The 56,291-nt window shown below is 38.1% G+C and carries 58 protein-coding genes and 1 pseudogene; 16 read left to right on the forward strand and 43 right to left on the reverse strand.

Features of this window, described 5'->3' with window-relative positions:
• The first annotated feature begins 4 nt into the window (after window positions 1-4).
• Window positions 5-2,956 carry a TonB-dependent receptor gene (locus P20495_RS07300; protein WP_008137163.1) on the forward strand — a complete coding sequence of 984 codons (2,952 nt, stop codon included), beginning with the start codon at window positions 5-7 and terminating at the stop codon, window positions 2,954-2,956.
• A 526-nt stretch (window positions 2,957-3,482) separates the two neighbouring features.
• Here the strand turns inward: P20495_RS07300 and P20495_RS07295 are convergent.
• Entirely contained in the window at window positions 3,483-4,763 is a 1,281-nt protein-coding gene (locus tag P20495_RS07295; RefSeq protein ID WP_007376363.1) for a flavohemoglobin expression-modulating QEGLA motif protein, read from the reverse strand.
• A gap of 146 nt (window positions 4,764-4,909) precedes the next feature.
• Here P20495_RS07295 and P20495_RS07290 point away from each other — a divergent pair, with 146 nt between their 5' ends.
• The 7 genes from P20495_RS07290 to P20495_RS07260 all read left to right on the forward strand — a co-directional run bounded on the left by P20495_RS07290 (window position 4,910) and on the right by P20495_RS07260 (window position 11,720).
• Entirely contained in the window at window positions 4,910-5,167 is a 258-nt protein-coding gene (locus P20495_RS07290; protein ID WP_007376364.1) for a DUF3081 domain-containing protein, read from the forward strand.
• Window positions 5,167-5,472: a hypothetical protein gene (locus tag P20495_RS07285; protein ID WP_008137164.1), complete on the forward strand. Its 306-nt coding sequence runs from the start codon at window positions 5,167-5,169 to the stop codon at window positions 5,470-5,472. The genes P20495_RS07290 and P20495_RS07285 overlap by 1 nt, the downstream gene beginning before the upstream one ends.
• A 441-nt stretch (window positions 5,473-5,913) precedes the next feature.
• Complete coding sequence (gene betI / locus P20495_RS07280) at window positions 5,914-6,489, forward strand: transcriptional regulator BetI (protein WP_008137165.1); 576 nt, start codon at window positions 5,914-5,916, stop codon at window positions 6,487-6,489.
• A gap of 1 nt (window position 6,490) precedes the next feature.
• Window positions 6,491-7,954: a betaine-aldehyde dehydrogenase gene (gene betB, locus P20495_RS07275; RefSeq protein WP_008137166.1), complete on the forward strand. Its 1,464-nt coding sequence runs from the start codon at window positions 6,491-6,493 to the stop codon at window positions 7,952-7,954.
• A gap of 11 nt (window positions 7,955-7,965) precedes the next feature.
• Window positions 7,966-9,633, forward strand: coding sequence for a choline dehydrogenase (gene betA, locus P20495_RS07270; RefSeq protein WP_007376368.1), 1,668 nt, complete (start codon window positions 7,966-7,968; stop codon window positions 9,631-9,633).
• Between the two features lie 158 nt (window positions 9,634-9,791).
• Window positions 9,792-11,009 (forward strand): BCCT family transporter, encoded by a 1,218-nt coding sequence (locus P20495_RS07265; RefSeq protein WP_008137167.1) that lies wholly within the window; start codon window positions 9,792-9,794, stop codon window positions 11,007-11,009.
• Window positions 11,010-11,018: 9 nt separating this feature from the next.
• The gene (locus P20495_RS07260) at window positions 11,019-11,720 is read left to right on the forward strand and encodes a TorF family putative porin (RefSeq protein WP_007376370.1); all 702 of its coding nucleotides are present in this window, start codon (window positions 11,019-11,021) and stop codon (window positions 11,718-11,720) included.
• Between the two features lie 29 nt (window positions 11,721-11,749).
• Here P20495_RS07260 and P20495_RS07255 read toward each other — a convergent pair whose 3' ends face one another.
• From P20495_RS07255 to fdxA, 3 genes and pseudogenes are all read right to left on the reverse strand, one after another.
• Window positions 11,750-13,705 carry a bifunctional diguanylate cyclase/phosphodiesterase gene (locus tag P20495_RS07255; RefSeq protein ID WP_242401488.1) on the reverse strand — a complete coding sequence of 652 codons (1,956 nt, stop codon included), beginning with the start codon at window positions 13,703-13,705 and terminating at the stop codon, window positions 11,750-11,752.
• Between the two features lie 596 nt (window positions 13,706-14,301).
• Window positions 14,302-16,544 (reverse strand): annotated as a pseudogene (locus P20495_RS07250) (DUF5916 domain-containing protein).
• A 147-nt stretch (window positions 16,545-16,691) separates the two neighbouring features.
• Complete coding sequence (gene fdxA / locus P20495_RS07245; RefSeq protein ID WP_007376373.1) at window positions 16,692-17,015, reverse strand: ferredoxin FdxA; 324 nt, start codon at window positions 17,013-17,015, stop codon at window positions 16,692-16,694.
• A 195-nt stretch (window positions 17,016-17,210) separates the two neighbouring features.
• Between fdxA and P20495_RS07240 the strand changes: the two genes are divergently transcribed.
• Complete coding sequence (locus tag P20495_RS07240; protein ID WP_008137171.1) at window positions 17,211-18,818, forward strand: NAD(P)/FAD-dependent oxidoreductase; 1,608 nt, start codon at window positions 17,211-17,213, stop codon at window positions 18,816-18,818.
• Window positions 18,819-18,934: 116 nt separating this feature from the next.
• Here P20495_RS07240 and P20495_RS07235 read toward each other — a convergent pair whose 3' ends face one another.
• From P20495_RS07235 to dapA, 22 genes are all read right to left on the reverse strand, one after another.
• The gene (locus P20495_RS07235) at window positions 18,935-20,239 is read right to left on the reverse strand and encodes a DEAD/DEAH box helicase (RefSeq protein ID WP_008137173.1); all 1,305 of its coding nucleotides are present in this window, start codon (window positions 20,237-20,239) and stop codon (window positions 18,935-18,937) included.
• Window positions 20,240-20,329: 90 nt separating this feature from the next.
• Complete coding sequence (locus tag P20495_RS07230) at window positions 20,330-21,559, reverse strand: beta-ketoacyl-ACP synthase (RefSeq protein ID WP_008137175.1); 1,230 nt, start codon at window positions 21,557-21,559, stop codon at window positions 20,330-20,332.
• Window positions 21,559-22,284 (reverse strand): 3-oxoacyl-ACP reductase FabG, encoded by a 726-nt coding sequence (gene fabG / locus P20495_RS07225; protein WP_007378697.1) that lies wholly within the window; start codon window positions 22,282-22,284, stop codon window positions 21,559-21,561. Before fabG ends, P20495_RS07230 begins: the two co-directional genes overlap by 1 nt.
• Complete coding sequence (locus tag P20495_RS07220) at window positions 22,281-22,736, reverse strand: hotdog family protein (RefSeq protein WP_008137177.1); 456 nt, start codon at window positions 22,734-22,736, stop codon at window positions 22,281-22,283. The genes fabG and P20495_RS07220 overlap by 4 nt, the downstream gene beginning before the upstream one ends.
• Complete coding sequence (locus P20495_RS07215) at window positions 22,729-23,898, reverse strand: beta-ketoacyl-ACP synthase (protein ID WP_008137179.1); 1,170 nt, start codon at window positions 23,896-23,898, stop codon at window positions 22,729-22,731. The genes P20495_RS07220 and P20495_RS07215 overlap by 8 nt, the downstream gene beginning before the upstream one ends.
• Window positions 23,895-24,455, reverse strand: coding sequence for a DUF3261 domain-containing protein (locus P20495_RS07210; RefSeq protein WP_008137181.1), 561 nt, complete (start codon window positions 24,453-24,455; stop codon window positions 23,895-23,897). The genes P20495_RS07215 and P20495_RS07210 overlap by 4 nt, the downstream gene beginning before the upstream one ends.
• Window positions 24,443-25,681, reverse strand: coding sequence for an NAD(P)/FAD-dependent oxidoreductase (locus P20495_RS07205; RefSeq protein ID WP_008137183.1), 1,239 nt, complete (start codon window positions 25,679-25,681; stop codon window positions 24,443-24,445). Before P20495_RS07205 ends, P20495_RS07210 begins: the two co-directional genes overlap by 13 nt.
• Window position 25,682: 1 nt before the next feature.
• On the reverse strand, window positions 25,683-26,528 hold the full coding sequence (locus P20495_RS22570) for a hypothetical protein (RefSeq protein WP_242401489.1): 846 nt from the start codon (window positions 26,526-26,528) through the stop codon (window positions 25,683-25,685).
• A 144-nt stretch (window positions 26,529-26,672) separates the two neighbouring features.
• Window positions 26,673-27,923 carry a hypothetical protein gene (locus P20495_RS22575; protein ID WP_008137187.1) on the reverse strand — a complete coding sequence of 417 codons (1,251 nt, stop codon included), beginning with the start codon at window positions 27,921-27,923 and terminating at the stop codon, window positions 26,673-26,675.
• A gap of 46 nt (window positions 27,924-27,969) precedes the next feature.
• Window positions 27,970-28,479 (reverse strand): outer membrane lipoprotein carrier protein LolA, encoded by a 510-nt coding sequence (locus P20495_RS07200; RefSeq protein WP_008137189.1) that lies wholly within the window; start codon window positions 28,477-28,479, stop codon window positions 27,970-27,972.
• 23 nt (window positions 28,480-28,502) lie between these two features.
• Window positions 28,503-28,931 (reverse strand): thioesterase family protein, encoded by a 429-nt coding sequence (locus P20495_RS07195; RefSeq protein WP_007378690.1) that lies wholly within the window; start codon window positions 28,929-28,931, stop codon window positions 28,503-28,505.
• Window positions 28,924-30,468: a histidine ammonia-lyase gene (gene hutH / locus P20495_RS07190; RefSeq protein WP_008137191.1), complete on the reverse strand. Its 1,545-nt coding sequence runs from the start codon at window positions 30,466-30,468 to the stop codon at window positions 28,924-28,926. Before hutH ends, P20495_RS07195 begins: the two co-directional genes overlap by 8 nt.
• Window positions 30,461-31,429, reverse strand: coding sequence for an acyltransferase (locus P20495_RS07185; protein WP_008137192.1), 969 nt, complete (start codon window positions 31,427-31,429; stop codon window positions 30,461-30,463). The genes hutH and P20495_RS07185 overlap by 8 nt, the downstream gene beginning before the upstream one ends.
• Window positions 31,419-32,168, reverse strand: a complete 750-nt coding sequence (locus tag P20495_RS07180) for a glycosyltransferase family 2 protein (protein WP_008137194.1) — start codon at window positions 32,166-32,168, stop codon at window positions 31,419-31,421. Before P20495_RS07180 ends, P20495_RS07185 begins: the two co-directional genes overlap by 11 nt.
• Window positions 32,161-32,526, reverse strand: a complete 366-nt coding sequence (locus tag P20495_RS07175) for a thioester dehydrase (protein WP_008137196.1) — start codon at window positions 32,524-32,526, stop codon at window positions 32,161-32,163. Before P20495_RS07175 ends, P20495_RS07180 begins: the two co-directional genes overlap by 8 nt.
• Complete coding sequence (locus P20495_RS07170; RefSeq protein WP_008137198.1) at window positions 32,510-33,874, reverse strand: AMP-binding protein; 1,365 nt, start codon at window positions 33,872-33,874, stop codon at window positions 32,510-32,512. Before P20495_RS07170 ends, P20495_RS07175 begins: the two co-directional genes overlap by 17 nt.
• On the reverse strand, window positions 33,867-34,433 hold the full coding sequence (locus P20495_RS07165) for a hypothetical protein (RefSeq protein ID WP_008137200.1): 567 nt from the start codon (window positions 34,431-34,433) through the stop codon (window positions 33,867-33,869). Before P20495_RS07165 ends, P20495_RS07170 begins: the two co-directional genes overlap by 8 nt.
• A 4-nt stretch (window positions 34,434-34,437) precedes the next feature.
• The gene (locus P20495_RS07160; RefSeq protein ID WP_002958648.1) at window positions 34,438-34,683 is read right to left on the reverse strand and encodes an acyl carrier protein; all 246 of its coding nucleotides are present in this window, start codon (window positions 34,681-34,683) and stop codon (window positions 34,438-34,440) included.
• Window positions 34,684-34,704: 21 nt separating this feature from the next.
• Window positions 34,705-34,962 carry a phosphopantetheine-binding protein gene (locus P20495_RS07155; protein ID WP_008137204.1) on the reverse strand — a complete coding sequence of 86 codons (258 nt, stop codon included), beginning with the start codon at window positions 34,960-34,962 and terminating at the stop codon, window positions 34,705-34,707.
• Window positions 34,959-35,699 (reverse strand): 1-acyl-sn-glycerol-3-phosphate acyltransferase, encoded by a 741-nt coding sequence (locus P20495_RS07150; protein WP_008137205.1) that lies wholly within the window; start codon window positions 35,697-35,699, stop codon window positions 34,959-34,961. Before P20495_RS07150 ends, P20495_RS07155 begins: the two co-directional genes overlap by 4 nt.
• Window positions 35,700-35,733: 34 nt before the next feature.
• On the reverse strand, window positions 35,734-36,447 hold the full coding sequence (locus P20495_RS07145) for a beta-ketoacyl synthase chain length factor (RefSeq protein WP_193371857.1): 714 nt from the start codon (window positions 36,445-36,447) through the stop codon (window positions 35,734-35,736).
• A 116-nt stretch (window positions 36,448-36,563) separates the two neighbouring features.
• The gene (gene dapA, locus P20495_RS07140) at window positions 36,564-37,481 is read right to left on the reverse strand and encodes a 4-hydroxy-tetrahydrodipicolinate synthase (RefSeq protein ID WP_008137210.1); all 918 of its coding nucleotides are present in this window, start codon (window positions 37,479-37,481) and stop codon (window positions 36,564-36,566) included.
• A gap of 171 nt (window positions 37,482-37,652) precedes the next feature.
• Between dapA and P20495_RS07135 the strand changes: the two genes are divergently transcribed.
• Window positions 37,653-38,306 (forward strand): DUF6058 family natural product biosynthesis protein, encoded by a 654-nt coding sequence (locus tag P20495_RS07135; RefSeq protein WP_007378679.1) that lies wholly within the window; start codon window positions 37,653-37,655, stop codon window positions 38,304-38,306.
• A gap of 129 nt (window positions 38,307-38,435) precedes the next feature.
• Entirely contained in the window at window positions 38,436-39,296 is an 861-nt protein-coding gene (locus P20495_RS07130; RefSeq protein WP_008137213.1) for a delta-class carbonic anhydrase, read from the forward strand.
• Between the two features lie 75 nt (window positions 39,297-39,371).
• Here P20495_RS07130 and P20495_RS07125 read toward each other — a convergent pair whose 3' ends face one another.
• The 7 genes from P20495_RS07125 to P20495_RS07105 form a co-directional block, all read right to left on the reverse strand.
• Window positions 39,372-40,136, reverse strand: a complete 765-nt coding sequence (locus P20495_RS07125; protein WP_008137215.1) for a hypothetical protein — start codon at window positions 40,134-40,136, stop codon at window positions 39,372-39,374.
• 138 nt (window positions 40,137-40,274) lie between these two features.
• A complete protein-coding gene (locus P20495_RS07120) occupies window positions 40,275-40,679 on the reverse strand; it encodes a hypothetical protein (RefSeq protein ID WP_007378676.1) in 405 nt (134 codons plus the stop codon).
• Window positions 40,680-40,788: 109 nt separating this feature from the next.
• Window positions 40,789-40,947: a hypothetical protein gene (locus P20495_RS22210; protein ID WP_007378675.1), complete on the reverse strand. Its 159-nt coding sequence runs from the start codon at window positions 40,945-40,947 to the stop codon at window positions 40,789-40,791.
• 26 nt (window positions 40,948-40,973) lie between these two features.
• On the reverse strand, window positions 40,974-41,129 hold the full coding sequence (locus P20495_RS22580) for a hypothetical protein (RefSeq protein WP_008137219.1): 156 nt from the start codon (window positions 41,127-41,129) through the stop codon (window positions 40,974-40,976).
• A gap of 302 nt (window positions 41,130-41,431) precedes the next feature.
• The gene (locus P20495_RS07115; protein ID WP_008137221.1) at window positions 41,432-41,719 is read right to left on the reverse strand and encodes a putative quinol monooxygenase; all 288 of its coding nucleotides are present in this window, start codon (window positions 41,717-41,719) and stop codon (window positions 41,432-41,434) included.
• Window positions 41,720-41,798: 79 nt separating this feature from the next.
• Window positions 41,799-42,614 (reverse strand): 2,5-didehydrogluconate reductase DkgB, encoded by an 816-nt coding sequence (gene dkgB / locus P20495_RS07110; protein WP_008137225.1) that lies wholly within the window; start codon window positions 42,612-42,614, stop codon window positions 41,799-41,801.
• Between the two features lie 154 nt (window positions 42,615-42,768).
• Window positions 42,769-43,941 (reverse strand): MFS transporter, encoded by a 1,173-nt coding sequence (locus tag P20495_RS07105; RefSeq protein WP_007378866.1) that lies wholly within the window; start codon window positions 43,939-43,941, stop codon window positions 42,769-42,771.
• A 116-nt stretch (window positions 43,942-44,057) separates the two neighbouring features.
• On the opposite strand from P20495_RS07105, the gene P20495_RS07100 reads away from it, so the two are divergent.
• A complete protein-coding gene (locus tag P20495_RS07100) occupies window positions 44,058-44,945 on the forward strand; it encodes a LysR family transcriptional regulator (RefSeq protein WP_008137229.1) in 888 nt (295 codons plus the stop codon).
• A 32-nt stretch (window positions 44,946-44,977) separates the two neighbouring features.
• Here the strand turns inward: P20495_RS07100 and P20495_RS07095 are convergent, their stop codons facing one another.
• The gene (locus tag P20495_RS07095) at window positions 44,978-45,274 is read right to left on the reverse strand and encodes a hypothetical protein (RefSeq protein ID WP_007378868.1); all 297 of its coding nucleotides are present in this window, start codon (window positions 45,272-45,274) and stop codon (window positions 44,978-44,980) included.
• 183 nt (window positions 45,275-45,457) lie between these two features.
• Complete coding sequence (locus tag P20495_RS07090) at window positions 45,458-45,727, reverse strand: hypothetical protein (protein ID WP_007378869.1); 270 nt, start codon at window positions 45,725-45,727, stop codon at window positions 45,458-45,460.
• A gap of 239 nt (window positions 45,728-45,966) precedes the next feature.
• Here P20495_RS07090 and P20495_RS07085 point away from each other — a divergent pair, with 239 nt between their 5' ends.
• Together P20495_RS07085 and ykgO are read left to right on the forward strand one after the other, a co-directional pair.
• Complete coding sequence (locus P20495_RS07085) at window positions 45,967-46,233, forward strand: type B 50S ribosomal protein L31 (protein ID WP_007378870.1); 267 nt, start codon at window positions 45,967-45,969, stop codon at window positions 46,231-46,233.
• Window positions 46,233-46,367, forward strand: coding sequence for a type B 50S ribosomal protein L36 (gene ykgO / locus P20495_RS07080; protein ID WP_007378871.1), 135 nt, complete (start codon window positions 46,233-46,235; stop codon window positions 46,365-46,367). Before P20495_RS07085 ends, ykgO begins: the two co-directional genes overlap by 1 nt.
• Before the next feature lie 63 nt (window positions 46,368-46,430).
• Here the strand turns inward: ykgO and P20495_RS07075 are convergent, their stop codons facing one another.
• From P20495_RS07075 to P20495_RS07040, 8 genes are all read right to left on the reverse strand, one after another.
• On the reverse strand, window positions 46,431-46,817 hold the full coding sequence (locus P20495_RS07075; RefSeq protein WP_007378872.1) for an OsmC family protein: 387 nt from the start codon (window positions 46,815-46,817) through the stop codon (window positions 46,431-46,433).
• A gap of 72 nt (window positions 46,818-46,889) precedes the next feature.
• Complete coding sequence (locus P20495_RS07070) at window positions 46,890-47,279, reverse strand: cytochrome b562 (protein WP_008137233.1); 390 nt, start codon at window positions 47,277-47,279, stop codon at window positions 46,890-46,892.
• Between the two features lie 135 nt (window positions 47,280-47,414).
• Window positions 47,415-49,193: a sugar phosphorylase gene (locus P20495_RS07065; protein ID WP_008137235.1), complete on the reverse strand. Its 1,779-nt coding sequence runs from the start codon at window positions 49,191-49,193 to the stop codon at window positions 47,415-47,417.
• 39 nt (window positions 49,194-49,232) lie between these two features.
• Window positions 49,233-50,465, reverse strand: a complete 1,233-nt coding sequence (locus tag P20495_RS07060) for a hypothetical protein (protein WP_008137237.1) — start codon at window positions 50,463-50,465, stop codon at window positions 49,233-49,235.
• On the reverse strand, window positions 50,458-52,203 hold the full coding sequence (locus P20495_RS07055; protein ID WP_008137239.1) for an HAD-IIB family hydrolase: 1,746 nt from the start codon (window positions 52,201-52,203) through the stop codon (window positions 50,458-50,460). Before P20495_RS07055 ends, P20495_RS07060 begins: the two co-directional genes overlap by 8 nt.
• Before the next feature lie 145 nt (window positions 52,204-52,348).
• Window positions 52,349-53,587: a uracil-xanthine permease family protein gene (locus P20495_RS07050; RefSeq protein WP_007378877.1), complete on the reverse strand. Its 1,239-nt coding sequence runs from the start codon at window positions 53,585-53,587 to the stop codon at window positions 52,349-52,351.
• A gap of 9 nt (window positions 53,588-53,596) precedes the next feature.
• Window positions 53,597-54,226, reverse strand: coding sequence for a uracil phosphoribosyltransferase (gene upp / locus P20495_RS07045; protein ID WP_007378878.1), 630 nt, complete (start codon window positions 54,224-54,226; stop codon window positions 53,597-53,599).
• A 146-nt stretch (window positions 54,227-54,372) separates the two neighbouring features.
• A complete protein-coding gene (locus P20495_RS07040; protein WP_008137242.1) occupies window positions 54,373-55,329 on the reverse strand; it encodes a phosphotransferase in 957 nt (318 codons plus the stop codon).
• Between the two features lie 207 nt (window positions 55,330-55,536).
• Here P20495_RS07040 and P20495_RS22125 point away from each other — a divergent pair, with 207 nt between their 5' ends.
• Together P20495_RS22125 and P20495_RS07035 are read left to right on the forward strand one after the other, a co-directional pair.
• Entirely contained in the window at window positions 55,537-55,704 is a 168-nt protein-coding gene (locus P20495_RS22125; RefSeq protein ID WP_158308536.1) for a hypothetical protein, read from the forward strand.
• Between the two features lie 176 nt (window positions 55,705-55,880).
• Window positions 55,881-56,276 carry a hypothetical protein gene (locus P20495_RS07035; RefSeq protein WP_008137244.1) on the forward strand — a complete coding sequence of 132 codons (396 nt, stop codon included), beginning with the start codon at window positions 55,881-55,883 and terminating at the stop codon, window positions 56,274-56,276.
• The last annotated feature ends 15 nt before the right edge of the window (window positions 56,277-56,291 follow it).

Raw genomic sequence — 56,291 nt, forward strand, 5'->3', positions numbered from 1 at the left:
ATTAATGAAAAAATTTAACAAGAAATTATTATCTATCGCTATTGCTGCCTCTATCAGTATTTCTAGCACTGCGTTTGCTGCTGATACTGGTGGACTGAAAATAAGAGTTACAGATAAACAAGGCAATCCAGTAGCTGGCGCAACCATTTCAGTGCAGTCACCAGAAAGTTTAGTTAGTAAAAAAGGAGTATCTGACTCTGCAGGTTATGTTTTACTTAGGGGCTTAGATCCATCAAGTAAATATGTGGTCGATATTACAGGAAATTCAATTCAACCATTCGAAGCAAAAAATGTTCGAGTAATTACAGACAAAAACTTAAATTTAAATTACTCAGTCGTTTCCAGTACTGATTCAATAGAGAAAATTGTTGTATCAGGCCGTTCTGTAACTGCAATTGATACTACATCATCGTCTACTGGTCTTGATGTTACTCTTGATATGACGGAATCGCTTCCTACTGGTCGAAGCTTTCAAAGCTATCTTCAACTAGTACCTGGTGTAAAACCTACTACCGATGGCAATCCATCGTCGAAGTCAGGTGTCAACTATTCTGATATTGGTGGTACTGTTGGTAGTTCAACAGACAACGTTTATTATATTGACGGTGTTAATGTAACAGATAATGTTGATGGTACAGCCGGTGGTAATATCAACTCAGAGATAATTCAAGAGCAGCAAGTCATTACTGGTGGTGTAGCAGCAAAGTATGCCGGTGGAGCTGGTCTTGTATCGCGTGTTGTTACAAAATCTGGTAGTAATGAGTTCCATGGCTCTATAAATTATTACTTTCAAAATGACAGCTTAGTCGCCGATTACGAAAATGAGTCAAAAGAAAATAATAATTTCTCAAATTATGACACTGCAATTACCCTAGGTGGGCCAATTATCAAAGATAAACTTTGGTTTTTCGCGTCTTATCAACTCAAAAATAGTGACAGCGACATCAGCGATCCTGACACTGGTGCATTCAGCCATTCAGTAACAGATGAGTCTGATCTTGGCTTTGGTAAGCTTACATGGCAAGCAACTGACAACGATCGACTCGTCTTTACTTACTTTAATGATCCGAGAGAAAAATCAGGTTCAACATCAACTACAACGGCATTTAATAGACAGTCAGGTACAAAACTTGGTGGCGACAACTATAAACTTGATTATTCACATTCGTGGGAAGATTTAATTATAAACGCCGGTTATATGAGTCATGAAGCTGAATATTCGTCTGTAGCATCAGATAAATCAACACGCAGTGATGTTGCCTTTTTAAGTGCATCGCCATCTAAAGCTCAAACCGATATCGGGGGTTTAGGTGCTGACACTCTGAGGGATCGAAATAAGAAAAGCGCATACATTAACTTTGAATATTATTTAGATACTGATTTTGGTGAACATACTATCGAAGCTGGTTACTCTGTTGAAACAAACGAAAATATTACAAACAGTGTTTACAATGGTAGTACTCAATATAATTCTATTGCGGCCGCTGATAGTGGCGTGTCATTTGAAACATACGCAATAGGCTCTTGGACTGGTGAGAAAGGTCTTGCAGCGGCTGATTACGTGCGTGTTGCAAAAGCTCTAAATGATAGTGGTAACTTACACGGTGCAGATACAAGTGGCGATGGTATAGTCGATGAAAATGAAGTTAAAGCTATCATATTTAGTAGCAGTGCAGGTAACCCTACCGGTGATATAAATGCTTATCAAATAGAACAAGTTCAGCAAGCAAAGTCTAAACTTGAAACTAAAGGTAAAATGATCTATCTACAAGACAGCGTAACATACGAAAACCTAACCGTTAACGCAGGTTTGCGTGCTGAAAAGTGGGATCATATAGCATCAACAGGCGAGACTATATTTACTTTTGATTGGGAAATAGCACCTCGCTTAAGCATTGTATACGATATTTTTGGTGATGGTGATTCTAAAGTTTGGGCGTTTGGTGGCAGATATTACGATCCACTTCGTACTGACATGACTTCTTTTGCGGGTAATTTAACCGGTTCTGTTTTAGAAGAACGCGTATATGTCAACGATGACTGGGTTACCTTTAGAACACGCGGTGGTGCAAAACAGCAAGATGCCTTTTTCTCACCGAGTACTAAAACACCTTATACGGATGAATACTTAATTGGTTATTCAACGAATCTGACCGAAAGTACTAATATATCCGTAACGTATACTAAGCGTACTACTAAAGATATTATGGAAGATTACGATTTAAGTATCTATTCCGAAGAAGGCTACTTAGCAGGAACGGACCTAGAACTTCCTCTTTCATATTTTGGTTATGATGAAAACCCAGGTTCTAACTATGTTATTGGTACTCTTGCTGGCGGTAAACGCGAGTATACAGGTATTGAAGTAACGTTTAAAAAACTTCGTACTGATAATTGGTTTATGCTTGCGTCATACACAAACAACGATGCAAAAGGTAATTCGAATTCAGATGGCAACGCTGATTTCCAAGGTGACTGGGAAATTTTAGATCCTCGTGCGCCAAATATGTATGGCAAACAGCCAGGTAATGTTGAGCATCAGTTTAAATTGTTAGGTACATATTATTTTGATAATAATATTGAGGTAGGTGGTGTATATAACTGGAATTCAGGTACTCGCTATAGTAAAACGCAATCAATTTCAGGACGGTACCTACCACTTCAAGTTGATACTGCCTATGACTTTGGCGGTTATACAACTAATTGGGTAGCTGATGGAAACGTAGGTAGCGAAGTAACACCATCTTATGGCACATTAGATATTCGTGTTAAATATACTCATGACTTTGATGGCTATAAAGCAGAGTTCTTTTTAGATGTATTTAATTTGCTTGATGATCAAGCAACAACGGTTGAACAGAGCTTAGAAAAAGGTGATGGTACATTTGCATTTGGTCAAGCAACCGACTGGGTTGAGCCTCGTCGTTTTTACTTAGGCGCTCGACTTTCATTCTAAGTTATTAATAACTGAATAATGAAATGAAAAAGCCCGGATATAAATATTTTATCCGGGCTTTTGTATTTTTATAAAAATGACCTAGAGTAATAACTTAAAATAAACGACTAGGGCATGTTGCTCTTTGGTGGTTGGTATGAAAGTAAGAGAAATGTTCGAGTTAGCATAAAGCCATCTGCAAAGGGATGGTTGAAATTAGCTGAAATGGTCGAATCTGTCGAATTGTTAATACCAATTCAACAGACAGACAAATTGTGTTCAAGAGACAAGGACGCAGGTAAGACGCGGAAGCTGTGCTCGGCTCTTACATGGAGTAAACCAATAGGGTAAAGCAGGAGCAGTTACCGAACCACGAGGTTAAAACCTCGCGCCGCGATATGATTCTCCCTGATTTAACGAAATTCAATCGACAAAGTTCAACACGCCTTAGCCGTTAACATATAAACTAGCTTTGTCACGCCAAAAAGCTTATTAGACATCAACAGTTCTTAATTCTATTAAAGGACTTAATTTCAATAATTTATAATTATAAAAATAACGGCTTATAATCGTTTTCTAACTTTTCAAACGATAAGTCGCCAATAAAACGACCGAAGCTCAACCAGGTGGCCAAACCGCGTAAATCTTTAAAGTGTGGCGGCACAAATTGTGGGCTCTCTATCACACCTAAATCATGAAGCTGCGATATTAATCTAAAGTCATCTATCGATATTTTACCTACCAATAATAAAGGTAGCCTATCGATTCGACCAAGCTGTATTGCTACGCGTATTAAGTTATAAACCAGTACAAAGCCTTTAATGTAGGCAATATCTTTTGTAAACGGCAGACCTGTTGGCGTACTGCCTCTAAATACACGCTGCGCAAGTGTGTAGCTGTCATCTTTTGATAAACCTTGCGCTACGTAGTCACGGTAAATATCTACAAACTCAGCGCCATCTATTACCTTTGTAACGGCTTGAATACGATTCACTAATTTAGATAAACGCCTTGGGGTCGATTTTAATGTAATAATTTCGGTAAGTACCGCTAAACCTTCTTGGGTAATAGTCGAGCTTGGCGTACCTTTACTTAAACAGGTTAAATAAGGCTGAGCCAAACCATTTTGAGTTGTGCCTACGTGTATCCACCCTTCGTGAACTTCTAAAATATCAAGCTCACGCTGGGAAAAACTTACATCTTGATTTAGTTTTATATTATTTGCACCGGCGGCTGCATCACTGACAATCCCATCGCTAAGCATAACCTCTACGTTTATACCTGCCATGCTGGCATTTACTTGCTCAGACAAAATACGCACCGCATCAACAGCAGCAATATTTTTAGGGTCGTCAGGTAGTATGTCGGCTATGAGTAAATTTTGCAGCGGTTTATCTAGCATATTAGCTAGCTCAGAAAGTGAGGGCTCACCGGCATGAAATAAATCTTTAGGATGACCAAATAACTCTACCGATAAGTCATGGAACTCAGGTGTGCCACGATACTCAAGCATGCTTAATACCGTTTTATACTCTGTGCACATTTTTCCCATGTATTGAGCAATGGGATTTAACTGCCCCAATTGGTTAATAATGTTACGGTGCAAAGTAGAAAACGCTTGGCGTAACTCGCTAGGTACAAAACCGAGGTCGCGCTGTTGATAGTATGCACGATCAATAAGTGGATTTTTTTGACATTTTTGTCTAAAAAACTCCTCTTTAGTTTGTTTATCCCAATTAATAGCATCGAGTATCCTAATAGGCGTTTGCAATGCAATTAATTGATCCGATAATTCACGAGTTTTTAGTAGTAACGCCTTGTCTATCATGGTGTAAGCTCAACAATAAATGAGTTTTGAGCATAATTTAAAAAGGCTAAATTACAAAGCAATATCACACTTTTTTAGCTATTGTTTTTAAGTTGATCGACCCTCATATCTGTATCGTATGAGTTATTAAATAAAAGGTATAAAGCATGAAAAACGAACTCGACAATAAACAGATTTTGGCCGTTTATGAACGTATAATTCAAAAAGGCGAAATGACTGATGAAGGTAAACATTATCAAGGGGTTACTGCTTATTCTGACGTAGACGGTTACACCGTATATTTACAAGGTAGCGGCGTAGAACTGCGCTTTGGTTTTCATAATACTTACCACCTTGACTACCAACATGAAAAGCATAAGGACGACTTTTTGAAAAAATTATATAACATTGCAAACGAGCGCTAATGCACCCACGAAAACTAAGACACCGCCCTACCAGTAAGCTCAATACTACTTTTATTAACCAAGTAGTAGAAGAGCTTCAAGCTGATCCAAGCAAAATCTCAATTATTCAAAAAAACCTAGAACAGTACCGCTCTCAAAGTCATTTAAAGCGTGGTTTTTTACTGGCTATAGAGCGTTTTGATTGGGTCTTTGAGGCAAGCAAAGATATAGACTTTATTTGCCAGCAAATTTTAGCTGATGACTACATTGGCAATAGACTAAGACGTTACCCCCTACTATTTAAAGGCGTTATTAATAACGCTTAATTGCAATAAAAATTTAAAGTCAGAGCATCATGTTGTCCGAATCTAGTTTAAATATTAATTAATTTATGGGTCAACTATTTACACATGTGTTTATTAGAACACTAACTAATTGTAGGTTTAATACTCTTTTGCATTAAAATAACACTATTAGTACTCTAACTATTACGGTACTAACGATTTTATAATGATTTTCTTAATTTATTATAGTAACGAAATCATCACCATATCAAATACTCAAAAAAACAAACTTAACCATTTGATTTTATTGAATACATACCCACTTTAAAATCATTGCATTTATTCTATTAATCACTAGATCATTAATGTTCTATCTACATTTTAATATCTCGGTGTTTACCTTAGCCTTGAATTATTAGAGCTATTACCTTAAGCTTATCTTTATTGAACGTTCAATTAATAATAATTATGCCTAAAGTCGGAATGGAACCTGTCAGACGTCAGCAGCTAATTGACGCAACTATAGAGTCAGTTGCAAATAAAGGGCTTCAAGGCACAACGATAAACAGCATTAGTAAAAATGCAGGTTTATCGTCAGGCATCATTAGTCATTATTTTGGTGGTAAGCAGGGGTTAATTGAAGCCACGGTTAGGTACTTACTAACAAGCTTAAAGCAAGGCTTAATAAGTAAGGTAAATCATCAAACCACTGCCACTGAGCGTTTAATGTTTATTATCGAAGCCAACTTTGCGCTTGTACAACAGCGTAATGATACAACCCGAACGTGGTTAAGTTTTTGGGCGCAATCGATGCACGATGAAGAATTACACAGACTACAAAACGTAAACAGTAAACGCTTGCAAAGTAATTTAGCATTTTCTTTTAAGCAATTAATGCCTATTGAGCAAGCAAATCAAGCTGCAGAACTTAGCGCCGCGATGATCGATGGCCTATGGTTAAGAGCAGTACTGAGTAAATCAGACAATAATCAGTTTAAACACAGTGAAAAGTTAGCAAAAAGCTATGTACTTTCACTTATCAAGCAATATGGAGCCTAGCGTGACTACACCTGTCTATCAAAATTTTATTAACGGCCATTTTCTTGCAAATCAGAGCGGCAAAACATTTGATGTAACAAACCCAGCAACGGGTGAGGTTATTTACGCAGTAGAAATTGCCGACGAATTTATTCAAAACGAAGCCATTGCCAGTGCAAAGCAAGGTTTTGCACAGTGGTCAGCAATGACACCCGTTGAACGTAGTCGTATTTTATTAAAAGCAGTGGCTATTTTACGCGAGCGCAACGATGAGTTAGCACTCGTAGAAGTACTAGATACCGGTAAACCAATGCAAGAAGCAAATTGTGTTGATATTGAAACCGGCGCTGATGTAATTGAATACTTTGCAGGCCTTGCGCCAGCACAAGTAGGCCAACAACAAATGGTTGGTGATGACTTTTATTACACACGTAAAGAGCCATTAGGTATCTGTGCGGGTATAGGTGCATGGAACTACCCACTACAAATTGCATGTTGGAAGTCGGGCCCTGCCCTTGCTGCTGGTAATGCATTTATATTCAAACCATCTGAAGAAACACCACTTGGCGCAATTAAACTTGCAGAAGTATTTGTTGAAGCTGGTGTACCTGCAGGTGTGTTTAATGTTGTTCAAGGCGCAGGCGATGTAGGCCAGTGGCTAACGCAGCATAGCGATATTGATAAAGTATCGTTTACGGGTGAAGTAGGCACAGGTAAAAAAGTAGTGGCAAGTGCTGCCGGTACGTTAAAAGATGTCACGATGGAACTTGGTGGTAAATCTCCACTATTAGTATTTGATGATGCCAACATAGAGCAAGCGGTTAGCGCTGCTATGTTAGGTAACTTTTATACGCAAGGCGAAATTTGTACTAACTGTACACGTATTTACGTTCATAAAAATGTATATCAGCAGTTTATTGATGAGCTTAAAGCGCGCACTGAGAAAAACATTATTGCTGGCGACCCACAAGATTTAAATACTAACTTTGGCGCACTTATTTCTAAAAAGCACCAAGAACTAGTAATGAGCTACGTTAATAAAGGCATCGAAGAAGGTGCAACGCTATTAACCGGTGGTACAACGCTTTCACCTGAGTCTGCACCTAATGGCTATTTTGTAGCACCGACTGTGTTCATTGATTGCAACGACGATATGACAATCGTTAAAGAAGAAATATTTGGCCCTGTAATGAGCGTGCTTGTTTTTGACGACGAAGACGATGTTATTGCACGCGCTAACGCAACTCACCTAGGCTTAGCCGCAGGCGTATTTACTAGCGATATTAAACGTGCGCACCGCGTTATTCATAAGTTACAAGCCGGTATTTGTTGGATTAATGCATACGGTAACTCTCCTGCTGAAATGCCAGTTGGCGGTTATAAGCAATCGGGCATTGGCCGTGAAAATGGTATACAAACGCTTGATCAATACACGCAAACTAAGTCTATTTATGTTGGTATGGCCGACATAGAAAGCCCATTTTAAGGCGCCCTACTATGAGTAATCATTACGACTATATTATTGTTGGCGCGGGTTCGGCGGGTTGTGTTTTAGCAAACCGTTTATCTGAAGATTCAAGTAACCGCGTGTTACTACTAGAAACTGGCGGTAGCGATAAAAGTATTTTTATAAAAATGCCAACCGCGTTATCTATTCCTATGAATAGTGACAAATACGCATGGCAGTTTCATACGCAGCCTGAGCCTCATTTAGATAACCGTGAAATGCATTGTCCTCGAGGTAAAGTATTAGGCGGTTCGTCATCTATTAATGGCATGGTATATGTACGTGGCCACGCAAAAGATTTTGACGAATGGCAGCAACACGGTGCAAACGGCTGGGATTACCAATCGTGTTTACCGTATTTTCAAAAAGCAGAAAGCTTTTACCTTGGTGAAAATACTTACCGTGGTGGAAAAGGCCCGCTTGGCGTTAATAACGGCAACGAAATGAAAAACCCGCTTTACCGCACCTTTATCAAAGCAGGTGTACAAGCCGGTTACGCTTCTACAGATGATTATAATGCGTCGCAGCAAGAGGGTTTTGGCCCAATGCACATGACCGTAAAAGACGGCGTGCGCAGCTCTGCGTCTCGTGAGTATTTAGACCCTGTTAAATCGCGTAGTAATTTAACGATTATTACCGGTGCACTCGCACAACGCGTGATTTTAGATGGCAAAAAAGCCACAGGCATTGAATACAAAGTAAATGGCGACGTTAAAACCGCACATGCTGCAAAAGACGTTGTACTAAGTGCAGGCCCAATCGGCTCTCCACATATTTTACAACTCTCTGGTATTGGTGATACTCAAGCGCTTGAAAAAGCAGGCGTTGAAGTACAGCATCATCTACCAGGTGTAGGTCAAAACTTACAAGATCATCTTGAGTTTTACTTTCAATACAAGTGTAAGCAACCTATCACGCTTAACGGCAAGCTAGGCATTATTTCAAAAGGGTTGATTGGCGCGCGCTGGTTATTAACGCGTTCGGGTTTAGGTGCAACGAATCATTTTGAATCGTGTGCGTTTATTCGCTCAAAACCAGGTGTTGAATGGCCAGATATTCAGTATCACTTTTTACCAGCGGCTATGCGTTACGATGGTAGAAGTGCATTTGCAGGTCATGGTTTTCAGGTACATGTTGGTCATAACAAACCAAAAAGTCGCGGTAGTGTTACTATTGCTTCTGCGAACCCTGAGCAGCCACCAACTATTTTATTTAATTACCTTGAACACCAAGACGATATTGAAGGCTTTAGAGCGTGCGTTCGCTTAACACGCGACATAATCGAACAAAGTGCCTTTGATGAATACCGCGATGAAGAAATTCAACCTGGTAAACATATTCAAACAGATGAAGAAATAGATGCTTTTGTTCGCCAAGCCGTAGAAAGTGCCTACCACCCTTCTTGCTCATGCAAAATGGGTGAAGATGATATGGCCGTTGTTAATTCAAATACGCAAGTACATGGTATTGAAGGACTGCGTGTTGTTGACTCATCTATATTCCCAACAGTTCCTAACGGAAACTTGAATGCACCTACCATTATGGTTGCCGAAAAAGCAGCTGACATAATTTTGGGTAAAAACCCATTACAGAAATCGGATGTGAATGTTGCCATAACAACAAACTGGCAAGAAACACAACGTAGTTCAAAGATCTAACTTTAGCCACATGCTCAGGTTTAGCCTCGTCGGGCTAAACCTGAGCGTGCCTTGCAGTGGCACACGATGTAAATAGGTTACGTTGTGTTAATGCGAGAATAAAACAATAAAATACGGAGTGCTTATGAATTATTTTTATTCATTATTGGAGGGTAACAATGACTATTTGGCTTAATGCAGGCATCATTTTTACTTTACTCGCAGTTGTTATTATCTTACTTAAATGGGGTAATGTACGTGTAGTAGGTGTAACACCGGTAAAAACCTTTACGTTTATAGCGATACTATTTACATCAGGCCTTGATGTTGGCCTTATTATGTTTCCTTTAACTGAGTTTGCAGGTTATGCAGACATAAAAGCAAGCCCAGAATACGCGTTTGCAAATCCACTGGCTATTGAATTTGGCTATTGGGGATTCTTGATCTGGGGATTTTACTTTCTTACGTGCTTTTATTTCTGTGTAATAGAACCTAAAGTTAAATTTTTCGAAATTCCTTGGGTCAAATTTATCAATAATGTTGTAATTATTGGTACATGTGCATTTACCGCTTATTTACTACTTACAAATTTACCTTGGTACTTACCCGAATTAGGTAACGGTACAAGTGTAGTTAGCGAGTTTTATTTAATTGTATTTGCTGCGATTTGTTTTGCAGTGTACTCAAGCACCGACATTAAATATGTGCGTATTTTAAGTATTGCGACTACGTGGTTATTCTTAGCGTTAATAGGTTTCATGTGGGTTGGCGCGTTTGTTATTGGTGATAGTGAAATGTCTGCGTTTACTAATAACTTGGGCTCAATTGGCACTTACTTTGCCAACATTAACGAATTTGTTTTACCGTTGAATGATTACCATGAGTTTTACTTATTTTGGTGGTTTGCGTGGAGCATAATGATTGGTCAATTTACATCACGCTTTGTTGGTGGACTTAAAACATACCAAGTATTAGGTGCGATGTTGATATTCCCTTCTATTCCTATTGCGATATGGTTTAGCGTACTTTATCACTACCATGAAGCAGGGATCCCAACTCAAGGTATTAAAAACTTTGCTATGGTATTTGTAGGTATTGTATTTGTAATCAACTCACTCGACTCGTTAGTGCGTTTATATACAGATAACCTAAACCTTACCGTTAAACGTTTTGGTAAAATGAAATATATACTTGGGAATGTTGTCGCTCTGTCTCTATTAACACTATTATTTAAACTAGAGTTTTTACAAATTCAGTGGGTAGGCGCATTAGTTATTGGACTATTCTTTCTGTGTGCTGCTTTTATTGGATACAGTAAATTTAAAACAGTCAAAAATATAGACAGCTCACCAAAAGCAAACAAGATTGATTACACAAAAATAGACACAGTACACTAGGGATAAACAATGAATAACAAACTAAAACAACTTGTAGTAGCACTACCATTTGCACTTTTATCAACAACAGCAGCTGCTGATTGGTCAACAACAATCACGGCAGCGTCTGACTACACATTTAATGGTGTAACACAGACAGATAACGACCCTGCAATTCAAGGCAGCTTAGATTATGCTTTTGATAGCGGTGTATACGCCGGTGTTTGGGCGTCAAATGTAGATTTTGGTGATGACACTGATTTTGAACTTGATGCTTATGTAGGCAAGTATGTGCAGCTTGATGAGCAGTTTAGCGTTGACTACGGTATTGCTTATTACACTTATCAAGGTAATAACAGCGATGGTAACTACGCTGAAGCTTACACTAAGTTTGGCTATGCGAGTGAATACGGCCAAACTGAGCTTAACTTTTGGTATAGCTGGGATTACTTTGGTCAAGGTGGAGGTCATGTAATCTCAATGGTTGCACACACCTATGAGCTGGCTCCAAATCATGCACTACGTGCAAGTTTTGATATATCAAACTCACTTGATGGCCAAAAATGGGCGTGGGACGTTAACGAGAAAAAATCATACAACCATTACCGTTTAGCATATCAAACTAGTTATGAAGGGTTTGGTATTGAAGTGGCGGCTGAAAATACGAGCCTTGACTACGATTACGCAGATGAGCGTATCGTACTTGCCATATCACGTACTTTTGATTTGTAAGTAAAACACATCAATAATTAAAAGGCTTCTTATGAAGCCTTTTTTATGCTCTCAAGATAAGCGCATAAAGAACTCGCATCTAACGGTTTAGAAAAATAATAACCTTGTAAATGCGAAACGCCTAAACTGTATAACTTTTCGCTCTGATCAATTGTCTCAACACCTTCAGCAACCACATCAAAGCTAAGTGAACTGGCCATTTGTACCACTGCATTTACAATACTCAGACCTTTTTTATCGACATCTTGAATAAACGTTTTATCTATTTTTACGATATCCACACCAATATCTAACATACTTGATAAGGATGAATAGCCAGTACCAAAGTCATCTATCGATATCCTAGCCCCTAACTCTTGCAAAGATTTAACCGTTGATAAAAATGTACTTTTATCCTTAGCAAATACTGACTCAGTGATTTCTATATGTAACTTATCAGCTGGAAAGCTAAGTTTTCTTAAAATATCAGCAACTTCAACAACAAATTTTTGCCCTTGAAGCTGCATAACAGAGACATTAACACTAATTGATAAATCGGGAATGATTCTCTGAAACTCGAGCCCTTGAATACACGCGTTTTTTAAAACCCAGAGTCCAATTTCACTAATCATCCCATATTGCTCTGCAATAGGAATAAACTCATCCGGTGGAACCGGTTCACCATCCATTTGCCAACGTAAAAGTGCTTCAACTGAACTGGGGCGATTTGTACTAGAATCTATAATAGGTTGAAAAACAAGCGATAAACTTCCGTCTTGTACCGCAAAAGAAAGCCTGTCATTTAAGCGTCTTATACGCTCAAGTTGCATACGCAAATTATCATCAAAATAACTAATTTTTCCTCTATTAATACGCTTTTGATGATACATCGCCATATCTGCGTTTAGTATTAATTCGTCCAAATCACTGCCATGTTCAGGATAAAATGCAATACCTATCGTTGCACCTATTCCCGCTTTGTAATGGCTATTCGAGTGTACTTGTGTAATGGCACTAATGATTTTATTTGCAAAATCATTAGTTTTATCCTTACAGTTATAATCAGTAAGTAACAAAAACTCGTCACCTCCCCACCGACATTTATACTCATTTTGGCTACACACTGCTGAAATTCTCTGGGCAGTTTTTGTTAAAATCTGATCGCCAACCTCATGCCCCATAGTATCGTTAATATGTTTAAAGCCATCTAAGTCAATAAATAACAACGCAAATGATTCATTAGGGTATCGCGATAGCCTTTTTTTTGACTCTTTTAAAAAAGCGTTTCTATTCAATAATTGAGTAAGGGAATCGCTATTTGATAGATGATAAATTTCTTGTGTTCGTAATTCGACACGCTGCTCCATCAGCTCTAATAGTTCAATATTTTGATTTTTTAAATGGATGGCATTTTGCGTAAAGTTTGCAGCCTTGTGTAAAGCAATAAGCGTAACAAACCCAAAGCCTATACCTAATACTCCTAATACATTTTGATAATGTTCTTCAGATAGGGTCAGTAGCACTGAATATGGTATCAATAACAAAAATGCGTATATAAAACATGTTGGTCGATGCGCTGAAAGAATATTTGCAGAGCCACCACCTAGTGCAGAAAAAATGATGATTATACTTGTAAGCTCTAGGACGCTGAAAGATGAATGGAAATACAATCCATAACAGCACCAAATCAACGCCGTGAGGGTTACACTTAAAGAGAATCTATATAAATCAACATAACTCGCTGCTTTACTGCTTCGTTTAAAATAGTAAACATCTATCAAACGGATCCCTAAAACAACAACCATGATAAACCACCAAATAAGCTTATCGGTAACTGAAGTAAAAGACTTATCACTAAAACCAAAAACTATGCCCGTACTAGCAATAAAAGATATAAACAATCCAGAGTAGGCATTTAAATAAAGGATCCGCACACTATCATTTAATTCTTTTTCTATTAGAGGGCTCACATGCATTAAAGATATGCCTTTGTTTAATATTATCAACTTTTTATACTACTAAACGTAAGCTTTAAATTCGATATTGTCCAATATAAGGTGTCTTTTGATGTGTTTATTTTCAGTGCTATAGAAGGTAAAAACGATAGATATGAGCGTTGTTCTTCACAAAGCGAAGACCCTATGTACTTGCTATGTTGAATTAATTTTATTGAGGAAGTAGTTCAGCAAACACTACCTTTACTGAAAATTTAAATCTGCTAAGGGCTGTTTATCTTTCGAGGTTAAATTTGCAGCAGTCTGTTTGGTATTTAGGCAAGGCAGAGTCTATGTAGTGTGGTTATTTCCCATAAATAGGCGATAACGTGGAATAAATGCCAAACATGCGCTGCCCGAAGGGTTCTGCCTAGGGGCAATTTACTCTTTGTTGCTTGGTTTTAACTTAGCCCGCTAGGTTACAAACCTCACGCCGCGATTAAATCGCCCCTAGATTGAACAAATTTTAATCCTGAAAGGTCAACAGGCCCTAGTAAAAGGAATTTACTATTAAACTCGAAACTATACATATGATTATTGTACTTAAATAAAATTGTAACAGTCTTTCGAGGTGACTAATAAGCATTAATCACCTCGTTTTAGCTACTTTAAAGTTGCCATGCATAGCTAACTTTTGTAAAAAACGTACGCTGATCTCGTTCAATATTTTTAAGTGAATCGTCTTGGTACCCTCTATCTGAATACCCTAAATAAAATAATGTTTGTGCGTTAATTTTATATGAGTAAACAAGCTGGCTACCATAATCCTTATTAGTTTGACTAACCTGATAAAAGTAAGCTTTTTCGTTACGATCTATATCTTCAAATTGTAAAATTAACTTAAGTATTGAACGCATACTGAATTTATAATGAAGCCTAAAATCAACCAAGTTCGCTGTAAATACACGATCCCCTTGTGGGTTGTCTAATTGGCTGTAATTATGTTTCACATCAAGCTGCCAGTGGTCGTTAATATCCCATATTACTTGCGTTTGGGTATCAAACACATCGCCAATCTGCTCATTCGCATAATCAATTCGGCTAGCGTATTCAAGATATAACGAAAGCTTTAAATCTTTAGTAGGTTTGAACCCAGTGTAAATATATCCAATATTTTGATTATAAAAATTATCGTTATAATTTTCATAACGGTGCACTAAACCAATTTCAAAAATGGATTGTTTTTGACCTTTGAAGCTTAAAAAACCTTCGTATTCTTCTTCAAGTAAGTCGCCATTTTGCGCCCACGTTTTATCCCAGTCAGCTTCATATGACCATGAGGTAAGTAAATCTGACTCATCTCTGTACCATGTTTGTCCGCCACCTAAGCCTACTTTTTCATAATCGACTTTAGCTTGATAACCTAAATCAGTGCGGTAATCCTGCCCAATATTTTCATAAGAGGCGAACAATTTGTAATCACGTTTATCACGGGTAAGTTCCAGGGCATATGCTTCATCTGACTGAGTTTCAGATAAGTTATAGTTTTCAATTAAAAACGCCGAGTTGCGAATATCAGCCGTCGATACTTGATACAAAAGAGTATCCGATTGATTAAACCAATAACTACCATCAACTGACAATACTGTATTATGGTAGCTATCACTTTCTCTATGTGTGCTTGAAAGTCCAATAGTACCTTGCTGACCAATATCATATTGATAACGCCCAGCCACCGCATTCGTTTTTTCGTTTAAGCTTGCAAAGCCAGAGCCCTGATTCGTTGGCAGTAAAATATTACTGTTGTCGTCGTCAGCCAGCATTAAAGCATAACTATGATTGCCTGTTTTACCCGTTAATTTTGCGCCTAAATTAGGTTCTGCAATTGTACGCGTGTATAAAAGTTCAAATAAGCTGCTTTTAAAGTAAGAAGCACCATCTAAAAAGAAAGGACGCTTTTCAGCGTAATAAATAGAGAAGGTTGTATTTACATCAAGTTCTAAAGAGTCTGTTTCTACTTGCGAGAAATCAGGGTTAATTGTTGCGTTTAAAACAGCGTCTTTTGTTAAACCCCAGCGTAAATCTAAGCCCACTTCAGTGTCTATATCGCCATTATTCCAATCACCCGGTAATTCAGGTTTGTTATCGTTACGAAGTGCCGTCAACGTGGGTGTTAATTGAATATTTTTACTTGATTCAATGTCACTAAAGCCAACTAACTTATCAAACTGACAAAGGCTGCATTTCACATTTCTGTCAAAGCCCATGTTTGATAGCTGATATAATACATCTCGTTGATAGTTTCTCATTACAGAAAAACCCCACGTTAGCTCATTTTTATTTTCAGGAAAACGCAGTGCTTTAAAAGGAATACGCATTTCAACAACATAACCTTTCTCGTTAATTTGTCCTGCGCTATCCCAAATAGCATTCCATGAAGTATCAGAGCTCCACCCATCGGTATCGGTCATTCGTATATCGCCTTGCGCGCCCAGCGGGTTCACATGGAATTCATAGCCACTGCGTTCATCATTAAATGTATCAATAACAAGAATAACTACGTCGTCTTCCCAGAGCGTATCACGATCACGAAGTGATGCACGAATTTGCGTAGGGTCTGGGTCTTGTGCAACATAGGCAACATATAAGTTTGTGCCATCTTCATAGATAAAGGCATCAGTTTTTACAGGAGGAGTGCCTTTTTCATTAGGCTCGTCTTGGTAGAGTAAGGAAACACGTGTCGCATCTTTCCAATGCGCTTCATCCATAACACCATCAACGGTGATATTTGAATCAATGCGGGATAAGGATACTTGCTGTTTTTCAGCGGCTACATCTAGGCTGGATAGTAATAAAGAAAAACTTGAAAGTATAAAAATAATTTTTTTATTATGGTTATAAAGAGTTGCATAAACATCCATTTAAACTTGCTTTACTCGGTGTGAGTAATTTATAGGATGAATTGTAATTTAAGCGAGTACATTTGTTAATACCTTGCAAAGATTATTATGCTAAATATTAACGAATTAATAATAAAGGACTAATTTTAAAATGATAATTAAGTTTCGAGTAACTTAAGTTTGTTGTCTATACCATTCCATACGTCAGCATCTTCTGGTGCAGGTTTTACTTGTGTAATACGTGGCCATACAAGTGCAAGTTCTGCATTTAACTCAGTAAACTCTTTTTGAGATTCTGGTAATTCATCTTCTTGATATATAGCATCAGCTGAACACTCAGGTACACATAATCCACAATCAATACAATCAATTGGGCTAATAGCTAAAAAATTAGGGCCTTCAAAAAATGCATCTGCTGGGCACACTGATACGCAATCGGTGTACTTACACTTTATACAATTTTCGGTAACGACAAACGCCATAATACTTTAACACCTACTATTTTAAACAACAGCTGTGGATCATACCCATCCATCCCAAAAATACAATAAATAAGTGCCATATCAGGCTATTTTAACGTAAAATACGCGCCTTATGTTTGCACACCCGTTGTGCCCTGCATCCCCTTATTGTGAGCGGTAGATAAAACCCCGCTATGACACCTAAAAGAGATATAAATGATACGTTTAACCGAAATAAAGCTGCCACTTGATCATGACGAAGATGCAATTGGTCAAGCAATTGTAAATAAACTAAAAATCCAACCTGAACAATTGCACAGTTTTAATGTGTTTAAACGTGGTTATGATGCACGTAAAAAATCAGCTATTTTACTTATTTATACACTCGATATAGAAGTTGATAACGAAGCCGAGCTACTCGCAGCATTTGAAAAAGACCAACATGTAAAAGTAGCGCCAGACACAAGTTATAAATTTGTAGCACAAGCCAGCGAAAATATAACAGAGCGTCCTGTCGTGATTGGTTTTGGCCCTTGTGGTTTATTTGCAGGTTTATTACTTGCCCAAATGGGCTTTAAACCCATTATATTAGAGCGCGGTAAAGAAGTACGTGAACGTACAAAAGACACATTTGGCTTTTGGCGTAAACGCACACTTAATACAGAATCAAATGTACAATTTGGTGAAGGTGGCGCAGGTACATTCTCAGACGGTAAATTATACAGCCAAGTAAAGGATCCAAAACATTACGGTCGTAAAGTCATTACTGAATTTGTAGAAGCAGGCGCACCCGATGAAATTTTATACGTAAGTAAGCCACACATTGGTACGTTTAAACTTGTCACCATGATTGAAAAAATGCGTGCCCGCATAATAGAACTCGGTGGTGAAATTCGCTTTAGTACACGTGTTGACGATATTCATTTAGACGACGGACAAGTAACAGGTTTAACGCTTTCAAATGGCGAGCAACTAAACACTCGCCATGTTGTATTAGCCGTTGGCCACAGCGCACGTGACACGTTTGATATGATCCATAAAAAAGGGATTTATGTTGAAGCAAAGCCATTTTCAGTCGGTTTTAGAATCGAACATAAACAATCAATGATCGATGAATGTCGTTTTGGCACAAATGCGGGAAACCCAATTTTGGGCTCTGCCGATTATAAACTTGTTCATCACTGTGACAATGGCCGCACCGTTTACAGCTTTTGTATGTGCCCAGGTGGCACAGTAGTCGCTGCAACCTCTGAAGAAGGTCGCGTTGTTACCAATGGTATGAGCCAATATTCACGAAGTGAGCGCAACGCTAACAGCGCTATTGTGGTAGGTATATCACCAGAGCAAGACTTCCCTGGTAATCCACTTGCTGGAATAGACTTACAACGCAAACTTGAAGAGCAAGCGTATGAGCTTGGTGGTAGCAACTACGATGCACCAGCACAGTTAATTGGAGATTTCTTAAAAGGTAAATCATCTGCAGACTTAGGTGAAGTACAACCCTCTTACACACCTGGTATTAAGTTAACTGATTTGAGTAAAGTGTTACCACAATTTGCAATTGATGCTCTTCGCGAAGCGATACCTGCGTTTAATAAACAAATTCGTGGTTTTTCAACTAACGACGGCTTATTAACCGGTGTTGAAACACGTACTTCCTCGCCTATTAGTATTAAGCGCGATAAAACATTCCAAAGTATCAACACTAAAGGGCTTTACCCTGCAGGTGAAGGTGCAGGTTACGCTGGCGGTATTTTATCAGCGGGTATTGATGGTATTAAAGCAGCTGAAGCGGTCGCACTGTCTATGTTAGAAAACGCTTAAACCTGACGCTAACGTTGTTAATAATTTCCTATTTAGAACACTATAAGTATTAACACTAAAATTTAGGCACAAAAAAGCCTGAGTAAACTCAGGCTTTTTAAACTTAAGGGCGTTAACTATGACTTTTTAAGTGACAGTTTTTCGCCTCTTAAGCTTTTACGAACGCTTGAAATACGTGAGCGATTTACTGCTCTCGCTTCACCGGTTGCCTGTCCTGATAACTTGTTAGAACGTGTACGGCGTAAATGCGCTGGTTTTTTACCAATTTTATCAATTAGTACTTCACGATTACTTACTTCGTAACCTTCTAAATATACACGTTTGATTTTTTGGCCAATTAGCGTTTCAATTTCAAACAAGGTGTTTTCTTCTTCGCGGCTAACAAATGAGATTGCTTGACCTTGGCGACCAGCACGACCTGTACGGCCAATACGGTGAACGTAATCTTCTGCAAGCCATGGTAAATCAATATTAATAACACGAGGTAAACCATCAATATCTATACCGCGAGCAGCCACTTCTGTAGCCACTAATACGCGCACTTTACCTTCTTTAAATTCACGAAGTGCACGACGACGGTTACCTTGAGATTTGTCACCGTGGCACACACCTGCCGGAATACCATCAAGGTTAAGCTCTTTTACAAGCTCGTCAGCCGTTTCTTTCATGTTTACAAATACAAGCACTTGTTGCCAGTTTTTCTTACCAATCAATTCAGAAAGTAGCTCTTGCTTACGACGTTCTTCAACAGGGTAAACAACATGCTCAACAGTGCTTGCTGTACTGTTAGTTTGATCAACACGTACTATTTCAGCTTGTTTTAATACCTTAGATGCAAACTGTTTAATTGCTGCAGGGAATGTAGCTGAGAACAGTAAAATCTGGCGCTCTTCTGCACAGCTTTTAATAACGTTTTGCATATCTTCAATAAAGCCCATATCAAGCATACGGTCAGCTTCATCAAGAACAAGGTGCTTAACACTTGCAAGGCTTAAGTTACCTAAACGAATATGATCAAATAAACGACCTGGTGTAGCAACAACAATATCTACACCTTCTTTTAAAGCGTTTGCTTGGCCGGCGGTACTAACACCACCAAATAAACTAACGACTTTAAGCGATGTATGCTTTGCAAAATCTCTGAAGTTATTTGCAATTTGTTCTGCAAGTTCACGCGTTGGCGCAAGTACTAATGCATGAGGTGCATTCGTTGTGCTGAGTTCAGACTCAACCAATTTTTGGATGATAGGTAAAGCAAACGCGGCAGTTTTGCCGGTACCAGTTTGTGCACTGGCTAAAACGTCTTTACCTTTACGAACAGCAGGGATTGCTGCGCGCTGAATGGGCGTAAGAGTGTGATAGTTAAGTTCGTCCAACGCCTGGATGATTTCAGGAGCGAAACTAAAAGATTTAAAATTCATGCTGTATAACCTACGGCCACATTATCAAGGGTCGCAAATTATACAGTAAAAACGAGTCAACAGTTAGTCATTACTTCTATTTTAACGCGTTTAATCTGCTTTATAGCGTTTAAATATTAAAGAGGTGTTAATACCACCAAACGCAAAATTATTACTCATTACGTAATCGGTATTAATCTCACGACCTTGGTGTGTTATGTAATCAAGCAGAGCACATTCGTCATCAACGTTGTCTAAATTAATTGTTGGTGCAAACCAGTTATCAGCCATCATATTAATGCTTGCCCAAGCTTCTATTGCACCACAAGCACCTAAAGTATGTCCCAAATAACTTTTTAACGAGCTAATAGGTTTATTGCCAAGTGCGTTAAACGTTGCATGAGATTCGGCAATATCGCCTCTGTCTGTCGATGTACCATGCGCATTTACGTAACCAATTTCTTCTGGTTTTAGATTGGCATCTTGCAGTGCCATTTCAATCGCTAGTTGCATTGTTTTTGATGTAGGTTGAGTAACATGTTCACCGTCAGAATTGCAACCAAAGCCAACCACCTCTGCTAATATTGTCGCCCCGCGTGCTTTGGCATGCTCGTATTCTTCTAAAATAAGTGTACCCGCGCCTTCGCCTATCACTAAGCCATCACGATTTGCATCAAAAGGACGAGGTGTTTTTTTTGGTGTTTCATTTTTTGTAGATGTCGCGTAAAGGGTATCAAATACTGCAGCCTCTGTGATGCACAACTCCTCTGCACCACCAGCAACCATTATTTTTTGTCGGCCAAACTTAATTGCCTCATAGGCATAGCCTATACCTTGAGAGCCCGATGTACACGCTGAGCTTGTTGTTATAACGCGCCCTTTTAAACCAAAGAATACACCAACATTTACAGGGGCGGTATGCGCCATCATTTTAATGTAACTGGTTGCTGTTACACCCGACATAGAACCCGTTTCCATCATATTTGCAAAGGCGAGTAAAGGCGCAGTAGAACCCGTTGATGAGCCATATGCGATGCCCGTAGAGCCATCTGTTAGGCTTTCGTGTTCAAGTAGCTTTGCTTGTTCAAGTGCACACTCAGTAGCGCGAGTTGACATAAGTGACACTCGCCCCATTGAACGTACTTGTTTGCGCTTATAGTGACTTGGTCGCTCAAAGTGGTTAACTGGTGCTGCTAGACGAGTATTGAGTTCGTCGGCCATATCCCACTCTGGCATAGTAACAACCGCATTTTCACCTTTAATTAAGGCTTGTTTAAATTCAGACCAATCATCACCCAATGCAGTGACCACTGACATACCGGTTACGACAACGCGTTTCATCAAACCATGCCACCATTAACAGAAATTACTTGGCGTGTAATATATGCTGCGTCATCAGACATTAAAAAAGCGACGGTTCCTGCAACTTCTTTAACGCTCCCCATGCGCTTGAGGGGGATCATTTTCATCATTTCATCAATAGGTAATTCGTCAGTCATCGCCGTTTCTATCAAACCAGGTGCCACACAATTAACTGTAATTTTGCGTTTTGCCAATTCTAATGCAAGTGCTTTAGTGGCCCCAATAATACCGGCTTTTGCTGCACTATAATTTACCTGCCCTCGGTTACCAGCAATACCTGATACCGACGACATTGTAATTATACGCCCACCTTTGCGGCTTTGTACCATAGGCATTACAGTTGGGTGTACTACATTATAAAACCCATCAAGGCCTGTGCGTATAACACAATCCCAATCTTCCCCTTGCATGGCCGGAAATGCCATATCGTTAGTAATACCTGCATTACATACCACGCCATAATAAGCGCCATGCTGAGCTATATCTTGCTCTATTTGTGCCTTTGCCAGCTCTCTATCGCATACATCAAATTGCAGTAAGCTGGTCGTTCTACCTAAGTTATTAATTTCATCGCATGTTGCTTGAGCCTGCTCAACACCCGATCTGCAATGCACTGCAATATCAAACCCTTGCTCAGCAAGTTTTAACGCAATAGCTTTACCAATACCACGGCTTGAACCTGTAACTAAAATTCTTTTTATCATTGATTTTCTCTTATAAATTCCAGCGGATTTTCAGGCTGAAATACATTAATTTTTGCTTGGCAAAGTACAGTCTCACAATCATGTATTTGGCATTCAAATACACTCAAACCTGACTCTTCTTGATATAGCTTTTTCACTTCAATAGTCAGCTTAATGCCGTTTTTAAAACACGGTAGATAAGTTTGATATTTTCGCGTACCAATTAAAAAACCAATTTTTACAGGTTTATTTTCATCATTCGCCAACGCGCCAGCGTAAGCGGCAATAGACTGCGCCATATACTCAACGCCAATATAGCTAGGTACACCATTAATCGCAGGACTAAAAAAAGGGCTTTGCTCAGTGATAGTAATAATGCATTGTGCTTCATCTTCGCTATACGCTAAAAGGCTGTCGATTAAAATCATAGGCGCGTCGTGCGGGACCACTTGCTCAATAGGGTAATTAGTCAACATTAACTCCCAATATTAAGCTGGCATTATTACCGCCAAATGCAAATGAATTAGATAAGCAGTATTTAAGAGCGGGCTTAAACGCTTGTTTTATTATTTTTATATCAGCCAAATCACCGTCTTCTTTAATTGCGTTAAATGGCAGTATATGTTGGCCGCTATCTTTTAATAATAACCAACATATACCGGCTTCAATGGCGCCTGCAGCACCTAAGGTATGTCCTGTTAAATGCTTACTTGAACTAAGCGGGGTATTGTTGCCAAACACGCGATTAATTGCAAGTGCTTCCATTTCGTCATTTTTGAAAGTGGCCGTACCATGGGCATTAATATAGTCAATATCACCAGAGGATAACTTTGCACTTTTTAATGCTTTTTCCATTGATGCTTGAGCACCCATTCCATTAGGATCAGGTGCAGACATATGATGAGCATCAGAACTTTCCCCACTGCCTACTAGCATAATGCCGTTATTTGTTATTGGTGTATTTTTAGTCATTACAAATAAAGCTGCCCCCTCACCAATATTAATGCCGTCTCTATTGCTAGAAAAAGGCTGACATAAACCTGAGCTTAAAGAGGCTAGCGAATCAAAGCCATTAATTGTTAATTGACACAAACTATCTGCACCACCACAAATTACTACATCAGCTAAATCAGCATTTAACAACGCACGCGCACTAATTAACGCTTTTGCACTTGAGGTACACGCTGTAGAAATACTGTAACAAGGCCCTAATGCTCCTATTTTATGTGCAATGTAATGAGCGGGTGTAGCTAACTCTTGATCACTGTAACTAAAGTCATCAGGCCAGAGCTTTGTACTTTCATAGCTTTTACGCGCTCTTTCACCATCATGAATACCTGATGTACTAGTACCCATTACAATTGCAATACGCGACCTATCAATATGCGAAAGTTTATCTAAGGTTGGCTTAATCTGTTCTAAAGCTAGATCAATAAATGTATTGATACGTTTATTATTTGATAAAGCAATAGATTGAACTTGCCCTACATACAGCGGGGCTTGCTCAGCACTTAGGCTTTTATTTAAAGTTAATAAAGGAGTTGCAGGGTTATATTTATTTAAGCTTGTTGTGGTTGCATCTTGGCCTATGCCCATCGCACTCACAATGCCTAAATCATTCAGCCAATATGTCACTGTTCTACCTTTTTAAATGTTATTTGATACTGATGTAAAATATTGTTCAACGTTGTCGACTCATCACTATAGTCAATGGTGATAAATATACCCTCATCGTTAAATACCTCCCGATTAGAGCCAACCTGCTCTATTAAAGCACCCTCTAACTGCTTTTGTAAAAATGCTACTGGCCAATGTACTAATGCAATATCCGCCAAAATATAATGAGGGTCTATCCCTTCTACCGCCAACATCTTTCTTGTTTTTACTGGGCCATTTAAAGGTTTTTCAAGCTCCATAATTGGAAAGCCTTGCACTGTCATTAACAATAATTTAATTGAACCACTGCCATTTATAGCTAATTGAGCAAACACAGTGTGTTGTTTATGTTGATTCGTAATATACAAAACATGTTGCCAAGACTGTCCAAACATTTGTGTTGGGACGCTATTAATATTTAATTGGATATTAGGCGATAGATACACTCTATTTTTAGATGCCGTAAAACTCGTACATGCACTCAATACAGCAAATATAAATACAATACACACCGCATACTTAATTAATTTTGACATAACTGAGCCAACACATTTAAACGACGTTCACTTTGCGCAACAAATGGATTATTAGTATCCCATGCATAGCCCGCTAAAATAGCACTGATCATTTCTCGTACTTGGGTATTTTGTTCAGAGTAAAATATTACATCCTGAAAACGCGTATCGTACCACCCTGTTACAAATGTTCTAAAACAATCGACTCCAGCTTGTAATGGCTGTGCGTAATGGGTGTCAAAATCAACGTTCTCATCTTTTAAATAGCGATCAACAAGTGGGGCAATTAAATTTGCTGATTTAAGTGCAATTGTTACACCTGATGAAAATACAGGGTCTAAAAACTCCCCCGCATTACCCAATAAAGCAAAGTGCTTACCATATAACTTACTCACATTTGCCGAGTAACCTTTAATATTCCTTGCAGGAGTTAATAACTGACGTTGTGCCAACAGTGTTTTTAAATAAGGGTCTTGCTCTATAAATTGATTTAGCACATCGCTAGATTCGTCGTTATTAAAACGCTCCGACTGCGCCACAACCCCAATACTCGCAGTACCATCACTAAAGGGAATAAGCCAATACCACACATCAGAATATTGAGGATGTACGGTAATCAAAATTTTATTGCGATCAAAGTTTTTATCACTAATATTGTCTTTAAAGTGGCTAAAGTAAGCGCTGCGTACAGGAAAGTGAGAGGGAAGCTCTAAATCTAACAATTTTGGTAATACACGCCCAAAGCCACTTGCGTCCAATACAAACCGAGCATTAACGCGGTAAGCTTGCTGCTGCTCGTTGTGCACAAGTAACGACGCACCATTTAATTCGTCATTATAATCGACTACAGTGTGTTGATATCGAATTTCTACGCCTTGGTCTTGTGCTTTGTCTGCTAATAACTTGTCAAAGTCGGCTCTTTTTACTTGGTACGTAGTGCCTGGGCCTTGAGTAAATTTTTCGGTGAAGTTTATAGTTGTATTTTGCCCCGCCCGATGAAAAGCAGCACCATCTTTAAATTGAAAACCTAAAGACGCTGCATTGTCATGTACTGAATCAATTAAAGCTGCCTCTTCTAAGTAGGCCATGCATTGCGGTAATAAGCTTTCACCAATTGAAAAACGCGGAAACACCTGTTGCTCAAGTACAAGTACCCGCCAACCTTTTTGAACTAACAGGCTACTAGCCAGAGCGCCTGATGGACCCGCGCCAATAACAACAACATCGTACTGCTCAAGGTTATTCAATTTATTGTTCCTTTTGAGGCTTTAAAACACTTAGCGGTGATAAAAAATAAATAGCTAAGATCCCGACCATTACACTCAGCCCAAAGCTAAAAATAGCAGGGGTTTCAGAGGCACTCAGCATGCCAAATACCCACATTGATGACGCTGCAGATAAACTAATCGCCAGTACATTTTTGGGCTCTAACTTATTTATTTGATAAAAAACGAGGTAATCAATTGCTAAAGCAATAACAAGTAATGCACCGAGCAAATTAAATAACGACAAGCTACCTTGAATTACGTTACATATCCAGAGCATGCTCAACACCACAACAGATAAAATGGTTACTTGCAGAAGCGCTATCTTAATCGTAAACCGCCAGCTAAATAGCAGCCAGCTGATCAGACCCGCGAGCACCAAGCTTAATAGCAAATATTCGCGGTAGTCACTTAATAAAGCACTAATTTGTTGAGGTTTGTTATAAATATAAACACCTTTGCTTTTTTCAACTTCATTAATTAATTGATCAGATGAAATACCCGAAAGAGACATCCATGTTATCGACTGATTTAGTTCAACAACCATTTGGGAACGTAATAATGGTTTAAATGCACTCGTGGCGAGTGTTTCATAAGTGAGTAACGGTGATTTTGTGCTTTCTAGTGCTTGCCCTGTAACGCGCTCTGCAATATCCAAAACCCCTTTGCTTTTAGCCTGTTCAAACAAGGCTTGGTTATCGCTCTGCTTTTGTAAACTAGGCAACCAATGGCTAATGCTATTATGTTTAAAATTTGGGTTTAGTTGGGTTAAGCGTGTTAAAAATTGTTCTTGTTTTTGTAAAAGCGCTTCGTCGCTATTTGCAAACATAAAAACAATTTGGCTGTCCCATTGTCCAAGTAATAACAAATGCTTTTTTTCGTTTTAGCATTAAGTGATCGGAGCTTGCATTTAATAGCTTTACATCGTCATTAAAACTAATAGGTTTTATTAAAAATAACGCACTTATAAGGACTAATAACGTAATGAGTATTGGTTTTTTAAACTATTGCAGTATAAAAAAACCTTAATGAGCTTTTGACTCATTAATAAACTCGAAGGCGATAACGTGAGTGTAGATTGCCACAATGGCAAAACTAAAACTGTAAATAGCCAAGCACTCACTAAACCCGCAATAACAAACACGCCAACTTGAGATAATAACGTTAGTGGCGCACCTAGTAAGCAGCAATAACCCAACGTAGTCGTAATAAGAGACAGTAAAAGCGCAGATTGAGTCCCTTTGCTGTAGCCTTTTTCATGCTCTTTTTTGGCTAAGTCAGTCATACCATGAAATGCATAATCAATGGCAATACCAATCAAGGTAACTGCAAAAACAAGCGTTAATAAATGAATAGTCTTAAACAGTAACACCATAGCAATAGCGCCGCCAATAAGTGCACTCAGTACGGTAAAGCTTGCTAATAAAATACTGTTTAAACGCCTAAACACCCAAAATACCATAGCAATAAGGGCTAATAAGCTAATGCCACCAAACAGGCTCATCTCGTATTTAGCTTGTTTAGCATTTTCAGCCGTATGAAATAGCACACCAGAGTAAGTAATGCTTAAATCAGGGTAGGTTTTATTAAGTATATTGATCTGTTTAATTATCGAGCCAGCTAAATCAATTGATTTATTAACCCCTAAATTTTCAGGCGCTAAGTTTGCCAAAATGACACGGTATTCAACGCCTTTTAAACGTCGAGTTAAACGACCTTGTTCAAGCGTAAACAGTTGGCTTTGTTTTAAGTTATCTTCTATAAATGCCGCTAAGCTCAAACTTGTATCTTTGCTTAAAGTAGCACTTACAAATGGGTTGCCTAACTGATTTAATTGCGCAAGGTAATAATGTTCAAACGTTGTTTTTTTGCTTAATGTTTGTTTGTAAGTCTCACTTAATAACGCATGTTTGAAAGGTGAGAATGTTTGCGCTAAATCGTTAACGGACGGAAAGTTAAATGTGCTTTTAATTGCATTATCGTCGAGCCATTTTTGGAAATCATCAAATGCTTTATTTTTATTATTTCCTGCAAACGAGAACATAACACGGTTAGCATTTTGCTGAAAAAAAACATCTTCCGCATGTGCAATTTGGGAGTGCGACTTTGGCAATAAGCTAAACATATCGGCGCTAAACGTTGGTTTAGACAGCCAAAAAGCTGCAGCAAAAAGTAAAATTAAACTGCTAAACCACCCTACAATAACGGTAATTCGTTTTGTCACTGCACTATTCCCTTAATTAACCACTGCATTATTTAAAAACATAATTTTATTTGGGATAAGTAAACTCAATTTTTGTGTTATTTCCTGAGTGCTCATTTAGTGTAATACTGCTCACTTGCTTAGCAGTATTACATAAAATAAAATCACTAAATAATTGCTGTAGCATCGCTTCTTTTGGTGTTAACTGTGTGCAGTCGTCTTGCATTTTAGCAATGTCAAAACGTGTTTCCAGCGCACTCATATTTACGCTAAGTAAGTCACTCAGTAATCCTACAAATTGCTCGCTACCGGGTTGTGGTATTAACTCACCATTGGCATTTTGTGCAAGCACTTTGCCGTTTTCTATTATGAGCATACTCTCAACAGGCATTTTCACTTGCCAAATTAGTTTTTCGTCAATTAACGAAAAAACACCCGACGAAATAAAAGGCTTAGCAAATCCATTAAATTGCTTATATTGCTTAAACTCACCTTTAATAGCTGCTGCATTTACTACAGAGCAAAACAGCAAAAAGCTAATGGCAATGCTCAATGTAAAACATTTTAAAAAATTCATTTAATCGCCTATAAAATAAAAATTTAATTCAAAACTGCTTTTAACTTATTAAATAAAATAGCGGGTGATTCAAATTGCATTTCTTTGGAGCTGATCTCAACCGCAACTTGCGTGGTTGAGGCTTTAGTAAGGCGCTTATTAGTTAGCGAGTCAGTGATTACGTAGTCAATCCGTAGTCGATTCTCGAATTCTTTTAAATAAGCCGCTACTTTAATTTTTTGAGTAAATACCGCTGAGGCAATATACTTTATTTGCATATCAACAATAGGCCACGCGTAGCCCGACTCATGCATTTGTGGGTAATCATAATCAAATAAACGCAGTAACTCGCAGCGCGCTACTTCTAAATAACGTGGGTAATTACCATGCCATACAACATTCATTGGGTCGCAGTCATGAAATGGAATTTCAATTTCTACCACATGCGTTAATAATGCACCTTTACTATTCATACAACGCCCAACGTTTAGTTTGAATATACCCTATTGTTTGCCTTAGCACGGCTTCCATTGGTCTATCCTCAGTGAGGTTTTCAAAGTAATCAGTTATATCGGTATACATGTTTTGCATATCTTGCGTTAAAGTCGAAAACTCAAGATCGCCTTGTTTTATACGCAATCTAACACCTTGAATACTTGCTAATAACGTACTTGCTAATACTTGTTCTGTTAGCTGTAAAATACGTAAACAATCGCGAGACGCAATAGTTCCCATACTCACTTTATCTTGATTATGACACTCCGTAGAGCGAGAAAAAACGCTGGCCGGCATGGTTAGTTTTAATGCCTCTGCTGTGTAAGCACTACAGCCAATTTGAACCGCTTTAAAACCATGATTAATATAACGGCGCTCTGGTGCACTATCAGACAAGTTTGAAGGTAGCCCATTGTTGTACTTGGTATCAACCAAAGAAGCGATTTGTCTGTCGGCTAAATCAGCAAGGTTTGCAACGGCTGTTTTCATGCTATCCATTGCCATTGCAATGTGGCCTCCGTAAAAATGCCCACCGTGTAAGACATGCTCACCTTGACCGTCAATTATTGGGTTATCGTTTGCTGAGTTAAGCTCGTTTTCTATCATGTGCCTAAAAAACGGCAGACTGTCTTGCAGAACACCAATAACATGGGGTGCACAACGGATTGAATACCTATCTTGAAGTCTGTCTGCATTACGAGGGTGATCGTGATGGTTTAAATCTTCTCTTATCCAACGTGCAATTTGTTGCTGCCCAGGATGTGGCTTAACTGAAAATAATATCTCATCAAAATGATGGCTATTTCCTTTAAGCGCTAAACTTGATAATGCAGTAATACGGCTCGCCAGTTTAGCTAAGTAATTAGCCCTATCAAACGCTAAACACGCTAATGCAGTCATTACCGCTGTGCCATTCATAACGGCAAGACCTTCTTTTGGCCTTAGTGTTAGTGGTTCTAAGCCAACTTCTTTCATAACTTCTGCACTGTTACGTACTTGGTCTTTGTAAAACACATCACGCTCGCCTACCATCGCACCTGCAACGTAAGATAACGGTGTTAAATCGCCACTGGCACCTACTGACCCTTCTTGCGGGATCACTGGCACTATATCGTTATTTAAGTAATCTTTAAGTAGGTGCAGCATTTCCCAGCTAATACCAGAGTAGCCCTGTGAAAGTGATGTTAAGCGGGTCGCTAAAATTGCACGCCCTTGCACTTTATTAAATACATCCCCGAGTCCACAGCCGTGAAAGCGAGTTAAATGCAGAGGTAATTCATCAACTAAATCAAGGGGTACAGCCACCGTTACAGAATCACCGTAACCAGTAGTAACGCCGTAAATTACGCCATCTTCTTTTAAAAGTGTGTCTAAAAAACGCAAAGCGCTATTAATTTTAACGCTAAAAGTTTCACAGCTATTTAATTGCACTTGTGTTTCATTAAAGGCAACTCGAACAATATCTTCAATTGATAATCGCTGATTGCCAAAAAGCTGTATATTTTGTTCAGTCACACTTGTTCTCCATTGATTGATCGCGCACTACCTGCTGATCACTTTTCCAAAAATCGTAAAAATTAAACCACTGATAAGGATATAAAGCTGCGTAATAACTCAAACGCTGTGCATAGTCAGTAATAATAAGTGTTAGCGCCTGCTGTCGCTCTCGTCGAGGCATTTTTAATGATTGGCTGTAATGTTCAAATATCACTTGATACTTTTTGCTTTTTTTATCTTTTAAACAAAACAAAAAGTAAACAGGGCAATCAAGCAGCGCGGCTAATATAAAAGGCCCCTGTGAAAATGGGGCATTTTTGCCTAAAAATGGTACCTGTACCGACCGAGAAGCCGTTGTTGTGCTTGTTCTGTCGCCAACAATAACGATTATTTCTCCCTGCTCTACTTTTTCTTTTAGTAAAATAGCTAAGTCAGGCCCCATATCAGTCACTTGTATTAAATTAACCGACACATCTGGGTTAATCTTTTTAAGCATTTTATTAAATTCAACAGCGTGATGGGTAAACACCAGTACATTTATTTTTTTACTGCTGCGGTGCTGGCTAAGTGCCCTGCACACCTCTAAATTACCCAAGTGGGAACCTATAAAAATAGCCCCTTGATTTTGCTCATCTAGCTCAGCAAATAAATGCTCATTCGTGTATTTAATATCACGTTGAGTTATTCGCCCAAGCCAAGCATCAATTTTATCTAATGCGCTATCTGCAAAACTGCAAAAGTGCGTTAATTGCATTTTAAACGTAACAGGTTGTTTGCAGCCTTGGTAAACATTAACTTGCTCTAAAAACACTTTAGATGCTACACGCGCTACTTTTCCTGTTAAAAAAAGATAAAAAACCACAGGAAACAAAACAATCCACAGCCCTTTTCTACCCAGTAATTCATGAGCAAATAACAGTATTTGAATACCTAAGAAATTACCGCGCTCTTGCATTTTAGACCAGTGTTTAGCCGCCATAACGCCTCTTTAATTTATGCCAAATTAACACAGGAGAGCGAATCAACATTCCAAAAAACAAGCGGGTGTGTAACCACGAAATACGCACGTTATCGTGTAATGGCTGAAAATGAGAAAGCCCATTTTCGGGGTAAATTACTTGGCTAGGTAAAAATACAAAAGGCACATTGCGCCAATATAAACGCACTAAAATTTCGGGGTCAAAATCCATGCGTTTTCCAAGCGATACCTCATCAATTAGCTTTGTACTTTGCTCAAGCGGATACACTCTAAAGCCACACATTGAATCTACAATTGTAAAACTTAACGTTTCAATCCATACCCACACATGCGTTAAATAACGTGCTAAATAACGGTGTTTAGGCACTGAGTCATCATATATTGGGCAACAACTTATAAGCGCTTTAGGCTGAGCATTTGAAAGTGCAATTAGTTTTTTAATGTCAGCTAAATCATGCTGCCCATCTGCATCAACCTGTATCGCATGTGAAAAACCTAGCTTATGTGCCTGCTTTAAGCCTGTTTGTACCGCGCCGCCTTTGCCCTGATTATCGTCGTGGGTAACTACACTCAACTGCGCGTATTTTGCATCAAGGTTACTGAATACATTTTTAGCTTCGGCGTTGCTTGCGTCATCAACCATAATAATAGGAAGATTAAATGACGATAATTGGCTCAGTACATCATCAATAACCGTAATATGATTATAATTTGGGATAACAATACAAAAGTTATTCATTTATTAGGCTATCAAAAACAACACGGCCAGATGCATGCTGTCCTTTATTTGAATTATACGAAAAAGTGTATTTATTCTCTGCTTTTTGCTCAAGCAATAATTCGATTGTTATACCTGGGGTAATCACTACCTGAAACTTTAATACTTCAACATTTTTAACAGGTTGCTGAACCTTATAATATTTACAAATTGCAGCCACAGCCCAGTCTAATTGCACAACACCTGCGAGTATTGGGCCATCCGTAAAGTGTCCTTTGAAATAATCTAAATCATGAGGAACTAGTAAGCTTAATTTATACTTTTGCTCTGCTTTTTCACAAGACAGTAAATCAGGCTGTGTTTTAGTCAACTTTTGCAAAAAGACTCTCCAATGCTTTTAAATTTAACTTTGCCTGTGAGTTGTATGGTAATTGCTCTACAAAACGCCACTTTTTAGGGATACAAATTCGCTCAAAGCGCGCTAATGCATGCGCTTTTAATAAATTATTTGTAGCTAGCTTACCGTCACCATTAAAGAGCATCTGCCCTTTATGCGTAAGCACAACAATAGCCCCTACAATTAATCGCTCACCAGGCAAGGCGATTACTTTAGCTTCACTTACCCACTCACTAGTACACAAATGTAGTTCTAGCTCATCTAAACTTAATCGTTTTTCTTCTAATTTTATAATTCGGTCGAATCGACCTAATAATCTAAATTGACCATTTTTAAGTACTTCGCCTCGATCATCTAAAGGGTAATTTTTGTCGCGAACAAGTGGAGAGGTTAAAATTAAACGCTGATCATCCAAAGCCCGTACTTTAATACCCGAGAAAGGCTGCCAAAGGCTAACTTTTTCATGTGATGTAACTTGTCGATATGCAATACCACCTGTTTCGGTACTACCAAAAACTTGTGTGACTGGTTTATTTAATTGCGTAAACAACGAAATGGCATCTTCATTTAGTAGCGGTCCACCTGATGAAAATATCCATTGTAAATGAGACTTATCATTCACTAATACATTATCGATACATAACCGTTTTAACTGCGCTGGGCTTGAAACAAACACTACTTTTTTAAATAACCTAAGCTTTTTAGCTACATGCTCGGGGTAATGTAGTAGTTCTGTATTAACAACTTTCCCTGCACGTAATGGCCACAGTAACCTAAACAGTAAACCGTATATATGCTGATGCGAAACACTTGCTATAAAAATAGGATTATCAATCAGTGCGTAGCTGTTAATTAATGTATTTACTTCTTTATTTATTACCTGCCACGTTTTTACAATTGGCTTTGCTTTACCCGACGAGCCCGACGTATAAAAAACGATTGTACCTTCTTCAGGCCAATTAATTGTTTCAATGAATACAAAGTGAGGTTGATTGGCTAAAGTGCTTACATCTAAAAAATCAGCCGCTAAATCAGCTATTAATTCAGACTCACCAATAAAAAACGGCGTCTGTTTAAGCAAGGAGTTTAACGTTTCAGGTTGCCCATTAGGCGGTAAAATCACTGTATTTCCGTGTAATGCCAAAGCAAATAAGTACACGGAAAATTTGTAGGCGTCTGTGGTGTATAAAACAACCGATGATGTAGCGTTTAACGTTGATAGTTTTGCTAAAACCTCATTTATATCACTAACAAACTCGCGCTCAGAAATATCATTATCAGTATGATTAAAACATGTTCTTATTGCATTACTTTGAAAAGCATCAAACACCGGCGTTCCTTTTTACTTTTTGTCTGACTAACCATTCTATAGCAAACAATGTGCCCATAGCTAAGTAAGCAATAAAACCATTATAAAAAGCCCAGGTTTCTAGGCTACTAAAAATACTGGTGTACAGGGCAATACCACCGTTTAATACAAAAAACAGACACCACACTAGCGTTACTTTTTTTGTATAAATCAGAGCGTTTTCATCAAGTGAGGGCTCAGTAATGCGCGCAAAGGTTTCAATAATAGAAGGCCCTTTATACAAAGAATACGCAAACACAACTAACATAACTAAATTAATGATTACGGGATACAAACGCAGCCCTAAGTCGCTATCCATTACCTTGGAAATCAAAATAGTAATGGCTGCTAAAAATGTAGCGGGCTTTAACCACGGCATTTTATCAAACAAGGCTCTGCTTAACCAAAGTCTAAGCCCGAGTAAAAATAGCAGTAATACTGTAATAATCTGACTATTAAAACGCGTAAGGCCTACGTACACAATAATAGGGTAGCAAGCCAAGCAAATCATAATTAACGTTGTTAAAACTGCTTTTAACATAGTATTAGTTAACTAACTTTTCTATTTCAGTGACTATATCTTGCACTGTGCGCACAAGCTTAAAGGCATCAGGCTCAATTTTTTTACCTGTGATTTCTCTTAATTTCACAACTAAGTCAACTGCATCAATACTGTCTAAATCAAGATCTTGGTATAGGTTAGCCTCTAAGCTAATATCTTCTGGGTCTATTTCAAATTCGTTTTCTAAAATGCCGTGTAATACATCATAAATTTCAGCAGCGGTTTTCATTTTTCTTCCTACTTTTATATATTAAGAACGTGCTTGTTCAATAAATTTTGCTAAAGAATTAACTGAGGCAAAGTGCGCTTTAGTTTGCTCAGAATTTGCATCTATTTTCACATCAAATTGCTTTTTTATCGCAAGGCCAAGCTCTAACGCATCTATGCTGTCTAGCCCTAGCCCATCTACAAATAAAGCGTCATCGTCTTTAATGTCAGCAGTGGTCATGTCTTCAAGGTCAAGGCTTGAGATAATCAGTTGTTTTATTTGTTCTTTTAATTCGCTCATATATTTTTTAGCTCTTGTGTAAAATAATGTTGTAAATCTTTAGTCAATTGGCGTGATTGCATTGCAGGCATATCGCTGTCGTACGTTGCACAATTAAACTGCTGGCTCGTAAGCCTCATTGTAAAATGCGCCTGATATGGCGCGACTTTATACCAAGGAGTGCCTTTGGTTAAAGTGTTTGGTTTCATTTTAATTAAAAAAGTAGTGATAGGCGCATTACATCTAATTGCAATATTTGCAGCGCCACGTTTAAACTTTAATTTTTTGTGAGGCTCTGTCCGTGTCCCTTCAGGAAATACAATTAAGTTATTACCCGTTTGTAAACTTTGCTCGCACTCTCGTAATAACTCTTGCGGATCATCATTACTTATATAGCCTGTGCTTTTAATAACGCCGCGCACAAAAGGGTTTTTAAATAAATGCGCCTTTACTACGCAATCTGCGTTTTTTATCACCGAAATTAAAACAACAACATCAATTAAAGAAGGATGGTTGGCTAATATCAATTGTCCTTTTAAGCTTTCAATTTGTGCTTTATCGTTAACATGAAACCGAATAGCCCCCAGTAAATGCATTAAACTAACAAACAATTTGAAGCAGTAATGCACTGTTTTTCGAGCTTTAAGCTTTTGTTTAACTGAGTCATTTTCAAATAAACGCTGAGCGGGAAAAATAATAAAGGCTAATACTAAACCACCAATTCCAAAAACTGAAAAGCAAAATGCAGTAGTAATCATTCGCCAAAACAATCCACATAGCCTTTGTGCATTTTTAAGCATGGTACGTAAGCTGCCAATCGTGCTCAAGCGCGTTATGAACAAGTAATATATTGCTGCGCTCATACAAAGCTTTAGCGCATTGGATACTCATTGGTAAGTCGCTTTTTTCCATGCCCGTATTAAATACTTTATTTAAACTAAAATGAGGTTCGCCTTCTTGCGGGGCTCTGATTATTAAACCAATAGAGTGTGCTATTTGCTGTTCATCAGCGAACTGCACGTAAATGTCAGGGAGGGTTTCATCGGTATGGACTATTAATATATATTGCTGTTCACTATCAATAAGGCGTACAACGCCATCTACGAGTGCATAAATAAAGCTTTCAGCGCCTGCCGAAATTGCATTTGTAGCACTTGTATTACCCTGTATTATCCCAAAAAGTCCTGAAGCCGCATTATGCACACTTAACCCAAAACCAGTTGGCGACAAAGGCTGATCATTTACTACATCAACAAGTAAGTTAGACGTTTTGTGAAAATCGCCGTGGCGAGAAGAGAAAACACTCGGTAAATTAATATAGCTACCTTGAGCACTTACTTGATGGGCACTAAAGAGCGCCATTTTAATAAAAGGAGTCATGCGGCGTCGCTGCATAGCAGGCACCCAACTAAGATTTAATACGGAGGAATCAAACCAATTACTCTCTTTTATTTGTCGCTGTTCAGGCTTTATCCATATAGCGAGTTCTTCAACAACAAATTTCACAGATATACATATTTTATTAATTATAAGGACGAGAATTTTACCGATATTAGCAATAAAAGTAAATAATCATTAAATAAAAGCCAGTAACTAAAATCATTCAGTACTGGCTCATATTACTAAGAAAGTAGAGCAATATTTTTTATATCTATATAGTCAGCCTTACCGCCTACTACATCACTTTCGTTAAGTTGATTTATTAATGGCAAACCGATTTTTTGTTGCTCATCGCTAAGCGGTAAATACGGTAATCTAAATACTGGATTTACTGCACCTGTCATCATCAACGCGGTATTAATAGCAATCGGGTTTGGTTCACAGAACAACCAGTTCATTAATGGTTGTAACGAAGTATTTAGCTCGTTATTTTTAGTATCCATTAATTGGCGAAATAACCCAGGTATTAAGTTAGAAGTAACCGAAATAACACCGTGCGCTTTATGTGTGTGGCGTGCATCGTGACTTTCGTCATCGTTACCCGACCAACATGCAATACCTTGTTGCTCATAATGGGCAATGCGTTCATTGCCGCCACACTCTTTAACACCAATAAAATATTCGTGCTTTGCAAGTGGCTCAATAATATCAGGTGTTAGGTCTTGACCTGTGCGCCCTGCTACGTTGTAAATAAAGGCTGGGCCAATATCTAACACACGCTTAAAGTGCTCTTTAACACCCGCGATTGACGTACGTCCGTAGTACGGGTTAATTTGCAGTGCTGCATCCATACCGCTGGCAAAGCCATATTTAGTTGCTTTAATCGCTTCACGGGTGTTGTTACTACCGGTATTACCAACAATAACCAGTTTGTCGCCATACTTGTTTGCACTGTGCGCTATAAGCATTAAATGCTCTTCCCAGTTCATTAACTGGCCTTCGCCTGTTGTGCCACCGACTACAATGCCATCAACGCCCGCTGCAATTTGTATTGCAACGAGTTCATCGTACTTTGCTAGGTCTATTTCACCGTTTGCTAAGTATGGCGTTTTAATCGCTGTAATAAGGCTTGCTTGTTTAATTTGTTCTAGGGTGCGCATAAAAATTCATTATTTATAAAACTTGCGCTATTTGTAACATATTTGCCAGTACTTTTGGAGGTGTAAGCGCATATTTAATTATAAAATACCTTGTGTTATTGAGTTTGTTAATTCAAAATAAAACACTGTATATATAAACAGTATTTGTATTTTAACGATACCAGAGGCTTTATGCGTTTATCTGACTACTTAGCAACTCATTTTTATAACACCGATGAACTATGCCAAGCATTAAATATAGATTCAGACATGCTTTTAACTTGGCAAGAGCAAAGTGTTTTCCCCAAACCAAGTTATTGTATTAAAAGTCAACTTAGTTGTAGTTCATATTCCGGTTTGTATGAATGCGAAGAGTATGACGATTACTACCCACGCGGCTGTGTAAATTGGGGGCAAGGTTTAATAAAACAAAAAATAGAATCATCAAGCCATGCTTTTAATTACTTTGCACAACAATACATTGCCATTTTGACTAAATTAGCTCAGCAAGGGTTTGAATTTAATGAAGAGTTATTTGGCTGCGAAATAGACGAGCACTTACAACAAGTCTGGCAACAATTTTTATGCAGTAAATACGGCGTACTTACTCAAAATGGATTAATAGACGAAATAGTCGCTGTTGATATTGGTCGCTTAGTTGTAGACGATATTACCGAACTACGAAGTAAAGCGAGTTTAGACAAAGACGAGCGTTCTTACTTACATCCCGCTATGAAGCTTTTAAACCGTGCACTGAGTCATGGTGCCGATCATGAAAAGCAAAGCACATTACGCACTCGCTACATTGATGCACTTGTTTTAAAGTATGATTTGTCTATTAAATAACATTATATTAAGTTGATTATTTACTATTTTAGGATTATTTTTAGATTAAATGAGATCTATTAACGTAACTATCACGTACTAAACGAGCGAAAATTCGCAATAAAGCACCTTAATAAAGGCACTGACTCAATGACAATGAAAACAAAAATAAGCTTAATTTCTGCTGCACTCACAATTCTTTCTTTTAATACGCTTGCTAAAGCTAACCACGAGAACGTAAGCGATGACGTAGTAAAAACACAGCGCGCCGCACTTGCTAAAAACACAATTAATAAAGGTTTTGGCCCTCAATCTCCGCGTAATATTGATAATCATAAAGGCGAGAATACAGTAATATTTTCTGATGCGCCTGCTTCATCACAAATGAACTTATGCAATATCCATTTTCATAAAAATGCAGAACACGCCGGCGGCGAGTTTAGTAAATATGCAGGCAATGGCGATGGTCATGGCTATCAAAGTGGCTATGTGTATTCAGGCTCTTTAACTAAAAATGAGAGCAAACCTACAAAAATAAAGATTTGTCCGAGCGAACACGGCGCTCTTTCAGTAGGCGACACCATTGAAGTTCACAATGTGCATAGCAGTGCAATGGTTAAACCTGGCCCTACACTGGGTAGTTGTTTGAGTGATTCGATTAAAAATCCGCAACTACGTGTTGAAGCGCAAGTATACGTATTAGTAAACGATGCAAACGCGCTTGATTTTAACGAAATAAGTAACGTGTCATCGGTTAATGGCTATTACCAAGCAGCGAATGCACTTACTAATACTGGTGAAGCAGTTATTTATACCGGCTCTACCACTGGCCCTGGTTACAATGAGGCAGGCTCTCCTTTCCAAGTAACATGGTCAGTTAAACCAAAAGTAGCAAAAGTAGATATAAACAGTGTAGGTAAGTGGTGTGAAAGTAATACCTTTAATGAAGATCATGCTCACGGTGTAAGAAATCTCGTAATAAACCCTGCATTACTCTCTAAAATCAAATAATTAAAATTTAGCCTAATAAAACAACCCACTAATTAGTGGGTTGTTTAATTATGACCATTAAAATGAGTACTTCGCTTAATGGGATAAAAATGTCACATTAAGTGTATTTAAATCTTCATATGTAATACATGTTTGCTCATTAGTATTAAGCTCAACCACACCACAGTAAGAACCAGTTATAAACACTTGCCCTGCTTTTAAGTTAATTCCCTTTGCTGATAAGTAATTAACAGCCCAATAAAGTGGAAGCTGCGCAAGTTCTGCAGGATGCACACCCGCTAAATTTAACTCCAGCTCAGTTTGCTTAACGTTTATATTTACAGTACTTGCGTTATACGCTTTGGCTTTATCTATTTGTGGACCTAAATACACGCCTTGATTAGATAAACCATCAGCCAGCTTTTCAATGTGAGTGCATGGAGTGTCTTCATCAAATCTTTTTTGAATAAGCTCAAGTGCCAAGTGGGCGCTGGCAAATGCAGTATCCACGTCTTCATTTGTATAGGTATTATTACTCGGTAAATCGCTTTGTAAAATAAATGCAATTTCTGGTTCAATAAGCGCTTTATTGTTTGTTGTATACAGTGGGCAATTTTCAGCTTGTTTTATAGGTGCATGTAAAAGAGGCGCTAATATAATTGAGCCATCATCTAAAGGCAGCATACACTTCCAGCCATATACAGTTTGATCATTTAAATAAATCATCAACTTTTGTACTTCTATCGCATCGTCAGTCGAGTCTAGTACTAACTCTTTGGGAAAGTTTGAACGCGCTGGGTTCTCTTCTCTTTGTGCTAATAAATGAGTAGCAATTAGTTTTAGCTGTATTGAGTTGTTCACATAAATCTCTTTAAAATACGTTACTGGTTAAACAGTAAATAGGAAGGGTTATATTATTAATATATTAGTTTAGGCATTGGAACATCATGTTAAATGCCTCTAGTTAAAATTGTATTTAAAACAAAGCGTGGTAATTAGTTAAGTATCAACAGATTTAAGCGAACGTAAAAACAGCCCTAAGCCACCAAACGCTAAAATTATAATAACAATCAAATCAAACGACGTCATAGTTCGCATACTAAATCGAACACTCGATATAACGCCAAATATTAGTGCTGTTAACGAGCCAAGCGATAGCACCCAGCCTAAAATGTTTTTAGAATTATAAAAAATTAGGCCCACACCAAAAATAAACGGGATCATAACCATGCCGCCTGTAACGCCAAAGCCACCTAAAGCATTAACACTATAAATGCGAGAACTTAGTCCAAAATTAGAGGTCACCGAAATTGCGTTAAGCAGCATGTAAAAGCCACCGCACATCATAATCAAACCAATAAAAAAATGCCCAATACCACCAGAGCTTCCACCAGCACCTTTCATTATTAATTATTCCTTTTATATTTTTAACTTAATCGTTTTAGATGGTAATTGCTCGAGTATTCACATTGACCGCAGTCTACATAATCAATCAGTGCACACGCGAAAGCACTTATCGCGTAATTACATGCCAAATAACATAAAACCAAGATAAAAAACCATGCAAAATTGCCCATAACACAGACTCGTTAGCACTCCATGAAATAGCAATTGCTAGAGCTGTACCAAAAGAGACTCCATATTTTACTATCTCATTTCTTGAGTTTCTCATTAATTATATTCCTAATTTTTAACTTATTAGTTACTTGATTTGCTTACTAAAACTGAAAGCTCTTTAGCATCAATATTGTTACTTGCTTCTTTGCCTAGTTCAACAACTAAAGAAGGAGCCACATGTTTTCCACCTAGCTTCAGGTCAGTTGCTAAGCTAACAGAAGAATCATCAATTTGCATTAGTAAGAGCAAAACCATATGAATTATCAACTAAAACAGGTGGGCCAAGTAGGTTTTCTATTATCATAAAATTTGGCGTTCACTACAAAACTATCTTAGATTTCGACACACTACGAATTCATAAAAAGAGTCCTATTAGGTTGCATTGATATATTGGGGAAGTTGAGTATTTTAGAGGCAGGTTAGAGTGAAAAAATAAAAAGGTGATGTAAGTTAACAGCACCTATTTGAGTATTTACTTGGTTACACGTAATTTAGCTAAGTATTTTAATACATACCACAAAAGGCACTATAAAAAGAATCTAACCAATTGATTTATATACATCAATACTACTATTGGTTAAAAGTCCAGTAACTTGCGTACCAAACGCTTTAAAGTGTGGCTCGTTTTTATGCGCTTCAAAGTGCTCGTCAGACGCCCACTGTTCGCTAACAACGTAATCGGTATGTTCATCATCACTTTTTACCGATAGTTCATAACGTAAGCACCCTACTTCTTGGCGCGATGACTTTTGTAAGTTTTCAAGTGCTGTAAGAATTACATCTGCATCAATATTTTTGCACGACAGTGCCGCTATAACCGTTAACATGTGTATTCCTTTTTAAAAGTTAAGGTGTAGATAATCTACACCTTAAAATATTTAGTTTAACTTTGCGTTTGAGGTAAGTTTACTGATCCCACTGCGGCGCAAAGTCTGGTGTTGCTTGGCGGTCGCCACAATCTAGGCCATCAATGCGAGCTATGTCTTCATCATCTAATTTAACGTGGTCGTTAAAGTTATCTTCTAAATTTTTGCGCTTAGTTGATGATGGAATTGTCGTCATGCTGTTGGCGTTAACCCATGCTAAAACAACTTGTGCTGGGCTTGCATCGTGCTTGTTAGCAATGTCGATAATGGTTTGATCTTTAAGTACTTTGCCTACTACAAATGGCATATACGCAGTTACATGTATATCGTGCTGAGCACAAAATGCGCGTAATTTAGTATTAGTTAAATATGGGTGAACCTCAACCTGATTGGTAAATATTTCACGCGAGTCAAGCGTTTGCATTGCTTCATTTAAGTTTGCAATGGTGAAGTTTGATACACCAATGTGCTTAGTTAAACCAAGTTGCTTCGCTTTTAGTAATTCAGTGAGGTATTCACTCATTGGCTCGTCGTTAGCAGGCGATGGCCAATGAATTAGTAGTAAGTCGACCGAATCAACTTGTAGCTTTTCAAGTGACTTTTTAACGCTTGGGATAAAGTCGCTTTTATTTAATTTGTTATTCCACACTTTGGTGGTTAAGAATATTTCACTGCGCGGAATATTGCTGTCTTTTATAGCTTGGCCTACTTGCTCTTCGTTGCCATAAATTTGTGCGGTATCAATATGGCGAAACCCAACTTCGAGTGCCATTTTTACTGAGTTATAGGCAGTGTCGCCCTCTAAGCGGAATGTTCCCATACCTAGTTCTGGCATTTCTATTACACGTTTTGTCATGGTTTATCCTTATAAAATAATCGGTTAAAAACAAGCTCTTTTAAAGCTTTACGAAATACACCTTTTACTTCTTTTGTGTCGTCACTTAAAAATCTATGACCTCATAACAGGTATGAGGTCATTAATTTTAGTTTCAATCTTAACAGCTAAGACTTTATGCTTGCTGAATTTCACGTTTATCAAGCATACCGCTGTAGCGTGTAACACCGAGTGCTAAAACAGAGATAACAGCGCCTATCCATGCTGTGTCTTGCAGGGTCATGCTCTCTACTACGCTACCACCAATAATTGAGCCAAGTGCAATACCAATATTAAATGCGGCTATGTTTAAACCTGATGCAACATCTACCGCATTTGGCGTGTGCTTTTGTGCTTGCTTTACTACATAAAGTTGCAAGCCTGGCACATTACCAAAAGCAAATGCGCCCCAGACTAAAATAGTAAGTACAGCAGCAATTTTTGATTCCATCGTAAAAGTAAATATCAGTAAAATAATACTCAAAGCGCTGAATATAATGCTCAGTGCGCTAATTGGGCCGCGTTTGTCGGCCATTTTTCCACCCCAAATATTACCTACCGCTACCGATACGCCGTAAACAAGCATTATTAAGGCAATAGCCGAAGGCGCAAAGCCTGTTTGTTGCTCTAAAATAGGTGCTAAATAAGTAAACGCTGTAAACGTGCCGCCGTAGCCCAATATCGTCATTAAATACACGAGTAATAAACGCGGTTTTACGATTACTTGTAGTTGCTCTTTAAACGTGGCTGGTATTGATTGTTTTAAGTTTTTTGGCACTAAAATAGAGCTGCCGATTAATGCAATTAAACCTAATACCGACACAACTAAAAACGTTGCACGCCAACCAAAGTGTTGTCCAATCCATGTACCCAGTGGCACACCAGTTACGAGTGCTACAGTAAGCCCGGTAAACATAATGGCAATTGCACTGGCTTCTTTGTCTTTGCTTACTAGACTTGTGGCAATCATCGATCCGATTGAAAAAAACACACCATGGGCAAGCCCCGTTAAAATACGCGCAAGTATTAATGTTTCGTAACTTGGCGCTTGCCAAGCAAGTAAGTTGCCCAATACAAACAAGCCCATTAAGCTTATTAATACCACTTTACGATTCCAACGACCCGTTAAAGCGGTTAGCACCGGTGCACCAATAGCAACGCCAACCGCATATAAACTTACAAGCAAACCCGCTGAAGGTAGGCTTACGCCTAAGTCGTTTGCAATGGTGGGTACTAATCCCACTATTACAAACTCAGTTGTTCCTATTGCAAATGCGCTTAAGGTAAGCGCCCACAAAGCCAATGGCATAGTTATATCCTCATTAATATTTGAAGAATGTAGTTTGGCTAAAATATCGTTTGCAAAAAATAGCATTAGTGACAAAATACTTTTGTTAATAATACAAAGATGGTGTTGGTATATTTATGGCTGTTCATTCAAAAACTGAAGATTTAGAAACGTTTATAACGGTAGTAGATTGCGGAAGCTTTTCAGGGGCGGCTAATTTGCTCGATCAACAGGTGGCTAAAGTGTCGCGAGCTGTATCACGCCTTGAAAATACACTGCAATGCACTTTACTAAACAGAACAACACGCCGATTAGAACTTACCGAAGAAGGCCATACTTTTATAAAATATGCGCGCGACGGATTAAATACGCTTTATACCGGTGAAGAAGCCATAAAGCTTTTAAAACAAGCGCCAAGTGGCAAGCTGCGAATAGATGCGGCAAGCCCTTTTGTATTACACCAACTTACGCCTTTAATTGGCGAATTTGCTAAGCAATACCCGCACATAACGCTTGATATAACCTCACACGACAGCATTATTGATTTACTTGAACATAAAACCGATTTAGCCATACGCATTGGTGATTTAAAGGACTCAAACCTACATGCTCGTAAGTTAGGCCATAGTAAACTGCGTATAGTCGCAAGCCCTGAGTATTTAAAAAGTAGCCCTAAAATTAATGCTATAAATGATTTAACCAGTCATAAATTAATTGGTTTTACCGACTCACCTAAACTTAATAGCTGGCCGTTAATTCAACCTTTAAAACTAAGCTATTCGCTGAGCGCGAGTAGCGGAGAGACAGTACGACAATTATGTTTAGTAGGGCAAGGCATTGCTTTACTTTCGGATTTTATGATTGGAAATGACATAAATGAAAAGCGACTTATTGAATTACTACCCAATGCGGTTATGAGGCCAAATAATCGTGAAATTATACAAGCGGTTTATTATAAAAACAGCGCAGTTTCGTCTCGTATTGTCGCTTTTTTAGATTTTATAAAACCAAAACTAACTTTGTGATCTTTTAAAATAGAAATAATAAAGGTAATAAATTAATCATCGAGTGTTATTTGATAACCAACATAAATAACCATGGCTCTCATCCTCATCTCTCTCCATGATATAAACTGCGTTTGCCTAGTTATGTACGCTTCCCAATCGTTACTAGGAAATAAATTAAATTGTTTTTCATCCGTTATTTCAAAACCGCCTCCGGCCAATAAACTATCAAAATCATTATACTTTGTATGTGAGCTAATAAAGTCAGGTGTCATTAGTTTATTAAGCGGTATTTGATTATCTTTCACTATTGTTTTTATATTATTTACTAACTTATTAATGTCTGCCACTGTTGACTCCTGTTAACTGACTAATTTTAACAAAAATTTCTTAAAAACTTGAAATTATTAAACTAATTTAGCTCGGTATAACCAAACTTTAATCAGAGAGTAAATTTATATTAGTCTAATAACGCTTTAATCATAAAGTTAAATTATTCGTATTTAGAGTAAAACTAAGCATCTAAAACAATATTAGTTTTGATGCTCATATTGACCTCGATAAATTTCAAAAACTTTTAATACCGTATGCTGTTCTTTAGATAAATTATCAAACCAATCGTCAAACAATTCATCATTGTCTTGCTCACTGAGTGCCATATATTGTGCCAATAACTCAACAATGTCGTTGTGGTTACAACTTAAAGGATTAAGTTGATGTGCTAAGGCACTATGGTCACGCTCTCTTAGGGTATCCATCACCCCTTGATCTATTTTTTCTTGTTGTTGTACTGCGTCGCTCATACATTACCTCTGTGATCAACTGTAAATGCGGTTTTAACGTTTTTATTAGCTTAAATATAGTTATAACAGCCTAAACGCTAATAGCCAGCATTTTTAATCTAAGTGCTTATTTTTTGATTTATTTGCACAAATAGCCATCAAACTGGTGCTTTTCACTGCTTTTAAAACTATTTGCAAAGCACAAAAAAATGCGTTAAATTAAATGATATATTATCACATATCATTTACTGAGGCGCATTATGAAACCAAATATTCACCCTGACTACCAAGTAGTTGCTTTTCACGACACCGCTGCCGACTCTTATTTTATTATCGGTTCAACAATTAAAACCAACCGCACTGTTGAGGTAGACGGTAAAACTTATCCGTATGTGCCTATTGATGTGTCGAGTGATTCACACCCTTTCTATACAGGTAAGCAAAAAACCGTAACCACAGATGGTCGTGTTGCACAGTTTAATCGTCGATTTAAAGGTGTTTCAACGAGTAAAAAAGAGGAAAAATAATGAAGGTACTTAGCTCACTCAAAAGTGCAAAACAGCGCGCTGGTTGTCAGATAGTTAAACGCAAAGGCCGTGTATTTGTTATCTGTAAAAGCAACCCTCGCTTTAAAGCCGTTCAAGGGATGAAAAAGAAGTAATCTCAGCGGGGTATTAATACATAATTAGGTAGCTTATTTAAGCTACCTAATTTTAGGACGTTACTATTTTACAATGACTGAAAATTCAGGCATGGCCTGAATTACTTTTTTAACAGTACACGTATTAACAGCAGCTATAAGGGCTTTTTTATATTTTTCAGGAAAACCCTCTGGCAGGTTAATTTCAATAGCAAATAACTTTTTACCATTGTCATCAACGTTTTCATTGTTTTGCGTTAGCGTCATTCCTTGTGTAGAAATATCACGTTGTTCACAAAATTTTCGTGCGTAAAACCCTGCGCATAGCACCATGCTCACTAAAAAATAGTCAAAAGGTTCAGGGTGTTCGGCACTCCCACCCGCAGCAATACTTTGATCGCTTATCACTTCTAAATCGCCAAATTTTGCACTTTGCTTTTGGCCTTCTAACATTGAAACTGAAATTTCCATTGTTATTCCTTATATAACCTAAATGTTGGTTAAAATATTTACTAATACATAATTTTTTAGTTTGAGCCTAGATTACGAACCAAACAATAATTCAAAAAAGTCTGGTGGCTCATGTAGTTTGTGATATTTTTTACGTAAATCATCTATATTTTTTAATGATGCTTTCGCCTCTGCGAGCCCTTGTTTATTAGCCGCATTTTTAGCAAGCTCAGCCTGAGCAATTACTTTATCAAGGCCTTGTAATGACTGTTCGGGCTCTTTATAAAATTTGGCTGTTTTACTTACTTTTACCAGCTTAATAAACTTATCGATTGCGATATTAAATTCTACTAGATCAGTTGCTTGTACTGCTTGTTTATAAGCAAGGCCTGTGTTTTTCATGTTTATTTCGAGATCAACAGGCTGATCAGCAAATGCTAATGAGCTAAATAACAATGTGAAAAATATATAAAAAGACTTCATGAACAACCTTACTAAGTTAAAAACATACAGATTGTATCAAGGATAGAAAAGAAAGTAACTCGGGTAGTGAAATGGCTTAAAACTAACTGTAAAGCCCCTTTACAGTTAGTTTTATATTTAAATCGTTAAAAATATTTACTGCAGGTTGCTCAACCACACGCTTTGATATGGCTCGAGTTCAATATTTAGCTGCCCTTCTTCTATTGTGTTTACTGCGACTAAATCGAACCATTGCTGCGTATTAATTAGGTTTAAATCGGCTAGTATTAAGGTTTGTGCTTTATCGCTTATATTATAAACACAAAATATACTTTGCTTTCGATCGATGCTTTGTCGCCAAAAACCAAATAATCCCCCCGCTAAATGCAGCGTAAACTGCGTGGCATTAGGATGAAACGCACTTTGCTTTTTACGTACACCCAATAACGCTTTAATACCAATAAATACTTTATGATGATGGCTGTATTTTTCACCAATCGCTGCTAACAATTTTGACTCTTGCCAACGATGACGGTTAATGGCTCTGTTGTGTTGAGAGTTTTCAAAACGCTCGTAATCGTTTGTTGTGCCAAGTAAACTATGGATATAAAGCCCTGGTATTCCCTCAAGTGCAAACATAATTGCGTGTGCACACATAAACCGTTCAAGGCCAAATTTGTCTGGGCCGTTATGTGTTCCTTGTAGCGCATCGAATAATGCAATGTTTAGCTCATACGGGGTATGTGTGCCGTCATTACTGGTACGCATTGAAACACGCCCACCAAATTGCATCGTTGTGCTTACGAGTGAAGCCACTTCGCTAGGTTCTAATAAACCCTCAATTGGCCTAAGCCCAATTCCGTCATGCGATGCTATAAAGTTAAAGTAGGCTGTGCCGTTTTGCGCCGGAGGCATACTCATCATCCAGTGTTTAAGTGCTGTGCTATCACCACTTAACAAAGTGTGTAGCAATAATGGTGGCAGTGCAAAGTTGTAAATCGCATGCGCTTCATTGGCGTTACCAAAATACGATAGGTTTTCTTGATTTGGGATATTGGTTTCGGTAATTATGACCACACTTGGCTCTACATGCTCAATAAGCGTGCGCATTAGCCTTACGGCTTCATGTGTTTGTGGTAAGTTAATACAATTTGTATTTAGTTGCTTCCATAAAAAAGCAACTGCATCGAGTCTAAATAAGCGCACACCGTTGTCTAAATAATGCCGAATTATGCCCACAAATTCTTTAAGTACATCGGGATTGCCAAAATCAAAATCAACCTGATCGTGACTAAACGTGCACCATACGTGTTTTTCGCCGCTTGGCGTTGTTACGGTATTCAATAACGATGAGGTACGCGGGCGTACAACTTGGCTTAAATCATCAGTTAAGCTTGCCGTTTTAAAGTAATCTTTACCTGGGTGTAAATCGTTTAAAAAATTCTCAAACCATACGCTTCTGCTTGAGCAATGGTTAATTACTAAATCAGCCATTAGCTTTACATCTTTGGCTATGTTTTGAATATCCCCCCAATCCCCTAGCGATTCGTTAACTTGCACGTAGTTCATTACTGCAAAGCCTTCGTCTGAGCTGTACGGGTAAAATGGTAATATATGCAGCGCATTAAGTTGCATATCGCATTGATCTTTTATAAATCGGTGTAGTGTTTTGAGCGGAGCTTCCATTGGGCTCGATACCGCAAAATCACTATTATCATGCTTAATAATTGAATCGCCATAAGCTATCAATACTATATCTTGTTCATCCCACCTATTTGTATGCGGTGTCGGGTCGCGCAGTGGACTGCTGCCTAAAATAATCTTAATCAATTGCTGAGCAAGCTCAGCAATTGATAAGGGCAGTTCAACATCCTCATAAATTATTCGAAGATGTTGCTCTACCCGCTGTAAAAATAGTTCGTTAACTGTGCTCACATGCGCCCCTTTTATTTTTTAGTTACTTAACCTGAACATTTATTTTTTAGGTTGGCTATATTCTTTGTTATCTAACTCCACTGCTTCTTTTAAGCGCTCAAATACATCTGGCATTGCTGACACAACACGGTTCCAACTTGGTACAAATGGCGCTTCCATTGGGTTATCTAAAAATTGTTGCCCTGCATTCATAATATTTTGTGCAAACATTTCTACTGCTTTTTCTTCTTGATGCACATCAAGCGTTAAGCCATTCATTATTGCATCATTATGGTAGGTTTCTATGAAATCTAAACCAATACGGTAATACGTTGCTTTGAGTGAGCGAATAGTTTCACTGGTAAAAGTAACGCCTTGTGTTGCTAGCTTTCTAAATAAAGCTTTGGTTATATCAATCGACATCTTAGATAACCCAGCACTTTGATCATCAAGTGATAGTGCTTGGTGTTTGTGATCGTAGTTATCGGCGATATCTACTTGGCACAAACGATTATGTGAATAATTACGATACATTTCACTTAGTACGCCAATTTCTAATCCCCAATCACTTGGGATGCGAATGTCGTTTAATACATCACGCCTGAACGAAAACTCACCTGCTAATGGGTATCTAAATGAGTCCATGTATTCCAAATAGTCGCGGTTACCTAATATAGTTTTGAATGAACGCAGTAGTGGCGTTACTAATAAGCGTGATACACGGCCGTTAATTTTTCCGTTTGCTGTACGCGGGTAAAAGCCTTTACAAAATTCATAGTTAAAACGCGGATGCGCAACGGGGTAAATTAAGCGAGCAAGTAGGCTTCTGTCGTAGGTTAAAATATCGCAATCATGCAGCGCGATAGATTCTACTTCTGCTGTTGCTAGCTTATAACCCATGCAGTACCAAACATTTCGGCCTTTTCCAAGCTCTCTTGGCGCTACGCCTAGCTCTTGTAATTCTTTATCAAGAGCTTGTAAGCGCGGGCCGTCGTTCCAAAGTACTTTGTGGTTTTGATTTAACTCTTTAAAAAAACCAAGTGCATGGCGATACTGTGCTTCGTCAGCTCTATCTAGGCCAATAGTAATTTGCGATAAATACGGTACTTCACGCAACTCGCTAACTATATTTTGCAGCGCAGGGCCTTCTAACTCGCTAAATAACGATGGTAATATAAGCCCCATTGGACGCTGCTTACTAAACCCGATTAATTCTTTTTCTAGCTCTTCAATTGGTCGGTCAGCTATATTGTGTAATGTAGTAATTACGCCATTTTGGTAAAAATCAGCCATGAGATGTTTGCTCCTCAGTAATACTTAAAATACTGTTAATACAAGGTAGTGATGTTATTTCTTCAATCCAACCTAATGGTGCTGGCGATTGTGAATAGCGTGCCTTGTTATGTGACAATTTAACCGGTTTTTTGCTCGCCGGATTTGCAATAATAATGGCAATATTGGCTTGCTCTAACATTTGCTTATCGTTATCGCTATCGCCCAATGCTATGACTGTGAGAGGCTTTCTAAAGTGATGGGTAAACTGCTTAACTAACCACTGCTGTGCAGCGCTTTTGTCTGTATTTTTGGCAATATGAATAAAGCGCCCTCCTACTTTTATGTCGTAACCAAGCGCTTTAACATCTTCGACAAAGGTATTTAGTAAGTCATCATTGCCATACCAATAAAGTGGATCTGAGTAGTCTCGCGTTTGCGCACGCCTTGCTTGTTCGTCACTCAACCCTGTTAACTCAGAGATTTGTTCACCGGTTAAGTTACTAAATAATTTATAATGCGCTTTGTATTTAGAATCGAGCGACTCTAAATCACTTAATAAACGCGACAAAGGCTTAGCTAATGCAAAACACCAATAAGCGCCAACTTTTTTACAACCAATCGGTTTAAGTTCAAAGTAGTGATCGGGTATATAAACTGCAGCGCCATTTTCAACAATAAAAGGCTGTTGGATGTTTAATTCGTTTTTAATTTCAACCACTTCGCAAAATGTTTTACTGGTATTAAACACCACTGGGATATGTGCGTTTTGTAACTGTTGCAATAACACACTCACATTACTGGTGTTGTAATCGCTATGATCGAGTAAAGTGCCATCTAAATCGGTAAAAATAATTGGCTGAAGGGTGTCATCGCTAATTAAATGCATCCCACTTATATCGCGATTAGCATCAAGCTCAATCAGTGCGTTTGCTTTACTGCTCAAAGTATTTAAATTTTCGCGTGTAATACGCTCAAAATGAGAAATAAACCACACTAACTGCGCATTAGTCATTGTGCCTGATCCTGCACCTTCTTTAGCAATTAGTTTTTGCTCTTGCTCTTGTCTCCATGTAAATACATCACTAAAGCTTGGCGCTTTAAGCATTACGGTGTAATCAATTTTATTAAAAATTGCTTTATACTCATTGGCTAAACAACTGTTTATACAACGACGCCACACGCCCTCCTTATCATGAAGCTGCTCCAACTCATTAAGCGGTTCACTCAATGAAAATAATGGCTGCGGCTCACTGCCTACACACCATCCTTCTAAAATAACAATATCGACAGGCGTTGAATTAGCTAACCATTCATTTTGAGAAACGCAATCATCAATGTGTTTATTAAAGCGTGGTAATGGCACATTTATATCACCTGCTAATAGCTGCGAAATAGTGCTATTCATCAACTCCGTGTCATGAGTACCTGGTACTCCACGAGTTGCAAATAGTGGATGAACATCCTCAGCAAGTTGTTTACGCGCTTGCTTAGCTAAATAAAAATCGTCAATAGATAATGCGACACTGTAAAGGGATGTGTTTTTAGAAAACCACGTAACTAAAAAATCAGCGAGTGTTGTTTTCCCTGAACCTTGGCATCCATTTATGGCAACAAAAATAGGAGTATTTGTTTTTTTAGATTCGAGGATGTCATGCGCGAGTGGAACAAAGTATTGCTCACTCAAATATTGATACTTTAAAGGCAGTTGGTGCTTTGCTAAAAACGGGGTTATATCCACAATATTGGCCTCTGACATAGTAACTCCTTGCATACAATACGTTCTGAAGGAGTAAATGCAGATACTAGACCAATATTTTTTTTGTATATTTTTTAATAGGTTAAAAAAATAGCGCATTTAAAATGCGCTATTATGGTGCAAACTAATTAGTTAATGTTCAAAATTAAGCCTCTACAGGCTCTGCTTTAGGTAATATTAAGTTAAGTACGATACCTAAGATGGCGCATAAACTTACGCCCTCCAAACTAAATTGGCTACCACCAACATGCATTCCTCCAATACCGCACACTAAAATAAGGGCAACAATGCTTAAGTTGCGCGGCGCAGTTAAATCATCTCCCGACTTAACCAGTGTATTTAGGCCAACAACGGCAATAGAACCAAAAAGTAGAATCATAATACCGCCCATTACAGGTACCGGTATTGTTTGCAGCCCAGCCCCCATTTTAGCGATAAACGCTAAAGCAATAGCAATAATGGCCGTCCACATCATTACTTTTGGATTAAAGTTTTTGGTAAGCATTACTGCCCCCGTTACTTCTGAGTAAGTAGTGTTAGGCGGGCCACCAAATAATGACGCGGCTGATGTAGCTAAGCCGTCACCAAACAAAGTACGGTGCAAGCCAGGCTTTTTCAAAAAGTCTTTGTTGGTTACTTGGCTAATCGCCATCATATCGCCAATGTGTTCAATGGCTGGCGCAATAGCCACAGGCACCATAAACAAAATAGCTTGCCATTTAAATTCTGGCCATGTGAAGTTAGGCACAGCGAACCATTGTGCATTACTTACTGCGTCAAATTGCACAACACCTAAAATAAGCGATAAGCCATACCCCGCTACAACCCCTGCCAGAATAGGAATAAGTTTAAATACGCCCCTTCCCCATACTGCAAAAACAAGCGTTACTAATAACGAAAACATCGAAATAAAAATAGCGTTATTGTAATCAATAATTTGAAGACTGCCGTCGCCACTTTTCCCCATCGCCATATTTACAGCAACAGGTGCAAGGGCTAAACCAATAACCATAATTACGGGGCCTACAACCACAGGTGGTAAAATTTTATGAAGCGTTGCTACGCCTTTAAATTTTACTAATAAGCTCAATAGCATATATGCAAAACCTGCCGCCATTAAGCCCCCCATTGTCGCGGGCACACCCCACATTTGCACGGCAGCAATAATAGGTGCAATAAAAGCAAATGAAGAGGCTAAAAATATAGGCACTTGACCTTTAGTCACTATCTGAAACAGCAAAGTACCAAACCCTGCTGTAAACAATGCCACACTCGGATCGAGCCCTGTTAATAGCGGCACAAGCACCAATGCACCAAATGCTACAAACAGCATTTGTGCACCCGTTAAAATGGTTTTTATAGAAAATGTGGCGTTATTTTGCACTGAACACTCCTAAACTGTACCGAATATTTTGTCGCCCGCATCACCTAAACCAGGCACTATGTACCCTTTTTCGTTCAGGTGGCTGTCTACTGATGCAGTAAATATTTCTACGTCTGGGTGAGCCTCAAGTGTTTTTGCAACGCCCTCAGGTGCTGCTACAAGTATAATAACTTTAATTTCTTTACAGCCTGCTTTTTTAAGCATGTCGATAGTGGCAATCATTGAGCCACCGGTTGCAAGCATTGGGTCAATTACTAGGCTCAAACGCTCGTCAATATTACCTACTAACTTTTCAAAATAAGGGATTGGCTCTAGCGTTTCTTCGTTACGTTGAAGACCTACAACACTAACCTTAGCGGCTGGTAGTAATTGCATTACACCGTCCATCATACCAAGGCCTGCACGTAAAATAGGCACTACTGTAATTTTTTTACCTTTAATGTGCTGCACATTTAATTTATTGCCGTCCCAACTGGTAATTTCATTATCTTCAAGTGGAAGGTTTTTAGTAGCTTCGTAGGTTAATAATGTGCCTACTTCAGAGCACAGTTCACGAAAGCTTTTAGTGCTAATGCCATATGCGCGCATTAAACCAAGTTTATGTTGAACAAGAGGATGAGTAATAACGTGAATAGCCATGATAAAAACCTACAGAGACAATAATTAGCGGTATTTTATATTAAAAAAGGTCATTTGACCTGTAATTTTAAAGGGATTTTCATATGCTGTGCAAAAATCTATTGCTTTGCTTGATATTTATGCAAGTGGCTAACACAGTCTGTTTATTAAATATAAGCTGCTAACCAGTTATTTACTTGCTTAAGCATATAGCTATTTATTTTTTGATGTTCAGGACTCCAGCCAACTAAAAACCGATAAAAGTCAGCCCATGCCGCAGGCCATAAAACGAGCCAATCGTCAGCTATTTTACCTGCTGGTGCTGTAGGGTGATAAATATTAATAACAGCCTTTAAATTATCAAAATAGTACACAAGGTAATCCTCAGCCCATTCGTGTAATTGTGCATCACTTAAGCAACTGGTCATAAGATACATTACATCAATTATCCCACTACCTGCACCTATATACTGAAAATCATAACCGAGTATTTTATCGCGCTCATTTGCTGCAAAGTTAGCAAGTTTTGCATCGCCATGAATCAGTGTTTTATACGCACAACTTTGTAGTTCCTCATCTATTTTATGTGCAAAATTTTTAATATCGGACTTTTCATTCGCGCTTGTTTTTAATTTATTAAACTCATCTGGCCGCGTACTTAAATGCCAATAATTGCCTTGCCGCCACAAGCCGTCAACAGGTTTGTTTAGGTTAAATGCATGAAAGTGCGCAAGCCACTTTAATATAGCTTTTATATGTTCGCTTTTCGCTTGAGTAAACCCATGCTTGGTAAAGTCTTTAAACACCAGCGCGTATTCATCATCTTTATTAATTGCGCTTATACATTCAATACTTTGCGCATGTACTGGTAAATGCTGGCTATAAAGCTTATAAAAAGTGTATTCAACGCTATAGGAATGCTGCTTTCTTTTAAGTGCAAATTCGCTTTGTTTAATTTTTGGATGGTTTATATAGCTAGGTATTTTAATCGCTTTAATAACACATGCCTCATCATCAAGCTGGCACTGCACAATACTGCCACAGCCACTCCAAAGGGATGTTAGCGTATCGCCAATTTCAATGTGCTTAAAATGAGGTTGTAATAAAGGAATGTAAAATGCCATGGTAAAAATAACTACTCGACTGTTTTTCTTAGTTTAACGCAGGCCCTTACCTTAAATATAGCCCTAGGAATATAATGACTCCCATATTAATTATATAAATGAATAAACATCTCAAGAAAAATATTAACTAGGAACAACAGGTATAAAAATATAGACACTAATATCAGTATGAACTACAATGAAAAAATGATAAGGATATCCTGGTGTATGAAAGAATTAATTCAAAAAACTTCTTCTATGAATAAAGCTTTAATTTTTGGACGTTTGAGCAAAGTAGGTTCCGGTGTACATTTTCTCTATAAAGTTTTTTTCAAGATCAGAAAGAAGCAAACGAGCTATATAAAGCAATTCTACCCTCTCTCAAAAGGACAATAACTGTTCAAGGTTATACTTCAGAAGAAAGTCAAGCTCTTATTGAAATCCTGATTAAATCAGCTCCTTTCGGTGCGAAAAGAAGAAACTTCAAAAGAAAGTATTTTAGTAACTCTATTGATTGGAAAAAACTGCCTGAAAACCCAGAAAAAATTCCTTATGGATACTGGTATTAAATCATGAAAGATAGACTTTTGTGGAAGCTGATTTTTGTTTTATCTCTTTTATTAACAATATACAGCATTAATAACAATCTCAAAATGCCTGTAATTGAAGGGAATGAAAAATCTAACCTCATAATGTGTGGGTTGTTTCTTTTCGATTTTTTTATCCTTCTAGGTAGTTTTGGTTATGCATTTAAAATAAAAATTTTGAATTCTATAATATGGAAAATAACGGCTATTGCTTATCCATTACTAATAATTTTAGAGACTGTTTTTGATTTTTATGCTGGTGGTTATTCAGTTTATGAAATGATAACTTATTCATTATTTGTACTTTTCCTTACTTGTATATTAGTTGCGCCCGTTATTATGTACATTGATGACTTCGAAGAAACTATTCCTAAAGATTAACATCTGTACCTATAG

It is taken from the genome of Pseudoalteromonas sp. BSi20495 (assembly GCF_000241185.1).
Classification (GTDB): domain Bacteria; phylum Pseudomonadota; class Gammaproteobacteria; order Enterobacterales; family Alteromonadaceae; genus Pseudoalteromonas; species Pseudoalteromonas fuliginea.

Bases quoted from the DNA above. Each gene is read 5' to 3' on its own strand.
- P20495_RS07300 (WP_008137163.1), top strand. From the start codon at position 5: ATGAAAAAATTTAACAAGAAATTATTATCTATCGCTATTGCTGCCTCT.
- P20495_RS07295 (WP_007376363.1), bottom strand. From the start codon at position 4,763: ATGATAGACAAGGCGTTACTACTAAAAACTCGTGAATTATCGGATCAA.
- P20495_RS07290 (WP_007376364.1), top strand. From the start codon at position 4,910: ATGAAAAACGAACTCGACAATAAACAGATTTTGGCCGTTTATGAACGT.
- P20495_RS07285 (WP_008137164.1), top strand. From the start codon at position 5,167: ATGCACCCACGAAAACTAAGACACCGCCCTACCAGTAAGCTCAATACT.
- betI (WP_008137165.1), top strand. From the start codon at position 5,914: ATGGAACCTGTCAGACGTCAGCAGCTAATTGACGCAACTATAGAGTCA.
- betA (WP_007376368.1), top strand. From the start codon at position 7,966: ATGAGTAATCATTACGACTATATTATTGTTGGCGCGGGTTCGGCGGGT.
- P20495_RS07265 (WP_008137167.1), top strand. From the start codon at position 9,792: ATGACTATTTGGCTTAATGCAGGCATCATTTTTACTTTACTCGCAGTT.
- P20495_RS07260 (WP_007376370.1), top strand. From the start codon at position 11,019: ATGAATAACAAACTAAAACAACTTGTAGTAGCACTACCATTTGCACTT.
- fdxA (WP_007376373.1), bottom strand. From the start codon at position 17,015: ATGGCGTTTGTCGTTACCGAAAATTGTATAAAGTGTAAGTACACCGAT.
- P20495_RS07240 (WP_008137171.1), top strand. From the start codon at position 17,211: ATGATACGTTTAACCGAAATAAAGCTGCCACTTGATCATGACGAAGAT.
- P20495_RS07235 (WP_008137173.1), bottom strand. From the start codon at position 20,239: ATGAATTTTAAATCTTTTAGTTTCGCTCCTGAAATCATCCAGGCGTTG.
- P20495_RS07230 (WP_008137175.1), bottom strand. From the start codon at position 21,559: ATGAAACGCGTTGTCGTAACCGGTATGTCAGTGGTCACTGCATTGGGT.
- fabG (WP_007378697.1), bottom strand. From the start codon at position 22,284: ATGATAAAAAGAATTTTAGTTACAGGTTCAAGCCGTGGTATTGGTAAA.
- P20495_RS07210 (WP_008137181.1), bottom strand. From the start codon at position 24,455: ATGTCAAAATTAATTAAGTATGCGGTGTGTATTGTATTTATATTTGCT.
- P20495_RS22570 (WP_242401489.1), bottom strand. From the start codon at position 26,528: ATGTTTGCAAATAGCGACGAAGCGCTTTTACAAAAACAAGAACAATTT.
- P20495_RS07200 (WP_008137189.1), bottom strand. From the start codon at position 28,479: ATGAATTTTTTAAAATGTTTTACATTGAGCATTGCCATTAGCTTTTTG.
- P20495_RS07195 (WP_007378690.1), bottom strand. From the start codon at position 28,931: ATGAATAGTAAAGGTGCATTATTAACGCATGTGGTAGAAATTGAAATT.
- P20495_RS07185 (WP_008137192.1), bottom strand. From the start codon at position 31,429: ATGGCGGCTAAACACTGGTCTAAAATGCAAGAGCGCGGTAATTTCTTA.
- P20495_RS07180 (WP_008137194.1), bottom strand. From the start codon at position 32,168: ATGAATAACTTTTGTATTGTTATCCCAAATTATAATCATATTACGGTT.
- P20495_RS07165 (WP_008137200.1), bottom strand. From the start codon at position 34,433: ATGTTAAAAGCAGTTTTAACAACGTTAATTATGATTTGCTTGGCTTGC.
- P20495_RS07160 (WP_002958648.1), bottom strand. From the start codon at position 34,683: ATGAAAACCGCTGCTGAAATTTATGATGTATTACACGGCATTTTAGAA.
- P20495_RS07155 (WP_008137204.1), bottom strand. From the start codon at position 34,962: ATGAGCGAATTAAAAGAACAAATAAAACAACTGATTATCTCAAGCCTT.
- P20495_RS07150 (WP_008137205.1), bottom strand. From the start codon at position 35,699: ATGATTACTACTGCATTTTGCTTTTCAGTTTTTGGAATTGGTGGTTTA.
- dapA (WP_008137210.1), bottom strand. From the start codon at position 37,481: ATGCGCACCCTAGAACAAATTAAACAAGCAAGCCTTATTACAGCGATT.
- P20495_RS07135 (WP_007378679.1), top strand. From the start codon at position 37,653: ATGCGTTTATCTGACTACTTAGCAACTCATTTTTATAACACCGATGAA.
- P20495_RS07130 (WP_008137213.1), top strand. From the start codon at position 38,436: ATGACAATGAAAACAAAAATAAGCTTAATTTCTGCTGCACTCACAATT.
- P20495_RS07120 (WP_007378676.1), bottom strand. From the start codon at position 40,679: ATGAAAGGTGCTGGTGGAAGCTCTGGTGGTATTGGGCATTTTTTTATT.
- P20495_RS22210 (WP_007378675.1), bottom strand. From the start codon at position 40,947: ATGAGAAACTCAAGAAATGAGATAGTAAAATATGGAGTCTCTTTTGGT.
- P20495_RS22580 (WP_008137219.1), bottom strand. From the start codon at position 41,129: ATGCAAATTGATGATTCTTCTGTTAGCTTAGCAACTGACCTGAAGCTA.
- P20495_RS07115 (WP_008137221.1), bottom strand. From the start codon at position 41,719: ATGTTAACGGTTATAGCGGCACTGTCGTGCAAAAATATTGATGCAGAT.
- dkgB (WP_008137225.1), bottom strand. From the start codon at position 42,614: ATGACAAAACGTGTAATAGAAATGCCAGAACTAGGTATGGGAACATTC.
- P20495_RS07105 (WP_007378866.1), bottom strand. From the start codon at position 43,941: ATGCCATTGGCTTTGTGGGCGCTTACCTTAAGCGCATTTGCAATAGGA.
- P20495_RS07100 (WP_008137229.1), top strand. From the start codon at position 44,058: ATGGCTGTTCATTCAAAAACTGAAGATTTAGAAACGTTTATAACGGTA.
- P20495_RS07090 (WP_007378869.1), bottom strand. From the start codon at position 45,727: ATGAGCGACGCAGTACAACAACAAGAAAAAATAGATCAAGGGGTGATG.
- P20495_RS07085 (WP_007378870.1), top strand. From the start codon at position 45,967: ATGAAACCAAATATTCACCCTGACTACCAAGTAGTTGCTTTTCACGAC.
- ykgO (WP_007378871.1), top strand. From the start codon at position 46,233: ATGAAGGTACTTAGCTCACTCAAAAGTGCAAAACAGCGCGCTGGTTGT.
- P20495_RS07075 (WP_007378872.1), bottom strand. From the start codon at position 46,817: ATGGAAATTTCAGTTTCAATGTTAGAAGGCCAAAAGCAAAGTGCAAAA.
- P20495_RS07070 (WP_008137233.1), bottom strand. From the start codon at position 47,279: ATGAAGTCTTTTTATATATTTTTCACATTGTTATTTAGCTCATTAGCA.
- P20495_RS07060 (WP_008137237.1), bottom strand. From the start codon at position 50,465: ATGGCTGATTTTTACCAAAATGGCGTAATTACTACATTACACAATATA.
- P20495_RS07055 (WP_008137239.1), bottom strand. From the start codon at position 52,203: ATGTCAGAGGCCAATATTGTGGATATAACCCCGTTTTTAGCAAAGCAC.
- upp (WP_007378878.1), bottom strand. From the start codon at position 54,226: ATGGCTATTCACGTTATTACTCATCCTCTTGTTCAACATAAACTTGGT.
- P20495_RS07040 (WP_008137242.1), bottom strand. From the start codon at position 55,329: ATGGCATTTTACATTCCTTTATTACAACCTCATTTTAAGCACATTGAA.
- P20495_RS22125 (WP_158308536.1), top strand. From the start codon at position 55,537: ATGAAAGAATTAATTCAAAAAACTTCTTCTATGAATAAAGCTTTAATT.
- P20495_RS07035 (WP_008137244.1), top strand. From the start codon at position 55,881: ATGAAAGATAGACTTTTGTGGAAGCTGATTTTTGTTTTATCTCTTTTA.